This window comes from Methylobacterium sp. J-059 (assembly GCF_022829485.1).
In the GTDB taxonomy this organism is placed as follows: domain Bacteria; phylum Pseudomonadota; class Alphaproteobacteria; order Rhizobiales; family Beijerinckiaceae; genus Methylobacterium.
Map to the genome: position 1 here is coordinate 1 of NZ_JAKSYA010000032.1, position 55,801 is coordinate 55,801.

Annotated in this window: 53 protein-coding genes (1 of these 53 cut by a window edge); 27 read left to right on the forward strand and 26 right to left on the reverse strand. The window is 69.4% G+C overall.

Going from position 1 to position 55,801, the window contains the following annotated elements; translation table 11 throughout:
- Positions 1-357 precede the first annotated feature (357 nt).
- Entirely contained in the window at positions 358-543 is a 186-nt protein-coding gene (locus tag MKK55_RS01880; RefSeq protein ID WP_243933003.1) for a hypothetical protein, read from the forward strand.
- A 438-nt stretch (positions 544-981) separates the two neighbouring features.
- Here MKK55_RS01880 and MKK55_RS01885 read toward each other — a convergent pair whose 3' ends face one another.
- Positions 982-3,291 carry a transglycosylase SLT domain-containing protein gene (locus MKK55_RS01885; RefSeq protein ID WP_243933005.1) on the reverse strand — a complete coding sequence of 770 codons (2,310 nt, stop codon included), beginning with the start codon at positions 3,289-3,291 and terminating at the stop codon, positions 982-984.
- Between the two features lie 203 nt (positions 3,292-3,494).
- On the opposite strand from MKK55_RS01885, the gene dapA reads away from it, so the two are divergent.
- The 3 genes from dapA (at position 3,495) to MKK55_RS01900 (ending at position 5,777) form a co-directional block, all read left to right on the forward strand.
- Complete coding sequence (gene dapA / locus MKK55_RS01890; protein WP_147727736.1) at positions 3,495-4,394, forward strand: 4-hydroxy-tetrahydrodipicolinate synthase; 900 nt, start codon at positions 3,495-3,497, stop codon at positions 4,392-4,394.
- 21 nt (positions 4,395-4,415) lie between these two features.
- Positions 4,416-4,889 (forward strand): SsrA-binding protein SmpB, encoded by a 474-nt coding sequence (gene smpB / locus MKK55_RS01895; RefSeq protein WP_147727737.1) that lies wholly within the window; start codon positions 4,416-4,418, stop codon positions 4,887-4,889.
- A 312-nt stretch (positions 4,890-5,201) separates the two neighbouring features.
- Positions 5,202-5,777, forward strand: a complete 576-nt coding sequence (locus MKK55_RS01900) for a peroxiredoxin (protein ID WP_243933006.1) — start codon at positions 5,202-5,204, stop codon at positions 5,775-5,777.
- On the opposite strand, the gene MKK55_RS01905 is transcribed toward MKK55_RS01900, so the two are convergent.
- The 4 genes from MKK55_RS01905 to MKK55_RS01920 form a co-directional block, all read right to left on the reverse strand.
- Complete coding sequence (locus MKK55_RS01905) at positions 5,774-6,436, reverse strand: NYN domain-containing protein (RefSeq protein ID WP_243933007.1); 663 nt, start codon at positions 6,434-6,436, stop codon at positions 5,774-5,776. The two genes, MKK55_RS01900 and MKK55_RS01905, sit on opposite strands and share 4 nt — an antisense overlap.
- A 336-nt stretch (positions 6,437-6,772) precedes the next feature.
- Positions 6,773-7,363 carry an orotate phosphoribosyltransferase gene (gene pyrE, locus MKK55_RS01910; protein WP_243933008.1) on the reverse strand — a complete coding sequence of 197 codons (591 nt, stop codon included), beginning with the start codon at positions 7,361-7,363 and terminating at the stop codon, positions 6,773-6,775.
- A 161-nt stretch (positions 7,364-7,524) separates the two neighbouring features.
- A complete protein-coding gene (locus MKK55_RS01915; RefSeq protein ID WP_243933009.1) occupies positions 7,525-8,022 on the reverse strand; it encodes a hypothetical protein in 498 nt (165 codons plus the stop codon).
- A 358-nt stretch (positions 8,023-8,380) separates the two neighbouring features.
- Positions 8,381-8,869, reverse strand: coding sequence for a lipocalin-like domain-containing protein (locus MKK55_RS01920; protein ID WP_243933010.1), 489 nt, complete (start codon positions 8,867-8,869; stop codon positions 8,381-8,383).
- Positions 8,870-8,994: 125 nt separating this feature from the next.
- Here MKK55_RS01920 and MKK55_RS01925 point away from each other — a divergent pair, with 125 nt between their 5' ends.
- The gene (locus MKK55_RS01925) at positions 8,995-9,177 is read left to right on the forward strand and encodes a hypothetical protein (protein WP_243933011.1); all 183 of its coding nucleotides are present in this window, start codon (positions 8,995-8,997) and stop codon (positions 9,175-9,177) included.
- Between the two features lie 290 nt (positions 9,178-9,467).
- On the opposite strand, the gene MKK55_RS01930 is transcribed toward MKK55_RS01925, so the two are convergent.
- The gene (locus MKK55_RS01930; protein ID WP_243933012.1) at positions 9,468-11,714 is read right to left on the reverse strand and encodes a RelA/SpoT family protein; all 2,247 of its coding nucleotides are present in this window, start codon (positions 11,712-11,714) and stop codon (positions 9,468-9,470) included.
- A 172-nt stretch (positions 11,715-11,886) separates the two neighbouring features.
- Positions 11,887-12,297 carry a DNA-directed RNA polymerase subunit omega gene (rpoZ, locus tag MKK55_RS01935; protein ID WP_147727742.1) on the reverse strand — a complete coding sequence of 137 codons (411 nt, stop codon included), beginning with the start codon at positions 12,295-12,297 and terminating at the stop codon, positions 11,887-11,889.
- A 251-nt stretch (positions 12,298-12,548) separates the two neighbouring features.
- Here rpoZ and fabD point away from each other — a divergent pair, with 251 nt between their 5' ends.
- From fabD to MKK55_RS01965, 6 genes are all read left to right on the forward strand, one after another.
- Positions 12,549-13,484 carry an ACP S-malonyltransferase gene (gene fabD, locus MKK55_RS01940; RefSeq protein WP_313898950.1) on the forward strand — a complete coding sequence of 312 codons (936 nt, stop codon included), beginning with the start codon at positions 12,549-12,551 and terminating at the stop codon, positions 13,482-13,484.
- 206 nt (positions 13,485-13,690) lie between these two features.
- Positions 13,691-14,428 (forward strand): 3-oxoacyl-[acyl-carrier-protein] reductase, encoded by a 738-nt coding sequence (gene fabG, locus MKK55_RS01945; protein ID WP_243933013.1) that lies wholly within the window; start codon positions 13,691-13,693, stop codon positions 14,426-14,428.
- A gap of 299 nt (positions 14,429-14,727) precedes the next feature.
- Positions 14,728-14,967 (forward strand): acyl carrier protein, encoded by a 240-nt coding sequence (locus MKK55_RS01950; RefSeq protein WP_066926221.1) that lies wholly within the window; start codon positions 14,728-14,730, stop codon positions 14,965-14,967.
- A 99-nt stretch (positions 14,968-15,066) separates the two neighbouring features.
- Positions 15,067-16,326 (forward strand): beta-ketoacyl-ACP synthase II, encoded by a 1,260-nt coding sequence (gene fabF, locus MKK55_RS01955; RefSeq protein WP_243933014.1) that lies wholly within the window; start codon positions 15,067-15,069, stop codon positions 16,324-16,326.
- 75 nt (positions 16,327-16,401) lie between these two features.
- On the forward strand, positions 16,402-16,737 hold the full coding sequence (locus MKK55_RS01960; protein WP_243933015.1) for a hypothetical protein: 336 nt from the start codon (positions 16,402-16,404) through the stop codon (positions 16,735-16,737).
- Between the two features lie 222 nt (positions 16,738-16,959).
- On the forward strand, positions 16,960-18,768 hold the full coding sequence (locus MKK55_RS01965; RefSeq protein WP_243933016.1) for a P-loop ATPase, Sll1717 family: 1,809 nt from the start codon (positions 16,960-16,962) through the stop codon (positions 18,766-18,768).
- 32 nt (positions 18,769-18,800) lie between these two features.
- Here the strand turns inward: MKK55_RS01965 and MKK55_RS01970 are convergent, their stop codons facing one another.
- From MKK55_RS01970 to MKK55_RS02005, 8 genes are all read right to left on the reverse strand, one after another.
- Positions 18,801-19,517 (reverse strand): YidB family protein, encoded by a 717-nt coding sequence (locus tag MKK55_RS01970; RefSeq protein ID WP_243933017.1) that lies wholly within the window; start codon positions 19,515-19,517, stop codon positions 18,801-18,803.
- 87 nt (positions 19,518-19,604) lie between these two features.
- A complete protein-coding gene (locus MKK55_RS01975; RefSeq protein ID WP_243933018.1) occupies positions 19,605-19,937 on the reverse strand; it encodes a hypothetical protein in 333 nt (110 codons plus the stop codon).
- Positions 19,938-20,028: 91 nt separating this feature from the next.
- Complete coding sequence (locus tag MKK55_RS01980; RefSeq protein ID WP_279595942.1) at positions 20,029-20,316, reverse strand: hypothetical protein; 288 nt, start codon at positions 20,314-20,316, stop codon at positions 20,029-20,031.
- 24 nt (positions 20,317-20,340) lie between these two features.
- Positions 20,341-22,320, reverse strand: a complete 1,980-nt coding sequence (locus tag MKK55_RS01985) for a BON domain-containing protein (RefSeq protein WP_243933020.1) — start codon at positions 22,318-22,320, stop codon at positions 20,341-20,343.
- 203 nt (positions 22,321-22,523) lie between these two features.
- Positions 22,524-24,341, reverse strand: a complete 1,818-nt coding sequence (locus tag MKK55_RS01990; RefSeq protein ID WP_243933021.1) for an ATP-binding cassette domain-containing protein — start codon at positions 24,339-24,341, stop codon at positions 22,524-22,526.
- 48 nt (positions 24,342-24,389) lie between these two features.
- Positions 24,390-24,602: a hypothetical protein gene (locus MKK55_RS01995; RefSeq protein ID WP_147729106.1), complete on the reverse strand. Its 213-nt coding sequence runs from the start codon at positions 24,600-24,602 to the stop codon at positions 24,390-24,392.
- An 89-nt stretch (positions 24,603-24,691) separates the two neighbouring features.
- A complete protein-coding gene (locus tag MKK55_RS02000) occupies positions 24,692-25,006 on the reverse strand; it encodes a polyhydroxyalkanoic acid system family protein (RefSeq protein ID WP_147729107.1) in 315 nt (104 codons plus the stop codon).
- Positions 25,007-25,086: 80 nt separating this feature from the next.
- Entirely contained in the window at positions 25,087-25,443 is a 357-nt protein-coding gene (locus MKK55_RS02005; protein WP_243933022.1) for a septal ring lytic transglycosylase RlpA family protein, read from the reverse strand.
- A 674-nt stretch (positions 25,444-26,117) separates the two neighbouring features.
- Between MKK55_RS02005 and MKK55_RS02010 the strand changes: the two genes are divergently transcribed.
- Positions 26,118-27,311, forward strand: a complete 1,194-nt coding sequence (locus MKK55_RS02010) for a site-specific DNA-methyltransferase (RefSeq protein WP_279595941.1) — start codon at positions 26,118-26,120, stop codon at positions 27,309-27,311.
- A gap of 116 nt (positions 27,312-27,427) precedes the next feature.
- Here the strand turns inward: MKK55_RS02010 and mutY are convergent, their stop codons facing one another.
- On the reverse strand, positions 27,428-28,720 hold the full coding sequence (gene mutY, locus MKK55_RS02015; protein ID WP_243933026.1) for an A/G-specific adenine glycosylase: 1,293 nt from the start codon (positions 28,718-28,720) through the stop codon (positions 27,428-27,430).
- A 102-nt stretch (positions 28,721-28,822) separates the two neighbouring features.
- Between mutY and MKK55_RS02020 the strand changes: the two genes are divergently transcribed.
- The 11 genes from MKK55_RS02020 to MKK55_RS02070 all read left to right on the forward strand — a co-directional run bounded on the left by MKK55_RS02020 (position 28,823) and on the right by MKK55_RS02070 (position 39,542).
- Positions 28,823-29,305, forward strand: a complete 483-nt coding sequence (locus MKK55_RS02020; protein ID WP_243933027.1) for a DUF721 domain-containing protein — start codon at positions 28,823-28,825, stop codon at positions 29,303-29,305.
- A 79-nt stretch (positions 29,306-29,384) separates the two neighbouring features.
- Positions 29,385-30,029, forward strand: a complete 645-nt coding sequence (locus MKK55_RS02025) for a DsbA family protein (RefSeq protein WP_147727168.1) — start codon at positions 29,385-29,387, stop codon at positions 30,027-30,029.
- A 189-nt stretch (positions 30,030-30,218) separates the two neighbouring features.
- On the forward strand, positions 30,219-30,599 hold the full coding sequence (locus tag MKK55_RS02030; protein WP_147727169.1) for an AtpZ/AtpI family protein: 381 nt from the start codon (positions 30,219-30,221) through the stop codon (positions 30,597-30,599).
- Positions 30,600-30,679: 80 nt separating this feature from the next.
- Complete coding sequence (locus MKK55_RS02035; protein WP_147727170.1) at positions 30,680-31,465, forward strand: F0F1 ATP synthase subunit A; 786 nt, start codon at positions 30,680-30,682, stop codon at positions 31,463-31,465.
- Between the two features lie 58 nt (positions 31,466-31,523).
- Positions 31,524-31,751: a F0F1 ATP synthase subunit C gene (locus MKK55_RS02040; RefSeq protein ID WP_007566773.1), complete on the forward strand. Its 228-nt coding sequence runs from the start codon at positions 31,524-31,526 to the stop codon at positions 31,749-31,751.
- A gap of 113 nt (positions 31,752-31,864) precedes the next feature.
- On the forward strand, positions 31,865-32,446 hold the full coding sequence (locus tag MKK55_RS02045) for a F0F1 ATP synthase subunit B' (RefSeq protein ID WP_147727171.1): 582 nt from the start codon (positions 31,865-31,867) through the stop codon (positions 32,444-32,446).
- 19 nt (positions 32,447-32,465) lie between these two features.
- Positions 32,466-32,951 carry an ATP F0F1 synthase subunit B gene (locus MKK55_RS02050; RefSeq protein WP_243933105.1) on the forward strand — a complete coding sequence of 162 codons (486 nt, stop codon included), beginning with the start codon at positions 32,466-32,468 and terminating at the stop codon, positions 32,949-32,951.
- 433 nt (positions 32,952-33,384) lie between these two features.
- Positions 33,385-34,311, forward strand: a complete 927-nt coding sequence (locus MKK55_RS02055; RefSeq protein WP_243933028.1) for an ABC transporter ATP-binding protein — start codon at positions 33,385-33,387, stop codon at positions 34,309-34,311.
- A gap of 97 nt (positions 34,312-34,408) precedes the next feature.
- Positions 34,409-35,170, forward strand: a complete 762-nt coding sequence (locus tag MKK55_RS02060; protein ID WP_147727174.1) for an ABC transporter permease — start codon at positions 34,409-34,411, stop codon at positions 35,168-35,170.
- 128 nt (positions 35,171-35,298) lie between these two features.
- Complete coding sequence (gene ahcY / locus MKK55_RS02065) at positions 35,299-36,699, forward strand: adenosylhomocysteinase (protein ID WP_147727175.1); 1,401 nt, start codon at positions 35,299-35,301, stop codon at positions 36,697-36,699.
- A gap of 335 nt (positions 36,700-37,034) precedes the next feature.
- Positions 37,035-39,542 carry a PAS domain-containing sensor histidine kinase gene (locus MKK55_RS02070; protein ID WP_243933029.1) on the forward strand — a complete coding sequence of 836 codons (2,508 nt, stop codon included), beginning with the start codon at positions 37,035-37,037 and terminating at the stop codon, positions 39,540-39,542.
- A gap of 11 nt (positions 39,543-39,553) precedes the next feature.
- On the opposite strand, the gene MKK55_RS02075 is transcribed toward MKK55_RS02070, so the two are convergent.
- Complete coding sequence (locus MKK55_RS02075; protein ID WP_243933030.1) at positions 39,554-41,029, reverse strand: PAS domain S-box protein; 1,476 nt, start codon at positions 41,027-41,029, stop codon at positions 39,554-39,556.
- 322 nt (positions 41,030-41,351) lie between these two features.
- Between MKK55_RS02075 and MKK55_RS02080 the strand changes: the two genes are divergently transcribed.
- Together MKK55_RS02080 and MKK55_RS02085 are read left to right on the forward strand one after the other, a co-directional pair.
- Complete coding sequence (locus MKK55_RS02080; RefSeq protein ID WP_243933031.1) at positions 41,352-42,584, forward strand: MFS transporter; 1,233 nt, start codon at positions 41,352-41,354, stop codon at positions 42,582-42,584.
- A gap of 104 nt (positions 42,585-42,688) precedes the next feature.
- Positions 42,689-42,937, forward strand: a complete 249-nt coding sequence (locus MKK55_RS02085) for a hypothetical protein (RefSeq protein WP_147726879.1) — start codon at positions 42,689-42,691, stop codon at positions 42,935-42,937.
- A gap of 375 nt (positions 42,938-43,312) precedes the next feature.
- Here the strand turns inward: MKK55_RS02085 and tolB are convergent, their stop codons facing one another.
- From tolB to ruvB, 7 genes are all read right to left on the reverse strand, one after another.
- The gene (gene tolB, locus MKK55_RS02090; protein WP_243933032.1) at positions 43,313-44,653 is read right to left on the reverse strand and encodes a Tol-Pal system beta propeller repeat protein TolB; all 1,341 of its coding nucleotides are present in this window, start codon (positions 44,651-44,653) and stop codon (positions 43,313-43,315) included.
- Between the two features lie 73 nt (positions 44,654-44,726).
- A complete protein-coding gene (gene tolA / locus MKK55_RS02095; RefSeq protein ID WP_243933033.1) occupies positions 44,727-46,049 on the reverse strand; it encodes a cell envelope integrity protein TolA in 1,323 nt (440 codons plus the stop codon).
- A gap of 7 nt (positions 46,050-46,056) precedes the next feature.
- Entirely contained in the window at positions 46,057-46,503 is a 447-nt protein-coding gene (locus MKK55_RS02100) for an ExbD/TolR family protein (protein ID WP_187274707.1), read from the reverse strand.
- Positions 46,504-46,528: 25 nt separating this feature from the next.
- Positions 46,529-47,245: a protein TolQ gene (tolQ, locus tag MKK55_RS02105; RefSeq protein WP_147726885.1), complete on the reverse strand. Its 717-nt coding sequence runs from the start codon at positions 47,243-47,245 to the stop codon at positions 46,529-46,531.
- Between the two features lie 177 nt (positions 47,246-47,422).
- The gene (ybgC, locus tag MKK55_RS02110) at positions 47,423-47,842 is read right to left on the reverse strand and encodes a tol-pal system-associated acyl-CoA thioesterase (RefSeq protein ID WP_409566002.1); all 420 of its coding nucleotides are present in this window, start codon (positions 47,840-47,842) and stop codon (positions 47,423-47,425) included.
- Between the two features lie 258 nt (positions 47,843-48,100).
- A complete protein-coding gene (locus tag MKK55_RS02115; protein WP_147843183.1) occupies positions 48,101-48,823 on the reverse strand; it encodes a DUF4142 domain-containing protein in 723 nt (240 codons plus the stop codon).
- 375 nt (positions 48,824-49,198) lie between these two features.
- Positions 49,199-50,260 (reverse strand): Holliday junction branch migration DNA helicase RuvB, encoded by a 1,062-nt coding sequence (gene ruvB / locus MKK55_RS02120; protein ID WP_147843182.1) that lies wholly within the window; start codon positions 50,258-50,260, stop codon positions 49,199-49,201.
- Positions 50,261-50,526: 266 nt separating this feature from the next.
- Between ruvB and MKK55_RS02125 the strand changes: the two genes are divergently transcribed.
- Positions 50,527-53,283 carry an autotransporter domain-containing protein gene (locus MKK55_RS02125; protein ID WP_243933034.1) on the forward strand — a complete coding sequence of 919 codons (2,757 nt, stop codon included), beginning with the start codon at positions 50,527-50,529 and terminating at the stop codon, positions 53,281-53,283.
- On the opposite strand, the gene MKK55_RS02130 is transcribed toward MKK55_RS02125, so the two are convergent.
- Together MKK55_RS02130 and ggt are read right to left on the reverse strand one after the other, a co-directional pair.
- Entirely contained in the window at positions 53,271-53,585 is a 315-nt protein-coding gene (locus tag MKK55_RS02130; RefSeq protein ID WP_147728504.1) for a hypothetical protein, read from the reverse strand. The two genes, MKK55_RS02125 and MKK55_RS02130, sit on opposite strands and share 13 nt — an antisense overlap.
- Positions 53,586-53,665: 80 nt before the next feature.
- On the reverse strand, positions 53,666-55,357 hold the full coding sequence (ggt, locus tag MKK55_RS02135; RefSeq protein WP_409566003.1) for a gamma-glutamyltransferase: 1,692 nt from the start codon (positions 55,355-55,357) through the stop codon (positions 53,666-53,668).
- Positions 55,358-55,696: 339 nt separating this feature from the next.
- Here ggt and MKK55_RS02140 point away from each other — a divergent pair, with 339 nt between their 5' ends.
- On the forward strand, positions 55,697-55,801 hold the 5' end (the start) of the coding sequence (locus tag MKK55_RS02140) for an FKBP-type peptidyl-prolyl cis-trans isomerase (protein ID WP_147728502.1). It continues 315 nt past the right edge of the window; only the first 105 of its 420 coding nucleotides appear in the window; it begins with the start codon at positions 55,697-55,699; its stop codon lies off the right edge, out of view.

Sequence of the window (55,801 nt, forward strand, 5' to 3'; positions counted from 1 at the left end):
TGGTGCGGCCGGGTGCCGAGGGCATCGACGCGGTCGGCATCGCCAACGCCGTGGCGACGCCCTGGCGTGCCTCGCGACGGGGCTCGGGGGTGTCTGTCGAGAGGGCGTTAGTGCGGTAGTCTGGCGTGACGATGCTGGACTCGGCGACGACGTTCGGACCTTCCGCCGTGCCACGGGCGGAGCACCACCGCAGGCCTCGGCTCCCGCCTCGACTCGGCGGAAGAGCGGATCGGCGGCGTCGAGTCCCGCGTCGGCACGCTGGAATCGCGCACGAACGCCCTGTAGCAATACACCACCGAGACCCGGCGCGAGGCACGCCAGGGCGTCGCCACGGCGTTGGCGATGCCGACCGCGTCGATGCCCTCGGCACCCGGCCGCACCACCTGGGTCCTCAACAGCGCGACCTATCGCGGCGAGTGGGCCGGCGGCGCGGCACTCTCGCACCGCCTGCCGACCGCCGTGCCGCTGGCGATCAACGTCGGCTACGCCTATGGCGGCGACGGCGGCCACGGGGTGCGGGCCGGGCTCGGCGGCGAGTTCTGAGCGCGCCTCCCGCCCGGCTCGGGCCGGGCGGGCTCGGGCCATCGCGTTGGTCCTGAGGCAGTCGAAGCAGCAGGCCAGGCCTCTGGGTGACGGGCGTGCCCGCCATCCAGGGGTCGCCTTCGTCGGACCCCCATGCGATCGGGCGATGGGGCTCGTCTCCCGCATCGACTTGCGGACGGGTCGAATGTCGCCGAGCGGGGCGGCTCATTCGCCAAACCCAACCCGTCATTCCGGGGCACCGAAGGCGAGCCCGGAATCCCGAACCGCCGAGCCGGCCCGAAAGGGCGTCGACGGTCGATTCGGACAGCTTCGCTGGCGGTTCTGGGTTCCGGGCTCCGCTGCGCGGCCCCGGACTGACGGGTCGGGTTTCAGGACGGTCGCGGTCAGGTCGTCGAACCGTGCTTCGCCGTTCGGGCACGTCGGCCGCCCGCGACCCCCTCACCGCGCTCCGCGATGAAGGTCCCCGTCGATCAGCAGCGCGCTCTTGCCGTCGAGGCGGGTGCGGTAGACCTGCAGGTTCTCCATCACCCGCTGGACGTAGTTGCGGGTCTCGGTGAACGGGATGCGCTCGACCCAGTCGATCGCGTCGACCTCGCCCTTGCGCGGATCGCCGTAGGCGTCGATCCACTTCTTCACGTTGCCGCCGCCGGCGTTGTAGGAGGCGAAGGCGAGGATGTAGGAGCCGCGCCAATCCTCCATCAGCTCGCCGAGATGGGCCTGGCCGAGGCGCGCGCTGTAGATCGCGTCGGTGCCGAGCCGGTCCGGGTCGTAGGCGGCCGAGACGCGTCGCGCGGTGCGCTGGGCGGTGGCCGGCATCATCTGCATCAGGCCGCGCGCGCCGACGCCGGACTGCGCCCGCGGGTCGAACTGGCTTTCCTGGCGCGCGATCGCGAAGACCATCGCCTTCTCGACCAGCGGCACCGAGCCGAACGCCTCGTAGGTCGGGATGCCGATGGTGGGGTAGGCGTGCGCGTCGAGCGGCAGGCCGCGCTGCACCGCGAGCTTGCCGACGGCGACGAGGGCGCGGGCGTCCTTCATCTCGACGGCGAGGTCGCCGAGGGCCTGCACCTCGCGCGCATCGGTGAGGCGCTGCGCGGTGTCGATGTAGAGCGGAAGCGCCAGCTCCTTCAGCGAGGCGGCCCCGAGCAGGCGCAGGGCACGGATGCAGAGGCGGTCGTCGAAGGCGGCGCGGGCCGGGCCGTCGAGGTCGGCGGGCGCGCGCAGCGCGAGGCTGGTCTGGCCGAGCTTGGCCCGGGCGAGCTGCCCGTAATAGGCGATCGGCTGCAGCGCCGCCGTCTCGTAGAACCCCTTGGCCGCATCGGCCTGCCCGAGGGCTTCGGCCGCCCGGCCCTGCCAGTAGGCGGCGCGGGCGATCGAGATCGGCGTCTCGGCGATGCCGGCGGCCAGCGCGAAGTGGCGGGACGCGGCCTCCGGGTCGCTGCCGAAGCGGAGCGCAATCCAGCCGGCGTGGAACTCGGCCTCGATCCGCTTCTCGACCGTGCGGGCCGGGTTGGCGCTCGCCACCGCGTAGGCGGTCCTGGCGTCGCCGAGGTCGATCAGCTTGCGCGCGACGATGCGGCGCTCGACCCACCATTCGTCGCCGTCGACGAGCACGTCCGGGTTGCTCGGCGCGGTCGCCAGCACGGCCGCCGCCTCGGCCGGCTTGTCGGCCCGGCGCAGGAACTGCGCCCGCGACAGGATGTAGGAGCTGTCGCTGCGCAGCGACGGCGGCACCGCGGCGAGCGCGGACGCGGCCCCGGAGCTCTTGTCCTCGACGGCGCGGCGCGCCCGCACCAGGCTGGCATAGGCGCCGCCGGCATAGGTCGCGGCCCGGCCGGCCGCCTCCCAGTCTTCCTTCAGGAGCGCACGCTCCATGCGGTAGCGGTGATCGATGCGGGTGAGCACGCCCGGGAAGGCGTCGGCGACCCTGGCCTCGAGCGAGCGGCCGAAGGTCTCGGAGCGCCACAGGTCGCGGACGAGGTCGGCGGCGTCCGCATCGAGCCCGTCCGCCTTGAACGCCAGCGCCAGGGCGAACTTGCCCGGCGCGCTCGCCGGCCGGGTCGCACCGAAATAGGCGCGCACCATCGCCGGATTCCTGCGCTCGGTGAGCAACGCCTCCTCGGCGCGGCGGCGGAGAAGCGGGCCCGCCGGCCAGTCCGGGTTGGCGCGGGTGAAGGCGACGGTGCGCTCGAAGCCGATGCCGGCGCCGGCGCGGATCGCGACCCATTCGAGCAGCGCCCGCGCCGCCGGATCGGAGAAGCCGTCGCGCAGGCGGTCGCCGTCGGCGACCTTGCCCTTGCGGTAGAAGTCGATCGCCTGGCGCAGCTGGGCGACGTCGGTGTCGCCGACGCGGGCGATCGGGCCGAGGCCCGGCACCTCCGGCACGGGGGCGGCCGGCGTCACGGCGGCGTCGGGCAGCGGGAAGGCGACGGGCGCGTCCGGGTCGGCCGAGGCGTAGGCGGCGGCGCCCGCCGGGAGCGCCTGCCCGGGCGGAAGCGGCTTGGCGGCCCCGGCATCGCCGGCGGCCTTCGGATCGAGCTTGAGCGCGTCGGCGGCGACCGGATCGATCGCGGTCCTGGCACCCTCGACCTGGCTGGCCGGCGCCGTGGCGTCGCTCGCCGGCGGCGTCGGCTGCGAGGCGGGCGGGGCCTGGACACGCGGCAGGTCGACCGCCGGCGCGGCCAGCGCCACGCCCGCGGTCAGCGCGAGGCCGAGGGCAACGATCTGCGAGCGTGTGAGGGACGCCATGGATGCGGTCACTCTCTGCGATCCGGTTTCGACGGATGCCGGCAAAGGACAGCCTCGGCGCCGAGCGTTAAGAACGCATTAACCGCGTGCGCGAAGGGTTTGCGCGGGGGTGGTGGAAGCCCTATGTCTGCGCCGCCCGCAGCGCGGCGCCGGACCACCGGCCCAGGCCGGAGCGGGCAACGAGACCGGCTGGGACGCCCGAGATGACCGAGACCACTGCGCGCCGCCTTCGGGGCTCCATGACCGCCCTGGTGACGCCGTTCCGCGACGGCGCCTTCGACGAGGCGGCGTTCCGAAAGTTCGTGGCCTGGCAGATCGAGCAGGGCAGCCACGGCCTGGTGCCGACCGGCACCACCGGCGAGAGCCCGACGCTGACGCACAGCGAGCACGACCGCGTGGTCGAGGCCTGCATCGACGAGGCCGGCGGCCGCGTGCCGGTGATCGCCGGCGCCGGATCGAACTCCACGGCCGAGGCGGTCGAGCGGGCGCAGCACGCCGAGAAGGCGGGCGCCGACGCGGTGCTCGTGGTCACGCCGTACTACAACAAGCCGACGCAGGGCGGGCTCTACGCCCACTTCAAGGCCGTCAACGACGCGGTCGGCATTCCGATCATCATCTACAACATCCCTCCGCGCTCCGTCGTCGACATGAGCGTCGAGACGATGGCGCGGCTGTTCGAGCTCAAGAACATCGCCGGGGTGAAGGACGCGACCGCCAAGATCGATCGCGTCAGCCTCCAGCGGCAGGCCATGGGCGAGGGTTTCATCCAGCTTTCGGGCGAAGATGCGACCGCGCTCGGCTACAACGCCCATGGCGGCCACGGCTGCATCTCGGTCGTGTCGAACGTGGCGCCGCGGCTCTGCGCCGACCTCCAGGAGGCGACCCTGTCGGGCGACTTCGCCAAGGCGCTGCAGCTGCAGGACCGGCTGCTGCCGCTCCAGGTCGGGCTGTTCGCCGAATCCAACCCCTCGCCGGTGAAGTACGCCCTGGAACGCCTTGGCCACATGAGCGCCGACGTGCGCCTGCCGCTCGTGCCGGTCTCGGACGCGACCAAGGCGATCGTCGACGCCGCCCTGCGCCATGCCGGCCTCCTGGCCGGCTGACGCCAGGCACCGAAGAGACCGATGGCTCCCAAACCCGAACCGAACCGGCGCATCGTCGCCGACAACCGCGCCGCGCGCTTCCACTACGCGATCGAGGACACCCTGGAGGCCGGCATCTCGCTGACCGGAACCGAGGTGAAATCGCTGCGCAGCGGGCGCGCGACCATCGGCGAGGCCTATGCCGGCCCGTCGGGCGGCGACCTGATGCTGTTCAACGCCTACATCCCGGAATACGTCCAGGCGAGCCGCTTCAACCACGAGACCAAGCGCCCGCGGCGCCTACTGATGCACCGCCGCCAGATCGACAAGTGGATCGGCGCGACGCAGCGCCAGGGCTACACGGTGGTGCCGCTGAAGATCTACTTCAACGAGAAGGGCCGCGCGAAGGTCGAGCTCGGCCTCGGCAAGGGCAAGCAGGCCCACGACAAGCGCGAGGCCGCCAAGGAGCGCGACTGGCAGCGCGACCGCGCCCGGATCATGCGCGACCGGGGGTAGCTCCCGGACGGCCGCGCGGGTCGGCGCGACGATGCCCGGGCCGGGCTGCGAGAGTCAGAGAGCACGCCTTCCCTCCCCCCTCTGCGGGGGAGGGTGGCCCGCGAAGCGGGTCGGGAGAGGGGAGCGACGATGCCGGATACGGCGCTCCCCTCTCCCGACCCTCGCTGACGCGAGGCCCACCCTCCCCCGCAGGGGGGGGAGGGAAGCGACGCGCGGATGTTCGATTAAGAAAGCAGATTTTGAGGCGGGAACGAGAGATGGCGTGCGCGATGCCCGTCTCGCCAGACTGCCTGCTCGAACCGGAGCCGCGCCATGGACCCGAACCTCGCCCTGCCCGCCGACCTCCCCGACCCGATCGACGACGGTGCGGCGGCGCACCTGACCGGGATGAGGCTGCCGGACGTGTCGCTCGCGGCGACCGACGGCACCCGCGTCTCGCTGGCGAAGCTCGCCGGGCGGACGGTGGTCTTCGCCTATCCGCGAACCGGCGCGCCGGGACAGCCGAACCTGATGGCGGACTGGGACGCGATTCCCGGTGCACGCGGCTGCACGCCGCAAGCGTGCGGCTTCCGCGATCTCCATGACGACCTGAAGGCCCGCGGCGTCGCGCAGGTGCACGGGCTCTCGACGCAGACGGGCGCCTACCAGCGCGAGGCGGCGACGCGCCTGCAGCTGCCGTTCACGCTGCTGTCGGAAGCCTCGCGTGCCTTCGCGATGGCGGTGCGGCTGCCGACCTTCGAGGCGGCCGGTACCATCCTGCTGTGCAGGCTCAGCCTCGTCGTCGACGACGGCGTCGTGACGAAGGTGTTCTACCCGGTGTTCCCACCCGATCGCAGCGCGGCCGACATCCTGGCCTGGCTCGATGGGGAGGGAACCGCGAAGGCCTAATCCTCGGCGGGGGCGTCCGGCGCTCCGTTCGCGCCCTGACGGATGCCGTAGCGGCTTTCCAGGCCCGGGTTGGCGCGGGCGGGCCGCTCGGCATAGTCGCGCGTCCGGTCGCCGGCCGGGCGAGCCTGCCGCTCGCCGGGGTCTCGCCCGACCTTGCCGATCAGCTGCACGAGGTCGACGAACTCGTCGGCCTGGCGGCGCAGGTCGTCGGAGATCATCGCCGGCTGGGTCTGGATGGTGGAGACTACCGTGACCTTCACGCCGCGGCGCTGCATCGCCTCGACCAGCGAGCGGAAATCGCCGTCGCCGGAGAACAGCACCATGTGGTCGATGTACTGGCTCAGCTCGAGCGCATCGATCGCAAGCTCGATGTCCATGTTGCCCTTGACCTTGCGGCGGCCGAGCGAGTCGGTGAACTCCTTGGCGGGCTTGGTGACGACGCGGTAGCCGTTGTAGTCGAGCCAGTCGATCAGCGGACGGATCGAGGAATACTCCTGATCCTCGATCATCGCGGTGTAGTAGAACGCCCGAATCATGTTGTCGCGGGACTGGAATTCTTTCAGAAGCCGCTTGTAGTCTATGTCGAAGCCGAGGGCCTTCGTCGTCGCGTAGAGGTTGGCGCCGTCGATGAACAGGGCGCTGCGCTGTAGTGCACTCATGGCACGATCCATTTCTAAAATATAACCAAAACAATCATGGCACGTACCGCCCGCGGAAAAGCAGGTGGACGACACGCATCAAGGTTACGGGTGCAAAGTCGGCCCAACAGAGGACAGTGGACGCTGCTTGTTCCAAAAATCGCCGGCGCCGGTGCGCAATAGTGACCGTACGGCATGTGTGAAGCGCACGATGGAATGTGTCAACCTTCGACGAAAAACGTCCTTTCGACGATCGGTCGACACAACCTCGTCGATCTTTTTCTCATTCGCCCCGCAACAACAGCGAAACATCTGCTGCCGGGACGATCAAACGCGCGTGAGCCCGTCGGCCGGCGCTCAGGCCTTCGGCATGGCGCGGCTGCCCGGCTTCACCGGCGGCAATGCGGCCAGCTCGGGCGGCAGCGCGTCGGGGGGATAGGCCGGGATGTCGAGGGTGACGAGCGAGAGCAAAGGCAGGCCGATCTCGCCGCGGCCGCCCGAGCGGTCGATCAGGCAGGCGGCGCCGACGATCTCGCCGGGCTCGCCCCGCAGCGAGGCGAGGCATTCGCGCGCGGACAGCCCGGTCGTGACGATGTCCTCGACGATCACCGCGCGCTGGCCGGCCGGGATGCTGAAGCCGCGCCGCAGGGTGAACGGGCCGCCGGGATCGCGCTCGACGAAGATCGCCCGCGCCCCGAGGTGCCGGGCGGTCTCGTAGCCGGGCACGATGCCGCCGATCGCCGGCGAGACGACGATGTCGACCTGGCCGAAGCGCGCCGTGATCACGGCGGCGAGCGCCCTGCACAGGCGCTCGGTGCGCGGCGGCTCGGAAAAGATCGCCATCTTCTGCAGGAAGACCGCCGAGCGCAGGCCGGAGCTCAGGATGAAGTGGCCTTCGAGCAGCGCGCCCGCATCGCGGAACTCCGCGAGAACCTCATCCGGACTCATGCGCACGGCTCCTCGCGGGGTGATGGCGAATGGTGCGCTTGTGGCAGCGGGAGCAGGTGGAGGCAAGCGGAAGGGGAAGAGGAAGGCGTTCGTGTCCCGGCTCGCATTCGGAACCCGAAAAACCCGCCCGCGGGGCAGCGGACGGGCCGGCGTCGCCGACGTCAGCGGTTGGACGCCATGCCGGCGGGCGGCTTGAAGTTCCCCTGCCATTGGGTGACCTGATCCGTCGGCGAGGAGAAGGTGGTCGTGAAATTCCCGTTCCCCTTCATGCCCACGAACGCGCCCGTCGCCTCGACGACCTTCGAGCTTCCGACGGCCATGAGGCGCCCCTGCGGATCGGTCGTCACCTTTCCTTGCAGCGTACTGGTCACCGAACCGTCCGGCGTCGTCAGGGTAATCCTACCCTTCACCGGCCCCTGACCTTTCACGAGCGTCACGCTGTCCTCGAGCGTGACCTGCGCGTTGTCGAGCGGCTGACCCGGGCTCCTGTTGACGCCCGAACCGCTCTCGTCGATCTGCACGCGGTCAGGACCCGTCGGTTGCGGACTCTGCTTGTCGTAGTGAACCCAGAACGTGCCGTTCATCGGCATGGCGCGAGCAGCCACCGTCCCGGCGATCATCGTTGCAACGGCAGCGGATACCACTGTCTTCTTCAACATTGGACGTCCTCCTTGCTGAGGTGCATGATTTTTTTTACGGACGTAAATTATCGCCAAACCCTCTTATAAAAGATGGCGGTCAGACACGTCTATATACGTATCTGCGGTCGATCAAACGACTGTCCGTATCTGCAATATTTCCTCGAACAACAATCGACTTCGCAATCGAAACATCCAAAGAATATGATGGATCATGCGATACGGCGAAGTACGTGGCGCATGCCATTCTCGACCGTGTCCGAAACGTCTTCGGGCAACGAGCGGCACCAATGCAGGCTGAGTCGCAGAGGGGTCGCTCTCGATCCTTCGACATGCGCCATGCCTCGCCGAGCAGCGTGTCGAGTACGCAGCAAGAAAACTATCTGACCTTCTCCCAGACGATCGTGAGCACCTCCATCTTCCCCTCCTGGACCGACATCTGCGGCTTCGTCGTGTAGATCAGCCGACCATCCCGAGCCACGATATCCCGTATGAAGTCTTGGCCGCTCCAGAATTCGTTCCACGATGCATCGACGTGGTGGGTGATGGCGTTGCCGTTCAAGTTGAACGTTCCCGCATAGGCCCACATCGTCCGGAACAGTTTCGCGCGATCGGCATCGGTCAGATTGGTCGCCTTCTCGACATTCGGCCGCTCGTTGCTCACGGCAACCGTCATCATGCGCCCGTCGGGCGAGTAGGTGATGTAACCGACCGGCTTCGACCCGAGGGTGTTGCGCTCCTCGCCGGTATCGATGAAGCGCGTCACGCTGCTGACAAGCTTCCAGGTGCCGTACACCTCCGACGGCTCGATGGCGTCGGCGGTCGCCGGGATCGACAGCAGCGCGACCGCACACAGGCTGCGTAGCATGGGCGCCTCCTCGGGTGATTGCATGCGAATCGGACGATATACAATACATCGTCGAGCGAATACGATCCTCTACCAATTTCGGAGGCGTGTCGAGGGCGCTCATTTCGCGAACGATAGTCGATCGGGTGGATGCCGATCGATGCCGGGTCGAGGACCGCGTCCAGAAGGCCGGCTCCCCGAAGGATGGAAAGGCGCGACAGAACGGTTTCGAGCATCGGGTCGAGCGCCGGGGTGCCGATCTCGCCGATGAGCTTTGCCGCTTCGCGCCGATCACCGCGAGCGCCATTCCGGCGATCTTACGAAACTGAACGGTGCATTCTTCAGGGATGATCCGGTCGGGACTGGATCCATCGTCCCGAGCGTGCTTCAGGCGGCGCGATCGGGTTCGTGCTGCGGCCACGCGATCCGAGAGCGGCATCGCCACAAGTCCGGGCTCACCCGCCCGGACCGGGAAAAGCGCTCCGCGATGGCGTCGACCGGGCCCGGCGTGAAGCATCGTTCGACCAAGAGCACGGGCACCGCGGGCATGGCCTCCAGGGTGCGGCGAGCTGGTGTGGCAAGCCGCGAGTCGTCGTCCACGTCCTCGCGCCGAGGCGCCCTACCCGTTCACCCGGTCGACCCGGCTCACCGTCCGCTTGCCGCGCAGCTCCGCGATGATCGCGTTCAGATGCTGCAGGTCCCAGACCGAGAGGTCGATCACGATGTCGGTGAAGTCCTGGGTGCGGCGCTTCATCGAGAGGTTGTCGATGTTGCCGTCGTGGTCGGCGATCACCTGTGCGATCTGCGCCAGCACGCCGGGCTCGTTGATCGATTGCGTGGCGAGCCGCGCGGGGAAGCGCTCGGTGGCGTCCGCCTCGATGTCCCAGCGCACGTCGAGCCAGCGCTCGGGCTCGTTGTCGAACGCGGCCAGGGCCGCCGACTGGATCGGGTAGATCGTCACGCCGACGCCGGGCGTCAGGATGCCGACGATGCGGTCGCCGGGCACCGCGCCGCCGTCCGGGGCGAAGCTCACGGGCAGGTCGCCGGCGAGGCCGCGGATCGGGATCGCGTCGGTTCCGTCCGCCGCGCCGCCGCCCGGGAAGGTCAGGCGCATGGTCTGGTCCTTCGACCGGATCAGGCGGCCGGCGCCGTTGACCACCGGTTGCAGCACCCCGGCCGGGCCCGATTTCCGCTCGTCCTTGTAGTCTGGGTAGACGCCGCGCACGACGTCGCCCGAGAACATCTCGCCGCGCCCCACCGCCGCGAACACGTCCTCGGCCGAGGCGCGGGCGAGGCGCGGGAGCGCGCCGCGCAGCTTGTCGTCGGTGAAGCTCTTGCCCGCGCGCTCGAACGCCCGGTCGAGGATCTGGCGCCCGAGGCCGGCATATTGCCGACGCACCGCCGAGCGGGTCGCGCGCCGGATCGCGGCGCGGGCCTTGCCGGTGACGACGAGCGATTCCCAGGCGGCCGGCGGCGCGGCGCCGTCCGAGCGCGAGATCTCGACCTCGTCGCCGTTGGCGAGCTCGTGCAGCAGCGGCGCCATCCGGCCGTTGATCTTGGCGCCGACCGCCGAGTTGCCGACGTCGGTGTGCACCGCGTAGGCGAAGTCGATCGGCGTGGCGCCGCGCGGCAGGGCGATGAGCCGGCCCTTCGGCGTGAAGCAGAACACCTGGTCCTGGAACAGCTCGAGCTTGGTGTGCTCGAGGAACTCCTCGGGGCTGTCGCCCTCGGCCAGCAGCTCGATCGTGCGGCGCAGCCACTGGTAGGCGCCGCTCTCGGCCGCCAGCCGCGGGGCGACGCCGCCCTCCGGCTCGCGGCCGGCCGGCAGCTTGCCGGCCTCCTTGTAATGCGCGTGCGCGGCGATGCCGTACTCGGCGATGTCGTCCATCGCCCGGGTGCGGATCTGCAGCTCGACGCGCTGGCTCTTCGGGCCGATCACCGTGGTGTGGATCGAGCGGTAGTCGTTCTGCTTCGGTGTCGAGATGTAGTCCTTGTAGCGCCCCGGCACCATCGGCCAGGTGGTGTGGACGACGCCGAGCGCCGCGTAGCAATCGTCCAGCGTCTCGACGACGACGCGGAAACCGAACACGTCCGAGAGCTGCTCGAAGGCGACGGATTTGCGCTCCATCTTCGACCAGATCGAGAACGGCCGCTTCTGGCGGCCAGTGACGGCGGCCTCGATCCCGCGGGCGGAGAGTTTTGCGGTGAGGTCGCGCTCGATGGTGTCGACCAGGCTCTCGGTCTTCGCGGTGAGGTCGGAGAGCCGCCGCGTGACGGTGGCGTAGATCTCCGGCTTGAGGTTGCGGAAGGACAGGTCCTCCAGCTCCTCGCGCAGCTCCTGCATGCCCATGCGGCCGGCCAGCGGCGCGTAGATGTCCAGCGTCTCCTGCGCGATCCGCTCGCGCTTGTCGGCGCGCATGTGCTGGAGCGTGCGCATGTTGTGCAGGCGGTCGGCGAGCTTGACCAGCAGCACGCGCACGTCCGCCGCCACGGCGAGCAGCAGCTTGCGGAAATTCTCGCCCTGCGCCGCGCGCTTCGAGACGAGGTCGAGGCGCTTGAGCTTGGTCAGGCCGTCGACCAGCGCGCCGATCTCGGGGCTGAACAGCTCGCGGATCTCGTCAAGCGTCGCCGCCGTATCCTCGACGGTGTCGTGCAGCACCGCCGCGACGATGGTCGCGTCGTCGAGGCGCAGATCGGTGAGGATCGCCGCGACCTCGAGGGGATGGGCGAAGAACGGGTCGCCGGACGCCCGCTTCTGCGTGCCGTGCGCGCGCATGGCGTAGACGTAGGCACGGTTGAGCAGCGCCTCGTTCGTCGCGGGGTTGTAGCGCTTCACCCGCTCGACGAGTTCGTACTGGCGCATCATCCGCCGGGAGACCCTTTCCGATCACGAGGAGGCGCAAGTCTCACGCAAGCCGCGGCCGCGCGCCAGCCCCGAATGCGTCGCAGCCCGAGAAAGCCGAGGCGGCGCGCAAGCAAAAGGCCCGGCGTCTCCGCCGGGCCCGTGAAAGTCCGAAGTCCGGCGACGACGCCGGAGGCTACTCGCCCTCGTCGTCGGTCTCGACGGGCGGCGCCAGATTCTCGAGGCCGCGGAGCAGGTCCTCCTCGCTCATGCGGTCGAACTGCGGCGCGGAATCGTCGCTCGCGGCGGTCGGCGAGACGGCGGCGGCGGTGGGCGAGCTCGACAGCAGCGGCACGGCCTCGGCCTCCGGCTCGTCGACCTCGACGTACTTCTGCATCGAGTGGATCAGCTGTTCCTTGAGGTCGTCGGCGGTGATGGTCTCGTCGCCGATCTCGCGGAGCGCCACGACCGGGTTCTTGTCGCGGTCGCGGTCCACGGTGAGCGGCGCGCCGGCGGCGAGGAGACGCGCGCGGTGGCTCGCGAGCAGGACCAGCTCGAACCGGTTCTCGACCTTCTCGATGCAATCTTCGACGGTGACGCGAGCCATGCGCGGCGGCTCCTTCCAGCGGATACGGGGATGTCGGGCGGTGCCGGCTCATACACCGGTTGCGGTTTGGCAACAAGCACAGCGGTTTATTGCGTCGTGCATCCCGCGAGACCGTGCCGCCGACGGCACGAATCGCCGAGCCGCGACGCTCCGGGGCGCAGGCCCGGTTTGTGCGCTGCATTGTTGACACCCGCGGCGGGTGGTGCGACTGCGCCGCCCTTTCCGACAATGGGTTAGGCGACGGAGCGACCGTGCGGGCACTCATCTTTCCGGGCCAGGGCAGCCAGGCCGTCGGCATGGGCAAGGCGCTGGCCGAGGCCTTCCCGCAGGCGCGCGCCGTGTTCGCCGAGGTCGACGACGCCCTGGGCCAGCCGCTCTCCCGCGTGATGTTCGAGGGCCCGCTCGACGCGCTGACGCTGACCGCCAACGCGCAGCCGGCGCTGATGGCCGCGAGCCTCGCGGTGCTGCGGGTGCTGGAGGCCGAGCGCGGGCTCGATCTCGCGCGCGACGTCGCCTTCGTCGCCGGGCATTCGCTCGGGGAATATTCCGCCCTCGCCGCCGCCGGCAGCCTCACGATCGCCGACACCGCGCGGCTGCTGCGCATCCGCGGCGAGGCGATGCAGGCGGCGGTCGCCCCCGGCGACGGCGCCATGGCGGCGCTGATCGGCGCCGAGGTCGAGACCGCCGCGGCGATCGCGGCGGAGGCGGCCGAGGGCGCGGTCTGCGACGTCGCCAACGACAACGGCGCTGGCCAGGTCGTTCTCTCGGGCGACCGGGCCGCGGTCGAGCGCGCCGTGGCGCTCGCGCAGGCGCGCGGGATCAAGCGCGCGGTGATGCTCAACGTCTCGGCGCCGTTTCACTGCCGCCTGATGCAGCCCGCCGCCGAGGCGATGCGGGCGGCGCTCGACGCGGTCACGCTCAACCCGCCGGCGGTGCCGCTCTACGCCAACGTGCTCGCGGCGCCGGTCTCGGATCCCGATGCGATTCGCCGAAACCTCGTGGCGCAGGTGACCGGAACCGTGCGCTGGCGCGAGAGCATCGCGGCCATGGCGGCGGCGGGCGTCGACGCGTTCTCCGAGATCGGCTCCGGCAAGGTTCTGTCGGGCCTCGTCAAGCGCATCGCGGCCGGTGCCGCGGCGGTGCCGGTCGGGACGCCGGACGACGTCGCCGCGTTCTCCGTGGCGTGATCGAGGCCCGCGCGCGCCTTCCTTCTCCCCTCTGCGGGAGAAGGTGGCCCGCGAAGCGGATCGGAGGCGGGGAGCGACGCCTTCGGATACGGCGCTCCCCTCCCCCGACCCCCGCTGACGCGGGGGCCACCCTCCCCCGCAGAGGGGGGAGGGAGACGCGCGGAGCCGATACCAAGACTTCGACACCCACAGATGAGGTGATCCCCATGTTCGATCTCACCGGCAAGAAAGCCCTCGTCACCGGCGCCACCGGCGGACTCGGCGGCGCCATCGCGCGGGCGCTGCATGCGCAGGGGGCCGCGGTGGCCCTGTCGGGCACCCGCGCCGAGGCGCTGGAGGCGCTGGCGGGCGAGCTCGGCGCGCGCGCGCACGTGCTGCCGACGAACCTGTCCGACACGGCCGCCGTCGAGGCGCTGGTGCCGGCGGCGGAGGCCGCGCTCGGCGGGCTCGACATCCTGGTCAACAACGCCGGCATCACCCGGGACAACATCTTCGTGCGGATGAAGGACGAGGAGTGGGACCAGGTCATCGCCGTCAACCTCACCGCCGCGTTCCGCCTGTCGCGGGCGGCGGTGCGGGGGATGATGCGGCGGCGGGCCGGGCGCATCGTCAACATCGGCTCGGTGGTCGGCACCACCGGCAACCCCGGCCAGGGCAACTACGCGGCGGCCAAGGCCGGGCTCGTCGGGCTGACCAAGGCGCTGGCGGCGGAGGTCGCCTCGCGCAACGTCACCGTGAACTGCGTCAGCCCCGGCTTCATCGCCTCGCCGATGACCGACGTGCTCAACGAGAAGCAGCGCGAGGGCATCCTCGGCCGGGTGCCGGCCGGGCGCCTCGGCGAGGGTGCGGAGGTGGCCGCCGCCGTGGTCTACCTCGCCTCGGCGGAAGCGGCCTACGTCACCGGCCAGACGCTGCACGTCAACGGCGGCATGGCGATGGTGTGACGCCGGGGCGCGCGGCCCGGCCATCCCGCGGAAAACGCGGCGGAATCGGCGCCCGGAGCACACCGATGAACGGTTCGTGAACCGGGCCTCGCCAGCGCCGAAACCCTGTGTTAACACCCCGGCTGCCGTGCAAGGGGTTGACGGTTCGGCGGGTTCCGAGTCCAAGGCCAACAGGATTTCAGGACCCAGCGCGTTCGGTCACCAGCCGCTCGAAACAGGACCGGCCCGAAGCAAGGGCCACGGCGGCAACGGCGCCATTCCTTTCACCCACGTAACGTGAAGACCGAGGACCAGCAACGATGAGCGATATCGCTGAGCGCGTGAAGAAGATCGTCGTCGAGCACCTGGGCGTCGAGCCCGAGAAGGTGGTCGAGGGCGCCAACTTCATCGACGACCTCGGTGCCGACAGCCTCGACACCGTCGAGCTGGTGATGGCGTTCGAGGAAGAGTTCAACGTCGAGATTCCGGACGACGCCGCCGAGACCATCCAGACGGTCGGCGATGCGGTGAAGTTCCTGGAGAAGAACTCGGCCGCCTGATCGGCCAAAACGTCCTTCGGGTCGACGCGGCGCGGGCGGGGTGGAAACACCCGACGCGCCGCTGTCGTTGTTCAAGCGGAACGGGTTCGGGATAGCGCGATGCGGCGGGTGGTGGTTACGGGTCTGGGGATGGTCACGCCGCTCGGCAGCGGAGTCGAGCACACCTGGAGCCGGCTGATCGCCGGCGACAGCGGCGCCGGGCCGATCACCACCTTCGAGACCTCCGACCTCGCCTGCCGCATCGCCTGCACGGTGCCGCTGGGCGACGGCAGCGACGGCACCTTCGATCCCGACGCGTGGATGGAGCCGAAGGAGCAGCGCAAGGTCGACCCGTTCATCGTCTTCGCGATGGCCGCCGCGGGCCAAGCGCTCGACGATGCCGGCTGGCACCCGACGAGCTACGAGGACCAGTGCGCCACCGGCGTGATGATCGGCTCCGGCATCGGCGGCATCGGCGGCATCTACGACGCCTCGGTGACCCTGAAGGACAAGGGCCCGCGGCGGATCTCGCCGTTCTTCATCCCCGGCCGCATCATCAACATGGCCTCGGGCCAGGTCTCGATCGCGCACGGGCTGAAAGGTCCGAACAGCGCCGTCGTCACCGCCTGCTCCACCGGCACGCACGCGATCGGGGACGCCGCCCGCCTGATCATGCTGGGCGACGCCGACGTGATGGTCGCGGGCGGCGCCGAATCGCCGGTCGACCGGCTGTCGATCGCGGGCTTTGCCGCCTGCCGTGCGCTGTCGACCGGCTTCAACGACACCCCGACCAAGGCCTCGCGCCCCTACGACAAGGCCCGCGACGGCTTCGTGATGGGCGAAGGCGCCGGCGTGGTGGTGCTCGAGGAGTACGAGCACGCCAAGGCCCGCGGCGCCAAGATCTACGCCGAGGTGGTCGGCTACGGCATGTCGGGCGATGCCTACCACATCACCTCCCCCTCGCCGGACGGCGACGGCGCCTTCCGCTGCATGACGGCGGCCGTGAAGCGGGCCGGCATCGACCCGGGCGCGATCGACTACATCAACGCCCACGGCACCTCGACGCCGATGGGCGACGAGCTCGAGCTGCGCGCCGTCGAGCGCCTGCTCGGCGCCTCCGCCGAGGGCGTCGCGATGTCCTCGACCAAGTCGGCCGTCGGCCACCTTCTCGGCGCCGCCGGCGCGATCGAGGCGATCTTCTCGATCCTGACCATCCGCGACGGCGTCATCCCCCCGACCCTCAACCTCGACGACCCAAGCGTCGAGACCGCCCTCGATCTAGTCCCGCACGAGGCCAAGCGCCGGCGGGTGGACATCGCGCTGTCGAATTCGTTCGGGTTTGGCGGGACGAATGCGAGCTTGGTGATGCGGCGGGTTTGATCCTTTACAGCGACCTAAAGTTGAATAACATACCTACAGAAGCGGATTGGCTTGGTCCGCCATCTGAGGTAAATAATGGCGAGCTTGATCAATTCGTTTGCGGCGTATCCATCAAAGCCTCGCATTATATCTGATTGTTTTAATTTAGCAGCAGTCGACTTGAAGGAAATCAACGACCCATTCCATTTGCGGCTTTGGGAAGAGAACGAGATCGTCGGTCAACCCTTAATATCACCTATCCTTGAGCATATTGATGCAAGTCAGCATCTAGTTGCAGACATAACAATCACAAATTTCAATGTCACATTTGAAATTGGTTATGCTATTGCAAAATCCAAGCCCGTCATTCTGACTATGAATAGTGGAATAGATAAAGAGAAGTATACATTTTTCTCAAATTGGTATCTTTGACACCCTGGGCTATCTTGAATATCAAAATTCGTCTCAACTTTTAGATGTAGTCATAGAGCGAGGCGCACTCCTGCGTTAAAATTTACAAAAGCATTAGACCAAAATATTCCGGTGTTTATATTAGAGCCTCCGACTCGAACCGACGCAATGATGCGTTTAGTCGGAAGAGTTAAGAAAGCTCGACTTAAATTTCGTAGTTTCAATCCCTTTGAGGACATGAGATTGTCCGCTCCATTCGCGATGGAGCAGGTAAGCAAATCTCTTGGAGTGATAGTACCCATTCTCTCTTCTGATGAGAAAGACGCCGATATCCACAATATTAGAGCGGCCTTCGTCGCTGGCCTAGCTTATGGTCTAGGAAAAAAATTGCTCCTTATCCAGAATGACGGAGGGCCTGCCCCTCTCGATGTTCGTGACTTTGTTCAGACGTATCGAAATTTTACTCAAATCGATGAGTTCGTACACGATTTTGCTTTTGAGGTTTACGAACTCAAAGGAAGTGCCGTCAGAGAAGAAATAGAAAACAAAAACTTTCTAGCGGATCTGCGCCTCGGCGATCCAATGGCAGAAAACGAAGACTCTACACTCTCGCAATACTACTTGCGAACTGATGAATTTCACCGCGCAATGCGTGGTGAAGTCAATTTGATTGTCGGACGCAAAAGAACTGGAAAGACAGCTCTATTTTTGCAGCTTGTATCTCGCTTTAGTCAGAACAACAAAAACATAGTTGTTGATCTACACCCCGAAGCCTTCCAACTACTTAAACTGAAAGATGATGTTCTAAGTTATCTTGCAGAAGGGGCCCAGAGTCATTTGATAACAGCACTCTGGGAATACATTATTTTGATGGAAATTTGCTATAAAATACTTGAGAAAGACAAGAAGTTCCACTATCGGGATGTCAAGCTGAAGCGGCTATATGATGATCTAGAAAGCAGCTTTGGATCAGATAGTTTAGGCGAAGCAGCTGATTTCTCAGAAAGACTTTCGATTTTATCTGAATCAATTGCCGAGAAATTTCATGAAATAAAGCTGTCCGATGCAGGCTCATCGGATTTCAAGCTGAGTAATTCACAGATAACTCAGTTGATATATCTCAGTGACATAAGACAGTTGAGGGAAAAGGTCACTCAATACTTACTGCAGAAAGATTCGATTTGGATATTGCTCGATAACTTAGATAAAGGCTGGGCATCTGATGGCGTATCCAAAACCGACGTTTTAATGTTGAGGTGTTTGATTGACGCAAACCGAAAAATACAACGCGAACTTTCCAAAAAGGCAGTTTTAATCAGCGCTATTGTCTTCATCCGAAACGATATATACGAATTGCTTGTAAGAAGATCTTCTGATTTCGGTAAGGAACTTCGAGCTTCCCTGGATTGGCAAGACCGAGATCTTCTCAGAGAAATGATGAGAAAAAGATTTGTTCAGAATGATTTTTCTAAGGATAAGACGTTTTCAGACATCTGGTCGGTTCTGTGTATATCCCATATATCAGGAGAGGAAACATCAAACTATATAATAGATCGATGCCTTATGAGACCGAGAAATCTATTGAAAGCTTTCTCGTTGTGCCGTGGCATTGCTGTCAATATGGGCCATGATTCGATTCTACGTGACGACATTATCAAAGGCCTAGAAGCATACTCCAATGACGTCCTCGCTGATGCAAACCGCGAGCTTATTGATATTGAAGTTGATGCAGATAAAATTTTGTATCGATTTTTTGAAGAGAACGAAGTTCATAGAAAAACTGAAGTTATCTCGATGTTCGCGAAGCACAAGCTAACTAACGAAAAAAGCCTACAAATTGTTAATCATCTTTTGTACTATGGATTTTTTGGTATCCGCAGGGGTGGCCATCAGGACTTGTACATATATAATCTTGGATATGACATGACGAAGATGAACATAATAGTAGAAAAACTCGAAGATCCTTTACTTGTTTTAAATCCAGCATTTCATGCGTCGCTTCGTATTCGGGGTTCGACGGATCTTCTTTTGTTAAGCGACTTTCAACAATAAATACTGAATAGGATCTTCTTATTTAAAAACGCTCACCACCCCCGCCGCTCCCCCGCATCCGGCACGCGCCCCTGCGGCGTGAGCCCGTGCACCACCTCCGGCAACACCTGAGACAGCTGCGACAGCAGCGAGTCCCGGTCCATCCCGGTCTGGCTCTGGAGCGCGCCGAGGGTGTCGGGGCCGAGCGCGCGGGCGAGGTCGTGGGGCTCGATGCTGCGGTTGCTGCCGTGGCCGATCCACGAGTCGATCACGTCGCCGAGGCCGCCCTGGCGGAAGCGGTCGACGAGGCCGTCGAGCCCGCCGGTCTCGCCCGATGTTTCATGTGAAACATTTCCTGATTGAGGAACATTGGCTCGGTCGCCGGGGCCGTCGAGCATGCCGGAGAGATCGCTGAAATCGCCGGGCGGCAGCGGCGCGTCGCGGCGGCCGCCCTCCTGGTCGAAGCCGCCGATGTCGCCGGGATCCTGGGCGGAATCGTCGGCGGAGTGGCCGGGATCGCGGCCGTAGGGACCGGCGCCGCCGGAGCGCTCGGTGTCGGGGCCGGGCTCCGGCCGGCGCTGGCCGCCGCCGAACACGTCGCCGAGGGCGCCGCCCAAGCCGCCGCTCGCGCCCTTGGCGAGCAACAGCATCAGCAGCGCCTTCACGATCGGCGACATCGCGCCACCGGCCGCGCCGCCTGGGTTGCCGCCACGTCCGCCGCCGAGCACCTGCCCGAGCACGCCGCCGATCACCGAATCGAGCAGACCCATGGTGGTTTCCTTCAATCAGGGTGGACGGAGCGCACGAAAAAGCCCCCGCCGATCAACGGCGGGGGCCGGGCCGAGGTTGCGTCGTGCCTAGCGGGCGGAGCGCGTGGCGTCGGGCAGGTGCTCTTTCGGGTTCACCCGCGCGGCGCCGACGGTGCCCGTGTCCATCACGTCGGTGCCGGGCGCGAGGGCGCGGGCCGAGGGGACGGTCCCGTTCGGCCGCCCTTCGGCGTCCGGCAGGGTCGCGGCGGTGGGCTGGTCGATGCGGTTGGCCGCCGACTGCGCGCGCGCCGGCTCGACGAAGTCGCCGAGCATTGCGAGTGCACCGGAGCCGGCGAGGCCGGCGGCGAGGAGCGCGGTGGCGGCGAGGCCGGCGCGCGGGCGCAGGGTGAGGCGACGGCGGGCGGAGCGATCGAGTCTCATGGTTTGGGGTCCGTTGCGTGTCTCCGGTGAGCCCGAAGGCTCTCTCTGGAGGGGCAACGCCGGACCGGGGCGCCTCGGTTCCGCGCCAGCTTCAGGTTGTGGGGGGCTCGCTCGGTCGCACCCCCGCGAGGCGTCGGGCGAGCCCGCCGAGCGCGCAGCCGGCGAGGTAGGGCGCCAGCATCGCGACCGCGCTTTCGAGCCAGAACCCGGCGACGCCGGGCACGATCCCCGCGAGGGCGATGCCGGCCAGCACCAGGGTCGCGATCCCGAGCGCCGCGGGAATCGCGGGGCCGGAAGGCGACCCGGCGAGCCGGCCGACGCCGAGCCCGAGCACCAGGGCGGCGAGCGATCCCGGCCACAGGCCGGCGAGGAGAAGCATCACGGGCGAACGGCCTCTTGACGGTCAGGGCAGCACGGCGAAGGCGATGCCCGGCCGGTCCGAAGGTTTGTCCGCGATGCTGAGCTGATCGACGCCGGCGCCGGCCTGGAGCAGGTACTCGACGACCACCCCGGCGCGCAGCCGCGCCAGGTCGGGCTCGGGCGCTTCGGCCGCCTCCCTGGGCTTCGCGTCCTTCGGCTTGGCGTCCTTCGGCTTGGCATCCTTGGCAGGCTTGGCGTCCTTGGACGCCGGCGCGGCCTTCTTGTCCGATGCCTTGGCGTCGGGCTTCGCCGCGTCGCTCTTGGCCGGATCGGGCTTGGCCCCTGCCTGCGCCCCGGACGCGTCGGCGACCTTCGCCTCGGGCGGAGCGGGCGCGGGCTTGGCCGGATCGCCGTGGCCGGCGACCGCGATGCGCAGCGCGGGGCAGGTTTTGGCGAGATCGGCGAGACGATCGAGCACCGGATAGAAGATCGGCGCGAGCGCGCCCGAGCCGGGCGGGAAGCGCAGGCTGGTTCCGCCGACGAGCGCCGTCGCCTCGGCGCGGCAGGCCTCGGGATCGCGCGTCGGCACGGGGGTCTTCGGCACCACCGCGACGGTGGCGCTCCAGCCCGGCGGCATCGCGGCCGGCAGTGTCCGGGCGACCCGTCCCGCGGCCTCGCGATACAGGCTCTCGCCCGAGAGCGTCAGCGTGCGGTCGGCGACCGCGACCTCGCCGCTCGACAGGCTCGCCAGCACCGGCACCGCGGCGGACAGGGCGGCGGCGAGGTCCGGCGGCGCGCCGTCGGCGATGCGGGTGCGGTCGAGGATGCGCTCGCGGAAGAAGCGCGGCTTCACCACCGCGAGCAGCCGGTCGCGCGCTTCCGTATCGGGGAGGTGGCCGGACAGGCTGACGCTGTCGGCCTCGCGCCGGATCGCGACGCGGTAGGGCGAGAGCGGCTTCACCGTGAGCGCCACCGCGCCGGCTCCGACCCCGGGAGGCCTGGCGTCGCGCATCACCGTCTCGATCTCCCCGACGGCCTGGCCGTCGACGGCGTCGCCCGCGACCGACACCCGGGCGCCGTCGAAGCGGGCGCCGCCGCTCTGCATCAGCCCGACGAGGCGGACCAGGAACCGGGCCAGCGCGTCCGGCTCGATGTCCTTGGCGAGGCCGCGGGCGGTGCGCATCTGGTCCTCGACCGCGACGCCGTCGGCGATCTCCGCGGCCAGCCGCCCGATCTCGGCCCGCGCCGCCTCCGAGACCACCGAGCCGGTGAGCACCACCCCGCCGCCGGGGTTTCGCGACACGGCCATGGTGAAGTCGTCGATCCGCGCCGGCAGGACGTCGACCCGGCCGAGCGTGTAGCCCGGCGGCGGCTCGGCGAGCGCGGCGCGCAGCGCGTCGTAGGCGGCGACGTCCACCGCCTCGCCCGAAACGGCGATCGCCATGTCCGTCACCGTGGCGATGGCGCCCGGCGCGAGGTTGCGCAGGCGCGCGACCGCGTAGGCCGCCGCCGCGGGGAAGTCGGGCGGCGCGCCGCGGGCGGCATGGGCCGCGTCGTCGATCGCCGTCTCGTCGGGGATCTCGGCGGCCAGGCGCGTCCGCAAGGCGGCGCGGCCGATCTCCGCCGGGCGGCTGCCGGAGAACGCGATGCGGTCGGGGGCGGTCCGGGTGGCGCTCCAGGCGAAGGGCGCGGCGGTCTCGATCAGCCCGATCTCAGGCACGATCCGGCGCGGCTCGGCCAGCGCCTCCAGCCGGGCGAGCGCCGCCGCGCGCGCGGCCGGCCCCGGCGCCTCGCCCTCGGCGACGATGTCGCGCCCGCGGACCGTGACACGCAGCCAGGGCTCGGGCGATCCGGCCTCGGTCGCCTGCGCCACCGCCTCGCCGGCCTCGGCGATCCGCGCGCCGATCCCGGGCCCGGCGTACAGCGTGGTGCCAACCCAGATCAGCCCGAGCACGGGCAAGCCGAGCAGCCAGCCCTTGGATCGCAGGCCGTCAAGCGATGCGGGCGGATGGCGAGACGGCACGGGCTACGATCCGATGATGGCGGGCGATCCTCGTCTCACAGAGCGCATGATCGGGCACGGGTCCCCTCCCCCGCGCGGGAGAGAGTGCTGAGCCGTGCTTCGAACACGCCGTCCGGTGCCGCCACCCGGAGATGTGTGAGTCCTGGAACTTCTGCACCGGAAACCTGAACCGCCATCGCGGCATCATGAAGGCCGGCGGACGCTCACCCTTCGCGCAGCATCTCCAGCTCGAGCCAGCGCTCCTCGGCGCCGGACAGCTCGACCTCGGCCTGGGCGAGCATCGCCGATGCCTTGTCGAAGCGGGCCGCGTCGCGGGCGTAGAGGCCGGGATCGGCCAGCACCGTGCGCAGCTGCGCGATCGCGCCCTGCAGCTTCTCCATCCGCGCGGGCAGCGTCTTCAGCTCGTGCTGGTCCTTGAAGTTCAGCTTCGCCTTCGACGCGGGCGCCGCGTCCGCCCTTTCGCGAAGGTCGGCCTTTGCGCCGCTCTTGGCGTCGGCTTTTCCCTTGGCGCCGGCGCGCGCCTGCACGCCGATCCCGCGCTGGTTGACCATGTCGGAGTAGCCGCCGGCATACTCGACCCAGCGCCCGTCGCCTTCCGAGACCAGCACGCTGCCGACGACGCGGTCGAGGAAGTCGCGGTCGTGGCTCACCAGGATCAGGGTGCCGGAATAGTCGCCAAGCATCTCCTGCAGCAGGTCGAGGGTCTCCAGATCGAGGTCGTTGGTCGGCTCGTCGAGGACCAGAAGGTTGGCCGGCTGCGCCAGCGCGCGGGCGATCAGCAGCCGGTTGCGCTCGCCGCCCGAGAGCACCGACACCGGGGTGCGCGCCTGCTCGGGGGTGAACAGGAAATCCTTCAGGTAGCCGACCACGTGGCGGCTGACGCCGTTGACGACGACGGAATCGCCGCTGCCGCCGGTCAGCACCTCGGTCACGGTCATGCTCGGCTCCAGCACCGCGCGGGCCTGGTCGAGCAGCATCATCTTCAGGTTGGTGCCCTGGCGGACGCTGCCGTCGTCGGGCTGCAGCTTGCCGGTGAGCAGGTTGATCAGCGTGGTCTTGCCGGCGCCGTTGGCGCCGACGATGCCGAGGCGGTCGCCGCGCATCACCCGCAGGGACAGGTCGGCGACGATCCGGCGCTCGCCGAAGCTCTTGCTCGCGTTCTTGGCCTCCATCACCAGCGTGCCCGAGGCCTCGGCCTCGCCGGCCTGCATCGTCACGGTGCCGACCGGGCGGCGGTCGTCGCGGCGCTCCTTGCGCAGCGCGTGCAGGTTGCCGAGGCGGCGCACGTTGCGCTTGCGCCGGGCGGTGACGCCGTAGCGGAGCCAGTGCTCCTCGTCGTTGATCTTGCGCTCGAGCTTGTGCCGGTCGCGCTCCTCCTCCTCGAAGAACGCGTCGCGCCAGGCCTCGAAGCCGGAAAACCCCTGCTCGATCCGGCGGGTGACCCCGCGGTCGAGCCAGATCGTGGCGCGGGACAGGGCGGAGAGGAAGCGCCGGTCGTGGCTGATCAGCACCATCGCGGCGCGGGTGCCCTTCAGCTCGGCCTCGAGCCACTCGATCGCCGGCAGGTCGAGGTGGTTGGTCGGCTCGTCCAGCAGCAGCACGTCGGGCTCGGGCGCCAGCGCCTGGGCGAGCGCGACGCGGCGGCCCTCGCCGCCCGAGAGCCGCGTCGGGTCCTCGCTGCCGTCGAGGCCGAGGCTCTCGAGCAGGTAGCGGGCGCGGTGATGGGCGTCGCCGTCGCCGAGGCCCGCCTCGACGAAGTCGAGGGTGGTGGCGAAGCCGGAGAAATCCGGCTCCTGGGCGAGATAGCGGATCGTTGTGCCGGGCTGGACGAAGCGGACGCCGCGATCCGGCTCGACGTGCCCGGCGGCGATCTTCATCAGCGTCGACTTGCCCGAGCCGTTGCGCCCGACGAGGCAGGTGCGCTCGCCGGGCGAGACGGAGAACCCCGCTCCCTCGATCAGCGGCGTGCCGCCGAAGGTGAGCGCGATGTCTTGAAGGGTCAGGAGCGGTGGGGCGGCCATGGCCGGGCTTATGGCAGCGCGGCCGCTTCACCACAAATGCCGATGCGCTCAGGCGACCGGGTCGGCGGGGCCGGTCGGCGTCGGCATGCCGGGCGTGGTCACGGGGACCTCGGCCGGGGTGATGCCGGGCGCCTCGCTCGGGGTTTCGCCGGGGATCTCCGGGCCGGGCGCAGGGCTCGGCACGGTCGGCGGGTCGTAGGGCGTGTCGGGGGCCGGCGTTGGGTTCGTCGGCACCTCGGGGATCGCGCCGGGATCGGCCATGGGAAACGCTCCTCGCTGGGGTCGCGGCGCGTCTTGGCGCGCGCCGCGTGACGAGCGTGAACGGCGCGGTCGCGCCGGGTGTTCCGGTGCTACTTCTTGGTCAGCAGCAGGTTGCCTTCCTTGCCGACCATCTTCTTCACCTTGTCGGCGAACAGCGCGAGCAGCAGCGGCAGGTGGCACTCGACGCGCACGCTCTCCTGGCCGACGTCGATCTGGCCGTTCATGTTCTGCTTCATCGCCGAGATCGCGAAGTCGAGGCGGTCGCCGGTCCAGGCGAGGTTCTCGATGGTGACGCCGCTCTTGGCGAGCAAGGCGCGCCCCTGCTCGACGCCGGTCTCGATGCGGCGGCGCGCCTCGTCGCGGCCGAGGTCGTGCGGGATGTCGACGATGAGGGGTTTTGCCATGGCTTTTCGCGCTGCGTCTCCGGTTCAGGCCCGGAGATGGGGCCGGCCGGGGTGCAGGGCAACGCCGGCCGGCCTGCCCATCAGTTCACGACGTGCAGCGAGACGTAGGTGGTGCCGCCCATGCCGAGCGCCCGGGCCGAGCCGCGGGACAGATCGATGATGCGGCCATGGACGAACGGGCCGCGATCGTTGATCCGCACCACGACCGACCGGCCGGTGCGCCGGTTCTCGACGCGGACGCGGGTGCCGAAGGGCAGGCTGCGGTGGGCGGCGGTCATCCCGTTCGGGTTGAAGCGCTCGCCGCTCGCGGTGCGATGGCCGCTGCCGTACCAGGATGCGCCTCCGCTCTGGGCGGCGGCCGGCAAGGAGGCGGCGACGAGCGACAGGGCGGTTCCGAGGGTGACGGCGGCGTTTCTGGCGACGGGTCGGAAATGCATGCTTCGGTCCTTGGCTGTTGACGAGGGCGGCGCCAATCGAGACCGAACGGGGCTGAAATGAGACCCCCACATTTTGGGCAGCCGGATCACATTCCGGCCGAATTTCGAAGATGTCGCCCGCATTCGCCGCTACAAGCAACGCCCAAGCATTTAAGACTTGTCTTTTTCTCGGTGCGAATGCCCGATTACGCTGTGGTATAGTCTTCATGCCCCCGCACAGGGACGCAGGAAGAACCGCCGTCGAGGTCCAAGACGTGCGCTCAGCGAAACCCTGCTGCCCACCCTGCGACTGAGCTTGGCCGTAGCGTGGGGCCGGGCCGGGCTCGTGGGCGCGGCGCCGCGGGCGCCTGCCTGCACCGCCGGTTCGTTCCGGTTCCCGACCGTAGGGGCGCACGACCCGGTCGCCGCGTGGCGGTTGGAGCGATCCATCCGAAGATGCGAGCGCGGAACGCGACAATCGCCGCATCGGGTGCGGTCGATGCGGTCCCGGCAAGGCAAATCGCCGTGATGGGAATGGTTAAGGCGACGTGAACGCGACAGGCCGCGACGATCCAGAAAGAGATCGAAAGCAACGCCAGCCCCAAACCGGGACAGGAAGTTCCACAAATCGGAAACGCGACCTTTACCTTAACGGGGCCATGGTCTGCCGGTCAGTCGCGTAACCGGTGTTTGCCATGGCTTCCCCGCGTACCGTGGTTGCCGACGCCGCCGCCCGGAAACATGTCTCGCGTACCGGGCGCGCTTCGTCGGCACCACGGATGGGTCTCGTACCCGCCGTCCAGCGCCTTCCCCTCGACGAGATCCTCGTCGGCGACTGCATCGCGGCGATGAACCGCCTGCCGGCGTCGTCGGTCGACTGCGTCTTCGCCGACCCACCCTACAATCTCCAGCTCGGCGACGCCTCGCTGATGCGGCCGGACCAGAGCCGGGTCGACGCCGTCGACGACGACTGGGACAAGTTCGCGAGCTTCGCCAGCTACGACAGCTTCACCCGCGACTGGCTCACCGCCTGCCGCCGGGTGATGAAGCCGAACGCCACGCTGTGGGTGATCGGGTCGTACCACAACATCTTCCGCGTCGGCAGCGTGCTGCAGGATCTTGGTTTCTGGATCCTCAACGACATCGTCTGGCGCAAGGCCAACCCGATGCCGAACTTCCGCGGCAAGCGCTTCACCAACGCGCACGAGACCCTGATCTGGGCCTCCCGCTCGGCCGAATCGAAGGGCTACACCTTCCATTACGACGCGCTGAAGGGCGGCAACGAAGACCTTCAGATGCGCTCGGACTGGTTCATCCCGCTCTGCACCGGCGACGAGCGCCTGAAGGGCGCCGACGGCAGCAAAGTCCACCCGACCCAGAAGCCGGAGGCGCTGCTCGCCCGCACGCTGCTCTCGGCGACCAATCCCGGCGACGTGGTGCTTGACCCGTTCTTCGGCACCGGCACCACCGGCGCGGTGGCCAAGCTGCTCGGGCGCCGCTTCATCGGCTGCGAGCGCGAGGCGGTCTACGCCGACGCCGCGCGCCGGCGCATCGACGCGGTGGTGCCGCTGTCGCGGGCCGCGCTCCTCGTCGCGCCGACCAAGCGCGCCGAGCCGCGGGTGCCGTTCCTCGGCGTGGTCGAGGCCGGCCATCTCAAGGCCGGCGACGTGCTCACCGACGAGCGCCGCCGCTTCAGGGCGACGGTGCGGCCGGACGGCCAGCTCGACGTCGGCGTCGCCATCGGCTCGATCCACAAGGTCGGCGCCCTGGTCCAGGGCCTGCCCGCCTGCAACGGCTGGACGTTCTGGCACGCCGAGCGCGCCGGCAAGCTGGTGGTGATCGACACCTACCGCGCGAAGCTCCGCGCGGTGATGGGGGCGGCGGGCTAGAACCGCGCCCCCTTCCCTCCCCCCGACGGATCGCGGGCTTGCCCGAGATCCGCACCTCGTGTGCCCAAGTCGGGCAGGCCCGACTTGGGTGCGGCGGAGGGAATGCGTGCGCGCCGTCAGCGTTTCCGCGTCGTCTTCCGCGCCGGCTTGCGGGCGGGCGGCACGACCTCCGGTTCTCCCTCGAACATCTCGTCCGTCGGCGCCGGCGGCTCGACGATGCGCGGCGTCGGCTTCGGCACCGGGCGGAAGCGCGGCGGGTCCGCGACCGTCTCGGGCGCTTCCCAGACCGCCAGCATCGGCATCGGCGGCGGATCGCGCTTCGGCCGGCCGCGGGGCTTCGCCTCGGATTCCGGCTTCGGATCGAAGGCGTGGGCCAGCACCTTCCTCATCACGCCGGGCAGCGGCTCCGCGTCGAGGTCGCGCCGCGGCGTGAAGCGCATCCCGGCCGGCGCCTGCGTCGACAGCGCGACGCGGGCGAGAAACACGGTCAGCTCCAGCGGGAAATGCGTGAAGCCGTGCCGCACCAGCCCCGGCAGCCGTTTCCAGCGCGCGTCGAGGGGCGCGTCGAGGAGCGCACCTGCGGGGTCGTAGTCCGGTGCCCATGCGCTCATCGGCGGCTCGGCCATGCCGCCGAGCAGGCCTTCCGGCGGCCGAGTGCGCAGCAGGACGGCCTCGTCGCCGGAGCGGACGACGACGAAGGCCGCGCCGCGCCGCAGGGAGCCCTTCACGGCCTTGAGCTTGCGCGGGTAAGTCTCCGGGTTGCCGGCCGCGCGGGCGCGGCAGGGCGCCATCCACGGGCAGAGCGCGCAGGCCGGGCGCTTCGGGGTGCAGATGGTGGCGCCGAGATCCATCACGGCCTGCGCGAAATCGCCGGGCCGGTCGAGCGGCACCAGCGCTTGCGTCACGCGCCGGATCTCGGGCCGGGCGCCGGGCAGCGGCGCCTCGATCGCGTAGAGCCGCGTCATCACCCGCTCGACGTTGCCGTCGACCGCCGCTTCCGGGCGGTCGAAGGCGATCGCCGCGACCGCGCCGGCCGTGTAGGCGCCGATGCCGGGGAGCTTGCGCAGCCCGTCGAGGGTGTCGGGGAAGCGCCCGGCCGCGGCCACCGCCCTGGCGCAGGCGTGGAGGTTGCGCGCCCGGGAATAGTAGCCGAGCCCGGCCCAGGCCGACATCACCGCCTCCTCCGGCGCCGCGGCCAGGGCGTCGACGTCGGGGAAGCGGGCGAGGAAGGTCGCGAAGTAGGGCTTCACCGCGGCGATCGTGGTCTGCTGCAGCATCACCTCGGAGAGCCAGACCCGGTAGGGATCGGGCCGCTCGCCGGGCAGCGCTCGCCACGGCAGCACGCGGCGGTGCCGGTCGTACCAGACCAGCAGGTCGGCGGCCTTCGGAAAGGGTTCGGACGCGGGCATCGCCGGCAGGCATAGCGGCCCGGGCTCTCCACCGAAAGCGCTCCCTTTGCCGCCGGCCTTGCGCTATCCTCGCGCCCGCAACCGGCGGGATGTCCCAAGAACATGGCGCGCGTCAAACCGCTGGCGGAACTGATCGAGGGCTGCATCGGCCCGGCCTTCGCGGCGCAGGGCTTCGCCTCGACCGACATCCTCGCCGCCTGGCCCGACATCGTCGGCGAGCGGCTGGCACGATTCTGCCGGCCCTCGAAGCTCGAATGGCCCAAGCGCAAGCGCCGGACGGACGACGCGCCCGATTCGGGGACGCTGGTGGTGCGGGTCGAGGGCGTGTTCGCGATCGAGCTGCAGCACCTCGCGCCGGTGGTGATCCAGCGCATCAACGCCCATTACGGCTGGGCCTGCGTCGGCCGGATCGTGCTGCAGCAGGACCGGGTCGGCCGCAGCGCCCGGCGCCCGCCGGAGGCGACCGTCGACCCGGGCCGGCGCGGCGAGATCGCGCAGGCGGTCTCGACGATCGAGCACGACGGCCTGCGCGACGCCCTCGACCGGCTCGGGCTCGCCGTCGTCGCGACGTCGGCGAAGCGCTAGGCGCCTTGCCACGATGCGCCCGCGCCGTTACCGCACTCTCAACAAGACGACAGGACGGAACGCGGAGGCAGCCACGGCCATGATCACCCGGCGCGACGCTTTGAAAGCCACGGGCCTCGCCATCGGCGCCGCCCTCATCCTCCCCAAGCTGTCGATGGCGGCGCTCGCCGAGAGCGTGCCGGTCGACGGCCTGATGCAGCCGGGCCCGCTCGGCGACGTCTGGCTCGGGCCGAAGGACGCGAAGGTGACGATCATCGAGTACGCCTCGATGACCTGCTCGCACTGCGCCGCCTTCCACAAGATGACCTATCCGACGCTCAAGGAGCGCTACATCGACACTGGCAAGGTGCGGTTCACGCTGCGCGAGTTCCCGCTCGATCCGCTCGCCACCGCCGCCTTCATGCTGGCGCGCTGCGACGGCGAGGCGAAGTACTACCCGATCACCGACCTGCTGTTCGACCAGCAGCCGGCCTGGGCCTTCACCCCGAAGCCGGTCGACGCCCTGGAGCAGATGCTCAAGCAGGCCGGGTTCTCGAAGGAGAAGTTCGAGGCCTGCCTCAAGGACCAGAAGCTCTACGCGGCGGTCAACGGCGTGAAGCAGCGCGGCCTCGAGACGTTCAAGGTCGATTCGACGCCGACCTTCTTCATCAACGGCGAGCGCTACACCGGCGAGATGACGGTCGACGGAATCGAGAAGATCATCAAGCCGATCCTCGGTGCGTGAGGGTTCCGGGCCGGTCTCGCGCGACGCTGCGCACGCGCACGGCCCCGAGCGTAATTTTCTCAACGCCTGGAATGCCTTAAGCTCGACCTTTCGAGCCTTGACACCCCGGGGCGCCGAAACTAAGGTGCGCCGCGCTCGAAGGAGGCAATCCGCCCGGTTCCGTTCCTCTCGCCGATGTGAGTTCTCGCTGTGAGCGGCAACGACGCAAGGGACGAGGGAGAGACCGGACGGCCCACGCCGCCCGACAGCGAACTCTCAGCGAGGCTCCGACGCCTCGAGACGCAGATCGAACGGAAGCGGCCCCCGGCCCCTCCCGCTCATTCGTCGCGTTCGGGTTCGTCCGGAAGTCCGTCCTCCCTCGGGCAGGCCATGACGCTCTCCACGGAGTTCGTCGCCGGCGTGATCGCGGGAGGGGTGCTCGGCTGGATCTTCGATCGGATGCTCGGGACGAAACCCTGGGGTCTGATCGTACTTCTGATGCTGGGCTTCGTCGCTGGCGTCTTCAACGTGATGCGGGCATCCGGCTTCGCCGGCGCCCGTTCCGGACGGGACACCCCGCGGGATCCGTGAGGGCGACCGGTGTTTTGTGACCATCGATCCGGTTCGGCCATGCGGGCCGCCGGCAACGAGACGTGAGGGCGGAAGACGGCATGGCGGCCAGCATCGACCCGGGGCACTCCGTCGCCTTGCGACCGGATCCGATCCATCAGTTCGAGCTCAAGTCGATCCTGCCCTTCGGGCATCTCGGCCATCAGGAACTCGCGTTCACCCAGTCGGCGCTCTACATGTTCGCCGCCGTCGGCGTCATCGCACTCCTGACGATCGTCGCCACCTCCAGCCGCTCGGTCGTGCCGGGCCGGATGCAGTCGCTGGCCGAGATCTTCTACGAGTTCATCGCCGACACCCTGCACCAGGCCACCGGCGACGGCGGCAAGCGCTTCATGCCGCTGGTGTTTTCGCTGTTCATGTTCGTGTTGATCCTCAACCTGTTCGGCATGATCCCCTACGCCTTCGCGGTGACCAGCCACCTCGTCATCACCTTCGGCCTCGCTGCCCTGGTGATCTCGGTCGTGGTGATCTACGGCGTGATGAAGCACGGCGCGCACTTCTTCGGCTTGTTCGTGCCGCAGGGCGTGCCCAAGCCGCTGCTGGCCCTCCTCGTGCCGATCGAGGTGATCTCGTTCATCTCGCGGCCGATCAGCCTGTCGGTGCGTCTGTTCGCGAACGTGCTTGCCGGTCACATCGCGATGAAGATCTTCGCGTTCTTCGTCGTCGGGCTGCTTTCCGCAGGCGCATGGAGCGTGCTATCGCCCCTCCCGCTGTTCCTGACGATCGCGCTGACGGCTCTCGAATTCCTCGTTGCGGCGCTTCAGGCCTACGTCTTCGCGACGCTGACGGCGATCTACCTCAACGACGCGCTTCACCCCGGCCACTGAACAGGCCGGCTCCACCCGCGGCAAACGACGCACTCTCAAGACACTTCAGGAGTTTTCTATGGATCCCGTCGCTGCGAAGTACATCGGCGCCGGCCTCGCCTGCCTCGGCATGGCCGGCGCGGGCATCGGCCTCGGCAACCTGTTCGGCCAGTTCCTGGCAGGCGCCCTTCGCAACCCCTCGGCCGCCGACGGCCAGCGCGCCACGCTGCTCCTCGGCTTCGCGCTGACGGAAGCGCTCGGCATCTTCTCGCTGCTGATCGCCCTGCTCCTGCTGTTCGCCGTCTGATCGACGCCGACACCGCCGCCGCGCCGTTCGAGGTCGCGGCGGCCGATCACCAGTGAGCGCTCCGCCCCTCGCGCGAGCGCTCCATCGTCTTTCAAGGTCATACGGACGGGGCCATGGCGCAGCCGAATTCCCTCACCACACCGCCCGCCGGTTCCGACGTCCACATGGTCCCGGCCGGTGCCGCGGAGCCGGCGCACGCCGCCGCGTTCCCGCCCTTCGAGACCCACACCTTCCTGGCGCAGCTGATCTGGCTCGCCCTCGCCTTCGGCCTGCTCTACTGGCTGATGGCCAACATCGCGCTCCCGCGCATCCAGGGCATTCTCCACGACCGCTCCGCGCGCCTCGCCGCCGACCTCGACCAGGCGCAGGCGATGAAGACGGAAGCCGACGCCGCCGGCGAGGCCTACGCCAAGTCGCTGCGCGACGCGCAGGGCAAGGCCCGCGAGATCGCGCAGGGCACCCGCACCGAGCTCGCCGCCGCCGCCGAGACCAAGCGCAAGGCGCTCGAGGCCGAGCTCAACCAGAAGATCGCAGCCTCCGAGGCGACGATCCAGAGCCGGACGCAGGAAGCCATGGGCAACGTCCGCGCCATCGCCAGCGAGACCGCCTCCGCGATCGTCGAGCGGCTGACGGGCCAGGCGCCGGACCAGGCCAGCCTCGACCGCGCCCTCGATTCCACCGCGACCGCGCACTGAGACGGAAGAACCGACCATGTTGATGACAGCGGAATTCTGGGTCGCGGTCGCCTTCCTCGTCTTCATGGCGATCGTCTGGAAGGTCGGCGGCTTCGGGATCATGACCAAGGGCCTCGACGGCCGCGCCGTCCGCGTGCGCCACGAGCTCGACGAGGCCAAGCGCCTGCGCGAGGAGGCGGCCGCCGTGCTGGCTGACTACAAGCGCCGCCGCGCGGAAGCGGAGCGCGAGGCCGAGACCATCATCGCGAGCGCCCGCGACGAGGCCGAGCGTGCCGCCGCCGAGGGCCGCCAGCGCCTCGACGACTTCATCGCCCGCCGCACCAAGTCGGCCGAGACCAAGATCGCCCAGGCCGAGGCCAAGGCCCAGGCCGAGGTCCGTGCCGCAGCGGCCGACGCCGCGGTGAAGGTCTCCGAGACGATCCTGCGCGAGCGCATGCAGGGCGAGGCCGCCCAGGCGCTGTTGCGTTCGAGCCTCGGCGAGATCCGCACCCGCATGCGGGCCTGACCCTTCCGGGCAGGACCGACCGATCAAGCCGCCTCCGGGCGGCTTTTTCGTGCGCGTGCCTTCGCTCGCCCCGCTCACGTGCCGGAGACCGAAGCGGTCCAGCGCCGATGATGGCGCTGGTGCCCTCTTCCACCCGGCGACTGCGTCGATCTATTTCGCAAGAATGTCGGGGACGGCGTGCGCCTCCCCTCCCCCCTCTGCGGGGGGGGGCACGGTGGGCGACGCTTCCCGAAAGATGGATCCGTCCCACGAAACGGGAGTGACGCGGATCGCCGCTCGCTCGCTGTCGCCGCCTCGAGAATCGGAGCTGCAGGAGGTGCCATTCGACACCGCGCGCGTCGGCCGCCCGGTGGTCGGCCTGCTGCTCAACCGACAGATGCTATAGGGCACACCGTCCTCGCCGTGCCGGGCGGGCCATCCTCCACGGACTGCGATGTCGCCGATCATCTCCATCGACAATCTGTCGAAGACCTACGCCTCGGGCCTGTCGGCGCTGAAGACCTTGAACCTCGCGATCGCGCGCGGCGAGATCTTCGCTCTGCTCGGGCCGAACGGCGCCGGCAAGTCGACCCTGATCAACATCGTCTGCGGCATCGTCACGCCGAGCACCGGCACCGTGACGGTCGACGGGCACGACATCGCCTCGGGCTATCGCGGGGCGCGCAAGGCGATCGGGCTGGTGCCGCAGGAACTCACCACCGACGCGTTCGAGAGCGTGTGGAACACGGTGAGCTTCACCCGCGGCCTGTTCGGGCTGAAGAAGGATCCCGGCCATATCGAGCGGGTGCTGCGCGACCTCTCCCTGTGGGAGAAGCGCGATTCACGGCTGATGACCCTGTCGGGCGGCATGAAGCGCCGGGTGCTCATCGCCAAGGCGCTGTCGCACGAGCCCAAGGTCCTGTTCCTCGACGAGCCCTCGGCGGGCGTCGACGTGGAGCTGCGCCAGGACATGTGGCGCATGGTGCGGCGCCTGCGCGAGCAGGGCGTCACCGTGATCCTGACCACGCACTACATCGAGGAGGCCGAGGAGATGGCCGACCGGATCGGCGTGATCCGAAAGGGCGAGATCATCCTCGTGGAGGAGAAGGCCGAGCTGATGCGCAAGCTCGGGCGCAAGCAGCTCACCCTCCAGTTGCTGGCCCCCCTCGCCGCGCTGCCGGTGGATCTCGCCGACCGCGGCCTCGAGCTCGGCCCGGGCGGGCAGGAGCTGGTCTACACCTACGATGCCAAGGGCGAGCGCACCGGCATCACCGGCCTGCTCACCGATCTCGGCGCGGCCGGCATCCGGTTCAGCGACCTGCGCACCAGCCAGTCGTCGCTCGAGGACATCTTCGTCGATCTCGTCAGGGAACGCGCATGACCGCGGCCGCCGCGAGGTCCGAACCATCCATCCCCCGGCTGCCGGCAGGCGCGAACGCGCGTCGCAGCCTGGGGCGTCGGCATCGAGAGGCAAACCGATGAACTGGCCGGCCATCCGCGCGATCTACCGGTTCGAGATGAGCCGCTTCTGGCGCACGGCGATGCAGAGCATCCTGGCGCCGGTGATCTCCACCTCGCTCTACTTCGTGGTGTTCGGCGCGGCGATCGGCTCGCGGATGAGCACCGTGGACGGCGTGCCCTACGGCCTGTTCATCGTGCCCGGGCTCGTGATGCTCGCGCTGCTGACCCAGAGCATCGCCAACGCCTCGTTCGGCATCTACTTCCCGCGCTTCGCCGGCACGATCTACGAGATCCTCTCGGCGCCGATCTCGCCGGTCGAGGTGGTGCTCGGCTATGTCGGGGCGGCGGCCTCGAAGTCGATCCTGATCGGGCTGATCATCCTCGCGACCGCCGCGCTGTTCGTGCCGCTGCACATCGAGCACCCGGTATGGATGATGGCCTTCCTGGTGCTGACGGCGGTGACGTTCAGCCTGTTCGGCTTCGTCATCGGCCTGTGGGCCGACGGCTTCGAGAAGCTGCAGCTGGTGCCGCTCCTCGTCGTGACGCCGCTGACCTTCCTCGGCGGCAGCTTCTACGCGATCGAGATGCTGCCGCCGTTCTGGCGCACCGTCAGCCTGGCGAACCCGGTGGTCTACCTGATCAGCGGGTTTCGCTGGGCCTTCTTCGGCACGGCCGACGTCGCCATCGGCATCAGCCTGGCGATGACCGGCCTGTTCCTGGCGGTCTGCCTCGGGCTCGTCGCCTGGATCTTCCGCACCGGCTACCGCCTCAAGAGCTGAGCCGCCGGCCCGGCTGCCTGGAGCCGTTCGAAAACGCATAAAGACATCTTTATGTCTTGATTGCTTCGTATCCGGCGCTCTGCTAGATGCCTCGGCGAGAGGCAACCCGCGACACGGAGCGAAGCGAAATGGCCCAGGATTACATCGTCAAGGACATCGGCCTGGCCGAGTACGGCCGCAAGGAGATCTCGATCGCCGAGACCGAGATGCCGGGCCTGATGGCCACCCGCGAGGAATACGGCCCGTCGCAGCCGCTCAAGGGCGCCAAGATCGCCGGCTCGCTGCACATGACGATCCAGACCGCGGTGCTGATCGAGACGCTCAAGGCTCTCGGCGCCGACATCCGCTGGGTCTCGTGCAACATCTACTCGACCCAGGACCACGCCGCCGCGGCGATCGCCGCCGCCGGCATCCCGGTCTTCGCCATCAAGGGCGAGACCCTCGAGGAGTACTGGGACTACACCTCGAAGCTGTTCGACTGGCATGGCGGCGGAACGCCGAACATGATCCTCGACGACGGCGGCGACGCCACCATGTTCGTCCACCTGGGCCTGCGCGCCGAGAACGGCGACACCGCCTTCCTCGACAAGCCCGAGTCGGAGGAGGAGGAGATCTTCTTCGCGCTCCTGAAGAAGAAGCTCGCCGAGAAGCCGAAGGGCTGGTTCGCCGGTCTCGCCGACGCGATCAAGGGCGTCTCGGAGGAGACCACCACCGGCGTCCACCGCCTCTACAACCTCGCCAAGGAGGGCAAGCTGCTCTTCCCGGCGATCAATGTGAACGACGCGGTCACCAAGTCGAAGTTCGACAACCTCTACGGTTGCCGCGAGTCGCTGGTGGACGGCATCCGCCGCGGCACCGACGTGATGATGGCCGGCAAGGTCGCGATGGTCGCCGGCTTCGGCGACGTCGGCAAGGGTTCGGCCTCCTCGCTGCGCCATGCCGGCTGCCGCGTGCTGGTCTCGGAAGTCGATCCGATCTGCGCGCTCCAGGCCGCGATGGAAGGCTACGAGGTCGTGACGATGGAAGACGCGGCGCCCCGCGCCGACATCTTCGTCACCGCCACCGGCAACAAGGACATCATCACCCTCGACCACATGCGGGCGATGAAGGACCGGGCGATCGTCTGCAACATCGGCCACTTCGACAACGAGATCCAGGTCGCCGGCCTGAAGAACCTCAAGTGGTCGAACATCAAGCCGCAGGTCGACGAGATCACCTTCGCCGACGGCCACCGCATCATCCTGCTGTCGGAAGGCCGCCTGGTGAACCTCGGCAACGCCACCGGCCACCCGTCCTTCGTGATGTCGGCCTCGTTCACCAACCAGACGCTGGCCCAGATCGAGCTCTGGACCAACCCGGGCAAGTACGAGAAGCAGGTCTACACCCTGCCGAAGGCGCTCGACGAGAAGGTCGCGCTGCTCCACCTCGAGAAGATCGGCGTGAAGCTCTCGAAGCTCCGCCCCGACCAGGCCGCCTATATCGGCGTTTCCGAGAACGGCCCGTTTAAGCCCGACCACTACCGCTACTGAGACCCTCGGCGCGGGGACGCGCCGGGCAGGACCGATGCGAGACAGGAGGGCCCGGCGGTTGCGCCGGGCCCTCTTCGTTTGTCAAGGCACCACCGCCCGGCCGGACTGTGTCTTCTGTGTGTCGTTCGCACACGACCTGCCGACCCACGGTTACGGCCAAGCTAATTCCGCTTCCGGCGCAAATCCCCGACGCGTTAGACTGCCCCCGGTTCGGCAGGTCGTCAGGTCGTCGCGTCTCCCCTCCCCCCGAAACGGGGCGCGGGGAACCGGCGCCGCATGCGCCACGCATTCGTTCGCGTCGGTCCGACCGGCGGTTTTGGGAGACGGGACGGATCATGGAGGTCGATCGGGCGGCACGGCGCATCGCCGGGGCCGGCGCTCTCTTCGCCGCCGCGACCGGCCTCCCGGCTCCGTCCCTCGCGGCGGGCGCCGACCTTCCGGCCTGGGGATTCGGCTCGCACATGCACAACGTCGCGGCCGCGGCGATCTTCGGCGGCCTCGTCGCCTTCGCCACCATCGTCGCCCTGCTCTACCTGAGCGAGCGCTCGCGCTGGACCCGGCGGGAGCGCGAGCAGGCCGCGGCCCTCGACGCGCTCAGCGGCGCCCACGACCGCGCCGAGATGCTGCTCGCCGCCGAGCGCCAGATCATCGTGACCTGGGACGGGCGGAGCGGGCCGGTGGTCGAGGGCGACGTCGGGCTGGCCTTCGACGGCACGCGCCCCGCGATCGGCTCCGCCCGCCGCATCCTCGCCTTCGGCACGTGGCTGGTGCCGACCGACGCCGAGGCGATCGAGACCGCGGTCGAGGCCCTGCGCATCCGGGGCACGAGCTTCCGCACCACCCTGCGCAGCCAGTCCGGCCGCAGCATCGAGGCGCAGGGCCAGGCGGTGGCCGGGCGCGTCCTGCTGCGCCTGCGCGAGACCACGGAGGATCGCCGCCAGATCTCGGAGTTGCGCGAGACCCTCGAGGATGCCCGCCGCGGCCTGTCGGCGCTGGCCGGCCTGCTCGACGCGATCCCGCAGCCGGTCTGGCGGCGCAACCGCGAGGGCGGCCTCGCCTGGGTCAACACCGCCTACGTCGCCGCGGTCGAGGCGGCGAACCGCGAATCCGCGATCCAGGCCGGGATCGAGCTGCTCGACCGCCCGGCCCGCGAGATGATCGCCCGCGAGGACGGCCAGCGCCGCCCCGCCGGCCAGCGCGCCGCGTTGCGCCTGTCGGCGGTGGTGGCCGGCGGCCGCCGCATCCTCGACGTCACCGAAACCGCCCTGGAGGGCGGGCGGGTCGGGATCGCGGTCGACGTCTCCGAGCTCGAGAGCGTCCGCGCCGACCTGCAGCGCCAGATGGATGCGAACGTGCGCACCCTCGACCAGCTGCCGACCGCGGTGGCGATGTTCGATGCCGGGCAGCGCCTGATCTTCCACAACGCCGCCTACCGCCAGCTCTGGGAGCTCGACCAGGGCTTCCTCGACGGGCGCCCGCTCGACGGCGAGATCCTCGACCATCTCCGCGCCCAGCGGAAGCTGGAGGAGCATGCCGACTTCCGCAGCTGGAAGCAGGGCGTGCTCGCGGCCTACCGCTCGGCCGAGGCGAACCCCGCCTGGTGGTACCTGCCCGACGGCCGCACGCTGCGCGTGCTGGCCGAGCCGAACCCGCAGGGCGGCCTCACCTACCTGTTCGACGACGTCTCGGACCGGATGAAGCTCGAATCCCGCTACAACGCGCTGATGCGGGTGCAGGCCGAGACGCTGGACACCCTCAAGGAGCCCGTGGCGGTCTTCGGCGCCGACGGTCGCCTGACCTTCGCCAACCGCGCCTTCGCCACCGCTTGGCGCCTCGACCCCGAGACGCTGGAGGCGCGTCCGCACGTCGAGGCGGTGATCGAGGCGTGCCGCGTGCTGGCGCCGGCCGACGAGCCCTGGCTCGACATCCGCGACGCGGTGGTCGGGCTCGAGTCCCGCACCGGCCTCGCCTGCAAGCTCGAGATGGTCGACGGCACCGTGCTCGACTGTGCCGCTCAGCCCCTGCCCGAGGGCGCGACGCTGATCACCCTGATCGACGTGACCGCGAGCGTGAACGTCGAGCGGGCGCTGACCGAGAAGAACGACGCGCTGGAGAAGGCGGCGCAGCTGCGCGACACCTTCGTCCACCACGTCTCCTACGAGCTGCGCTCGCCGCTGACCAACATCATCGGCTTCACCCAGCTGCTCGGCGACGAGACGGTCGGCGCCCTCAACGCGCGCCAGCGCGAGTATTCCGAACACATCATGCGCTCGTCGGGGGCGCTGCTGGTGATCATCAACGACATCCTCGACCTCGCCTCGATCGATGCCGGCTCGCTCGAGCTCCAGCGCGAGACCGTCGACGTCCAGGCGACCGTCGAGGCGGCCCTGCTCGGCATCGAGGACCGCCTCGCGGAATCCGACCTGAACCTCGTCCTCGACGTGCCCGACGACATCGGCAGCGTGTTCGTCGACGGCAAGCGCGTGCGCCAGATCCTGTTCAACCTGATGTCGAACGCGGTCGGCTTCTCCAGCGCCGGCCAGAGCATCACCGTTCGGGCGCGGCGGAATGCGGGCGACCTCGTGCTCAGCGTGCGCGACCAGGGCCGCGGCATGCCGCCCGAGATCGCCGCCCATGTGTTCGACCGCTTCGAGAGCCACACGCTGGGCACCCGCCACCGCGGCGTCGGCCTCGGCCTGTCGATCGTTCGCTCCTTCGTCGAGCTGCACGGCGGCCGGGTGTCGCTCGATTCGCGGCCCGGGGCCGGCACCTGCGTCAGCTGCAGCTTCCCGATCGTCGCGCCGACGATGCCGTCGGCGCGCGACTCCGAGGCGGCCGAGTAGGCCGCTTTCCGTCAGCCGAGCGCCCGCGCCGCCTCGGCCACCGCCTGGACGCGGCCGTCCACCGTCCGCGAGGCTTCCGCGATCCCGTCCATGTTCAGCCGGACGCGCTGGACGCTCTCGGCCGCGTTCTGCATGTTGACCGACATGTCGCGCGTCACCGCCGCCTGCTGCGTCACCGCGGAGGAGACGCTGAGCGAGATGTGGCTGACCTGCCCGATCGTCTGCCCGACCAGCTCGATCGCCCGCACCGCCTCCGCGGTCGCCTCCTGGACGGCCGTGACCTGCTTGCCGATCTCCTCGGTCGCGCGCGAGGATTGCGTCGCCAGCGCCTTGACCTCGGCGGCGACGACGGCGAACCCGCGGCCGGCCTGCCCGGCGCGCGCGGCCTCGATCGTCGCGTTGAGCGCCAGCAGGTTGGTCTGGTCGGCGATGGTGCGGATCGTGGTGATCACGCTGCCGATCCGCTCGGCCGAGGCGGTGAGCCCGGAGATGATGGTGCGCGCCTCGTCGGAGCGGCCGACCGCCTCGTCGGAGGCCGTCTTGGCGTCGATCGCGTGCCGCGTCAGCTCCTCGATCGAGGTCGAGAACTCCTCGGCGCCGGCGGCGACCGCCTGGACGTTGCCGGAGGTCTCGGCGGCCGCGCGCGCGGTCTCCGTCGACTGCCGGCTCACCCCCGACATCTCCTGCATGATGTGGCCGAGGTCGACCTCGATCAGGCGCTGGCCTTCGGCGCGGCGGCGGCGCTCGTGCACCTGGGCGGTCACGTCGGTGGCGAACTTCACGACCGCGAAGGGGCGGCCGTCGCGATCGAGGATCGGGTTGTAGGCGCCGTGGATCCAGACCTCGTTGCCGCCCTTGCCCATCCGGCGGAACTCGCCCGCCTGGAAGGTGCCTCCGGCCAGCGCCTTCCAGAACGTGGCGTAGGCCGGGGAATCGGCCTCGGCCGCGTCGACGAAGATCCGATGGTGGCGGCCTTTGATTTCGTCGAGCCGGTAGCCCATCGTCATGAGGAAGTTCGCGTTCGCGTCGGTGACGGTCCCGTCGAGGGTGAAGTGGATCACGGCCTGGGAGCGGTTGATCGCGTCGATCTGGCCCTGGCTGGTCGCGGCGGCCATGGTCTCGGCGGTGATGTCGGTGGCGAGCTTCACGATCTGCACCGGCTGGCCCCGCCGATCGAGCACGGGATTGTAGGATGCCTGCAGCCAGATCTCGCGACCGTCCTTCGCCACGCGCTTGAACGAGCGGGCCTGGGTCTCGCCGCGGGCCAGGGCTTCCCAGAAGGCGCGGTAGGCCGCGCTCTCGCGCTCGCTGCGCTCCATCAAGATCCCGTGATGCGCGCCTCGGATCTCGGAAAGCGTATACCCGAACAGGGTCAGGAAGTTCGCGTTCGCGTCGATGATCCGCCCGTCGAGGCCGAAAACGATCCGTGCCTGAGACCGATCGATCGCATCGATCAGGGCGCTCATCTTCTGGTTGAACATCGTCATCGTCAGTACCCCGCGGCGCGCGACATGACTTTTAGCTTGGCAGGCGAGGCTTAAAATTTGATCCACCGCGACTTTTAGCAGGACACCACTACGTGCTCGCGCCGCCCAGTGACGAACTTCGGGACGCATTGAGGTCGTCGAGCACGCTGCGGTCTTTCTTGTCCGCAACACCTTCCGGTTGTTTCAGGCTGCAAGCTCAGCCGGAATATCGGGATCGGGCGTTCCGGACGCATCCGACCGATCGCTACGGCGACGATGAACATCCTGCGCTCGGTCCGGCCCCAGCTTGACCGGGCCTCGTTCGGCCGCCACGACGCTGGCGATGCCCGAGCACGCGCAATCCGGCTGGACCGTCTTCCGCAACGGCGATTTCCGCCTGTTCGGGATCTCCCGTTTCCTGACTGGTCTCGCCTACCAGATGCAGGCCGTGGCCGTCGGCTGGTTCGTCTACGACCTGACCCGCTCGGCCTGGGCGCTCGGGCTCGTCGGCCTGGCGGGCTTCCTGCCGGCGATGCTCGCCGCGCTGATCACCGGGCACGTCGCCGACACCTACGACCGCCGCCTCGTGGCGGCGGCGGCCTTCGCGGTGCAGGCGGCGACGAGCGCGGCGCTTCTCGCCTATGCCTGGAGCGGCGCGAGCGCGGTGTGGCCGGTCTACGGGCTCGTCGTGCTGATCGGGACGGCGCGCGCCTTCGCCAACCCCGCCCTGCAGGCGCTGCTGCCGACGCTGGTGCCGCGCGACCTCTTCGGCGCCGCGATCGCCTGGAACGCCTCGCTCTGGCAGAGCGCGTCGGTGCTCGGGCCGGCTTTCGGGGGCTTCCTCTACGCGCTCGGGCCGATGGTCGTGTTCGGCTCGGCGTCGGCCAGCTTCGCGCTGGCGGCGCTCGCGACCACGGCGATCCGCTATCGGCCCGCGGCGGTCACGGAGCGGCCGCCGGTGACCTGGGCGACGCTGTCGGCCGGGATCGGCTACATCCGCGCGCACCCGGTGGTGCTCGGCGCGATCAGCCTCGACCTGTTCGCGGTGCTGCTCGGGGGCGCCACCGCCCTGCTGCCGATCTTCGCCGCCGAAGTGCTGCATGTCGGCCCGCTCGGACTCGGCGCGCTGCGCAGCATGCCGGCCGCCGGCGCCGTGCTGACGGCGATCGTGCTCGCCTACCGGCCGCTGCGGCGTCATGCGGGCGTGCGGATGCTGCGCGCCGTGGCGGTGTTCGGCCTCGCCATCATCGTGTTCGGGCTCTCGACCTCGCTGCCGCTGTCGATGGCCTGCCTGTTCGTCACGGGCGCGGCCGACATGATCAGCGTCTACGTCCGCCAGACCTTCGTGCAGGGCGAGACGCCGGACGCGATGCGCGGCCGGGTCTCGGCCGTGAACACCGTCTTCATCGGCGCCTCGAACGAGCTCGGCGAGTTCGAGTCCGGCTCGGTCGCGGCGCTCATCGGCGCGGTGCCGGCGGTGGTCGTCGGCGGCGCCGCGACGGTGCTCGTCGCGGTGCTGTGGGGCCGGATCTTCCCGGCCCTGCGGGCCCGCGACCGCCTGCTGCGCGAGGGGTGAGGCCGGCGACCGACGGCAAACGGCCAAGCTAACCCATTCCGGCCAGGATGCGCTGCTCTACGGACGGCCGCCCGGCTGGTCCGGGTTCGTGGAGGAAGAAGATTTTGCTCGTCCGTACCGTCGTCGCGTTCGCCCTCACCACCACCGCCGCGCTCGCCGCGCCGAACGCGTCGGCCGTGCCCGACCGCGCCGCGCTGAAGCAGAACTGCACCGGCGACTACCTCGCCCTGTGCAGCGAGTTCGCCCCCGACAGCCCCGAGGTGCATGCCTGCTTCAAGCAGAACCGCGCCAGCCTGTCGCCGAACTGCCAGGCCGCCATCGGCAGCTACACGAAGGCGCAGAAGCGGGGCTGAGGCGGCCCCGTCGTGCGGCCGTCGACGGATCGGGGTCCTGGAACGGACGACGCCCGTCACGTCGCGTCCTCGACGCTGCCGCGCGACCGATTATCCCTTCTGCATGCGTTCAGGGCCCGCAAAGGGATGATGGCAGGTTGACCAGGCATTCGACAGTCGATCGAGCCCGTCGGACGGTGATCTGCGAACCGATCGACCTCGCCTAGCGAGCGACGCCGCTGGCTTCCGATCCGGTCCCGTCGCGGCGGGATGCCGGCCAGGCCGAACGCGCCGCGCTGCGCGATCGCGCAGCCGCGCTTGCCCGGGACGCCCTCGCGACGGAGGGTCGGGGCGATGCGGTCGAGCCCGACCGGTAGGTGGCCCCGGTGCCGAGGCCTACTTCCCCGAGAGCAGCGGCGACCAGGTCGGGTCCGAGGCGTAGGACGGCGTCGGGACCGGCGCCTCCACCTTGCCGGTGATGTCGACCATGTAGAGCTTGCCGCCGCCCTGGCCGCCGGGGTCGCGGAAGAACAGCACGTACTGCCCGTTCGGCGCGAAGGTCGGGCCCTCGTTGTGAAAGCCCTCGGTGAGCACGCGCTCGCCCGAGCCGTCGGGCTTCATCACGCAGATCGCGAAGCCGCCCTTGCGCTGGCGGGTGAAGGCGATCAGGTCCCCGCGCGGCGACCAGGCCGGCTGCGAGGCCGAGCCTTCGCCGAACGAGATCCGGTGCGGGTTCGAGCCGTCGGCGCCCATCACGTAGACCTGCTGCGAGCCGCCGCGGTCGGATTCGAACACGATCTGGCTGCCGTCCGGCGAGTAGGTCGGCGAGGTGTCGATCGCGTTGCCGTTGGTGATCGAATGCTGCGCCTTCGAGGCGATGTCCATGGTGACGATGTCGGCGTTGCCGCCCTGCTGCACGCTCATCACGAGGCGGCGGCCGTCGGGCGAGAAGCGCGGGCTCGCGCTCATCGAGTCGAAGTTGCCCATCGCCGTCCGGCTACCGGTCTCGAGGTTGATCACCTGCACCCGCGGCTGGTGGCCGGTGGCCTGGGCCATGAAGGCGATGTCCTGCGTCGCGGGCGAGTAGCGCGGCGCGACGATGGCGTTCTCGCCGGTGGTGAGCGCGCGGACGTTGGCGCCGTCCTGGTCCATCACCATCAGGCGCTTGCGGCGGTTCTCCTTCGGGCCGGACTCGTCGACGAAGGCGATGCGGCTGTCGAACCACGGACCGAGACCGGTGATCTTGGTGTAGACGCTGTCCGAGATCAGGTGGCCGGCGCGGCGCGCGTTGGCGGCGTCGGTGCCGTATTGCTGGCCGGTGATCTGCTGGCCCGAGGTGACGTCCCAGAGGCGGAACTCGACCTTCAGCCGGCCGGAGCCGTCGCGCGAGACGCGGCCGGTAACGAGGCCCTGCACGCCCGCGGCGCGCCACTTCTCGAAGCCGGGGGCGGCATCGAAGTTCGGCGATTCCGGGAAGCGGCCCTTCTCCAGCGGCAGGAAGTAGCCCGAGCGGCGCAGATCGTTCGTCACCACGCTCGAGACGAGGCCGCCGAGGTTCGGGTCGCCCGAGAAGTCGGTCACCGCGATCGGCATCGGCTGGAACGCGCCGCCGCCGATGCGGAGCTGAAGCTGGGCCTGCGCCGGCGCGGCGAGGCCCAGCGTCGCCAGCAGCAGCAGCGCGAGGCCATAGAGGGCGGCGGGCACGTGCCGGGCCCGGGTGAGCGATCGATGCAGCATGGGTCTGGTCCGGGAGCGTTGGAACGGGTGCCGGCGAGGTCCTGGCGTCAGGTCGTCAAGGCGGCGTCGGCGGTCAGGTCGCGGTGAACTCGAACTCCGCGTTGATCGCCTTCCAGTCGTTGTAATAGGGCTGGTACTGCGCCGGGATCTTGTAGGGCGCGCAGCGGCGCACCGCACGCAACGCCGCCTGCGCGATCGACTGGTCGACCGAACTCGATCCGCCGCGCATGATCCGCGGCTCGGTCGAGAGCGAGCCGTCGGCGTTCAGGCGGATGTCGAGCACCGGCAGCACCACCCCCTGGGCGGCGCCCGGGGGCGCCGAGTAGCAGCGCTCGATCTGCTGCTGCAGCATGCCGACGAGCGCGTCGCGCAGCGACGGCGACAGGCGCTGGGCGGTGCCGGTGGCGGCGCCGAGCGAGGCCGTGCGCTGGACCTCGTGGCCGGTGGCGCCGGTCGATTGCGACGGCGCCTTCGAGGCCAGGATCGACTTGATGTCGCCGGCATTGAGCTTGGCGGCCAGCTCGGCCTGCTTGCGCGCCTTCGCCTCGGCGTCGGCCTTGGCCTTCGCGTCGGCGACCGCCTTCGCCTTCGCCTTGGCGGCGGCCTCGGCCTTCGCCGCGGCGGCGGCCTCCGCCTTCTCCTTGGCCTCTTCGGCCTTCGCCTCGGCGATCTCCTTCTGGCGCTCGGCCTCGGCTTCCGCCTTCGCCTTGGCTTCGGCCTTGGCGGCCGCCGCCTTCTCGGCGGCCTTCGCGGCTTCCTTGGCTGCGTCCGCCTTGGCCTTCGCTTCGGCCTTCGACTTGGCTTCCGCGGCCGCCGCCTCGGCCTCCTCGCGCTCGACCAGCTTGGCGAGCTGCTCGCGCTTCACGGCTTCGGCCTTGGCGGCCTCGGCAGCGGCCTTCGCTTCGGCCTTCGCGGCGGCGGCCTTCTCCGCGGCCGCGGCCTTGGCCGCTTCCGCCTTGGCCTCGGCCTTGGCGGCGTCGGCCTTCTCGGCGTCCGCCTTCTCCTTGGCCATCTTGGCGGCCTTCGCCGTCTCGGCGGCGGGATCGGGCTCGTTGACGCGCAGCGGCATCTCGTCGGCGTTGGCGAGCTTCATGTCGCTGGTGCGCGTCGGCGCGGTCGGAGAATCGACCTTGGCGTTCTCCGGCTCCTTCTCCTCGAACTTCTCGGCCTTCTTGTCGGCCCGCGGCTTGGCGTCCGACAGCGGCTTCTCGGCGTTGCGCTCGCCCTTGGTCAGCTCCGAGAACTGGTTCTCGGTGATCACCTCGACGGGCACGCCCTCCTGCGCCTCGGGAAGCGCGGGCGCGGCGACGCTGAACAGGGCGAAGACCAGCAGCCCGACATGGGTGCCGGCCGAGACCCAGAAGCCCGGTTCGCTGCGGAAGGAGGGAAGCCTCACAGGTCTGCTACCGCTGCTCGGGCTCGGTGACGAGCGCCACCTTCTTGAAGCCGCCGCCGGTGACGATCGCCATCACCTGGGCGACGCGGCCGTAATCGACCCGCTTGTCGCCGCGCACGAAGACGCGCTCCTCGAAGCCGGACTTGGCCTCCTGGGTCAGCTTCGGGATGATGGTGTCGTCGGTCAGCTCGTCCTCGCCGAGGAAGACCTGTCCCGACTGGCGGATCGACAGCGTCACCGGCTTGGTGTCCGAGTTCAGCGGCGAGGCCTTGGATTGCGGCAGGTCGAGGGGCACGCCCACCGTCATCATGGGGGCCGCCACCATGAAGATGATCAGCAGCACCAGCACGACGTCGATGAACGGCGTCATGTTGATCTCGTTGATCGGGCCGCCGCCGCGGCGTCCCCGCCGCCGCCGCTTGCCGCCGCCCTGCGCGCCCGCCGCCATGCTCATGTGTCGATCCCTTCGCGGATTTCGGTCAGGCGGCGAGCGACAGGCGCTCGTCGATCTGGCGCGACAGGATGGCGGAGAACTCGTCGGCGAAGCCTTCCAGGCGCGACTGCTGCTTGGCGACCGTGGCCTGGAGCTTGTTGTAGGCGAGCACGGCGGGGATCGCCGCGAACAGGCCGATGGCGGTGGCGAACAGCGCCTCGGCGATGCCCGGCGCCACGACGGCGAGCGAGGTGTTCTTCGAGGCCGCGATCGAGGTGAAGGCGGTCATGATGCCCCAGACCGTGCCGAACAGGCCGATATAGGGGCCGGCCGAGCCGATCGAGGCGAGGAACAGCAAGCGGCCCTCGAGGCGCTCGACCTCGCGCTGGATGGTCACGTCCAGCACCTTGTCGATGCGCTGCGACAGCGACTGGATCTGCCGGCCGGTACCCTCGAACGAGCGCTTCCACTCGCGCATGGCGGCGACGAACAGCGCGGCGAGGCCGGTGGCCGGGCGGTCGTTGAACGAGCGATACAGCTCCTCGAGGGACCGGCCGGACCAGAACGCGTCCTCGAACGCATCCATCTCGTCCTTGGTGCGCCGGAACAGCAGCGTCTTGTCGACGATGATCGCCCAGCACCAGATCGAGGAGCCGAGCAGCCCGATCATCACGAACTTGACGACGATGTGGGCCTGGAGGAACAGCCCGAGCAGCGTCATGTCGGCGACGGGCGCGGCCTGCATCGCATCTGCGGGGTTCATGGGCTTTGGTCCTCGGACGTCTCGACGGCGGCGGCGCGACGACCCGGCGGGCCAGCGCGCTCCATCCGAAATCATCGAGCGAATTCAAAGGGAATCGCGTTCGAATCTGTCGAAAGTAAGGGCCGGGTGCGGTGCACGCGGGGCGTCGCTTTCCCACCGCATAAGCGGGCGGGTTGGTTAAGGAAGGGTTGCAGGAGCCAGAGCGCGGCGCAGGGCGTCGGGCAGGCGGATCGCCCGGCCCGCGCGGACGCAGGCGACCACCACCTCGGCGCGGACGAGGACCACGCCGTCCCGGCAGACCTCCTGGTGCAGGTGCATCGAGGCACCGCGCAATTCGCGCGTGCTGGTGACGATGGAGAGCACGTCGTCCATCCGCGCCGGCTTCAGGTAGTCGATCTCCATGCGGCGCACGACGAAGACGAGGCCGTCCGCCTCCCGGTGCAGCTCGGACTGGTCGCCCGCGAGCCCGCGCAGCAGCTCGGTGCGCCCGCGCTCCATGAAGCGCAGGTAGCTCGCGTGGTAGACGAAGCCCGAGAAGTCGGTGTCCTCGTAGTAGACGCGCACCGGCAGCGCTTGGGCATCGATCGATGACGTCACGGGTTCGATGTCCTTCTGCTGCCGCAGGGCGGTGCGGGACGGTGGCAAGGGCCGACGTCCCGTCGGGCACGGATCGGACGAGGGTCCGTCCCCACCCTCCCGTCATCGCGGGGCCGCGCGGCTCCGGGATGACGGGCAGACATGGCGACGGCATGGCGGGCGGAGGAAGTAGACGAGGCCCTCGCGAACGCGAAAAGGCCGCCCCTCGCAGGGCGGCCCTTCCGTCAGTGAATCCGTTTCGACGATGCCGAAGCGGGATCAGCCGCCGATGCGGTTGGCGAGCGAGGCCGAGTGGCCGTGCTCGTTGGCGATGTAGGGCAGCGCCTCGTTGGCGAACTGGCGGCCGGCGGCGTTGTCGCCGTTGCGCGAGTAGGTCTCGTAGAGCTCGAGGGTGCGGGCGTCCGAGCGGGCCTGCTGATCGATATAGGTGCGGTCGAAGTCGCGGCCGTTGCGGGCCGACTTCAGGCGCTCGATCCGGTTCTGGCCGTTCGGGCCGATCGCGACGCGGCGGCCGGGCTCGGTCGGGCTGTTGTCGATGATGCCGACGCCGCCGAGGACGCCGCCGACGATGCTGGTGCCGAGGTTGGCGGCGATGGTCACCGGGGCGAGCACGAGGCCCACTGGGTTGTCGATGCGAGTGTCGAAGCCCTGGCGATCCGAGACGACGGTGCCGCCGGAGGACAGCGACGTGCCCTCGGGCAGGAGCGCCTTGGTGGTGGCCTCACGCTCGGTGATCACGCGGTTGGCGTAGTTCCGGACCTGCGGGTTGCGCGAACGCTCCAGGGCGATGCGGCTCGACTCGATGCTCACGGCATCCGAGCGAAGGGCCTCGGCGCGGAACTCGGGAGTGTCGGTGCCGGCGGCGCCGACGCCGCGCTCGAACGGCGAGACGCGGATGGGAAGGGCGTCCTGGGCGAAGGCGGGGGCGGTTAGCGCGGCGAGCGAGAGACCGAGAACGGCGAGGGTGGCGGTACGCTTCATAGGAGAACGATCCTTTGTGGTTCGCCGGTGCGTCGAGGCCCCAGGCGATTGCGGGCACAACGGGTCGGACCGCCGCTCGTTCCGCACGTGCGAACTACGTAGCCACGCTTCCGGCACATGCTGAGCCGACGAACCGAGACATCGCGGCGTTGTGAAGCGGTACGCGGAGCATCGATTTTATGATTATTCGCAATGCCTTGCTTGGTTTATGGCGGTGGCATGTGACAAGTTTCCGAACCGCGTCCTATGCCGACACGGCATAGCTGAACCGGTGGAACGGCATGCGTCGACGGCGCTGCGCCGCGGCGGAACTCGATGAAACGCGACTTCGTGTCCCGTGCTCGGACGGTCGCTTCGGCAATGCGACGGCACGGACTAGGTTTCGGGCTCGTCCTCGACGAAGAGGCCGATCTGCGTGATCGGATCGCGCTTGGGCATCGCGAAACCCATGTGCTTGAAGGCGTGCTGCGTCAGCACCCGCCCGCGCGGCGTGCGCATCACGAAACCCTGCTGGATCAGGTAGGGCTCGATGATGTCCTCGATTGCGTCGCGGGGCTCCGACAGCGCGGCCGCGATCGTCTCGATCCCGACGGGGCCGCCGCCGAAGGATTTCGCGATCATCGTGAGGTACTTTCGGTCCATCACGTCGAGTCCGACGGGATCGACGTCGAGCAGCTTCAGCGCCCGGTCGGCGATCGCCCGCGTTACGGTCGGCGCCTCGGCGACGACGGCGAAGTCGCGCACCCGCCGCAGCAGGCGGCCGGCGATGCGCGGGGTCCCGCGGGCCCGCCGGGCGATCTCGTTCGCGCCGTCGTCGGACATGCCGAGCCCGAGCACCCGCGCGCCGCGGCTGACGATAAGCTGCAGCTCGTCGATGTCGTAGAATTCGAGCCGGATGGGGATGCCGAAGCGATCGCGCAGCGGCGTCGTCAGCAGGCCCGCGCGGGTGGTGGCGCCGACGAGCGTGAACTTCGGCAGCTCGATCTTGACCGAGCGCGCCGCCGGCCCCTCGCCGATGATCAGGTCGAGCTGGTAATCCTCCATCGCCGGATAGAGGATCTCCTCCACCGCCGGGTTGAGGCGGTGGATCTCGTCGATGAAGAGCACGTCGCGCTCTTCGAGGTTGGTGAGCTGGGCCGCCAGATCCCCGGCCTTGGCGATCACCGGCCCGGAGGTCGAGCGGAAGTTCACGCCGAGCTCGCGCGCCACGATCTGCGCCAGGGTGGTCTTGCCGAGGCCAGGCGGCCCGACGAACAGGACGTGGTCGAGCGCCTGGCCGGTCATCTTCGCCGCCTGGATGAAGATCTCCATGTTGGCGCGCGCCGCCCGCTGCCCGATGAACTCGGACAGGCTCAGCGGACGGATGGTCTGATCGACGTCGTCGGCCCGCTTCTCCGGGTCGAGGATCGCGCTGGTCAGGGGTTTCGGCTTGCTCATGGAGCCTCGGCTGGGGATGCGATCCTCCTAACCCGCGCCCGCGGCGATGTCTAAGCGCGCCTCGCCGCCGTCGGATCGTCCGGCCAAGCCCGAAAAACAACCCTCGATTGTTTTTTCTTCGGCATGGTTGAGGTCGCGTTAATCGTTTCCCGGCCTCCTGGCCCCTGTCTTCACCGCCGCCCCGTGCCGTCGTTCCCGGCACCGGACCGACGACCGCGCCGTCGCGCGATCGCCGGATCGTCTCTTCGCGCCTTCGGATGGGCCGCATGCCGCACCTCGTATCCTGCCCGCCGCGCCGTCGCCTCCTCGCCACGACGGCGGTGCTGCCGCTGATCCTCGGGGCAGCGTCGATGGCGGCGCCCGATCCGGCCCGTGCGGCCTGCGTGGCGACCGCGACGGGCCTCGCCTGCGACGGGCCGGACGACGCGACGCTGGCGAGCCCGGTCGTCGGTCCCGGCGGCCTGTCGAAGGCCGGCACCGGCCGCGTCCTGCTCTCGGCCGCCAACACCTATGCCGGCGGCACCAGCCTCTCGGCCGGCACGCTCGCGACTTCCGCGCCCGGAACGCTCGGCGCGACCGACGGCGCCTTGCTGGTCTCGGGCGGGCGGCTCGACCTCGGCGGCACGGCCCAGGCCGTCGGGCTGGTGCGGCTCACCGGCGGCACCATCGCCGACGGGACGCTGCGCGGCTCGGTCTACGACGTGCAGTCCGGCGGCATCGAGGCCGCGCTGACCGGCCCCGGGCCGCTGGTGAAGACCGGCGCCGGCACCGTGACGCTGTCCGGCGCCAACGACTTCTCCGGCGGCACCCGCGTCGATGGCGGCACGCTGCAGCTGACCGGGAGCGGTCGTCTCGGCGCGGCGGACGCGGCCCTCGTGGTCGGGGGCGGAACGCTCGATCTCGGCGGCACCGCCTCCAGCGCCGGCCCGGTGGTGCTCACCGCCGGCACGATCCGCAACGGCACGCTGCGCGGCGCGATCTATGGCCTGCAGAGCGGTACCGTGGACGCGGTGCTGTCGGGCCCCGGGACGCTCGCCAAGAGCGGCGACGGCACCGTCCTGCTGACCCAGGCCAACAGCTACGCCGGAACCACCTCGGTCACCAACGGGACCCTGCGCGCCGGCATCGCGGGCGCCCTCCCCGCGGGCAGCGCGCTCCTCGTCGCCGGTGCCGGGACCTTCGACCTCGCCGGCTATAACCAGAGCGTCGCCGCGCTGAACGGCGACGGTCGGGTCTCGCTGGGCGGAGCCACCCTCACCGCCGGCTCGAACGGCACCGACGCGCTGTTTTCCGGCACGATCGACGGCACCGGCACCATCGTGAAGACCGGCGCCGGCCGCCTCGACCTCACCGGCGACAGCCCGTTCGCCGGCGGCGTGACGGTGGCGGAAGGCCGCCTGCGGGTCGGCGGCGACCTCGGCGCGGCCGATGTCGGCGTCGCCTCCGGCGCGACGATCGAGGGCATCGGCACGCTCGGCGGCCTCAGCGTCCGCAGCGGCGGCCGCGCGGCGCCGGGCTACGACGGGATCGGCACGCTGTCGGCCAACGGCAACGTGCTGTTCGAGGCAGGCTCGATCTTCCAGGTGAAGGCGGATGCGGCCGGCAACAGCGACCGGATCGCGGCGGGCGGCGTCGCGACCCTGCGCGGCGGCCTCGTCGACGTGCAGGCGCAGGCGGGCGCCTACAGCGCCAACACCACCTACACGATCCTCACGGCAGCGGGCGGCGTGCAGGGGCAGTTCGCCGCCGTCACCTCCAACTTCGCCTTCCTGACGCCGTCGCTGACTTACGCGGACGACGCGGTGCAGCTGCACCTGATCCGCAACGACCTCGGCTTCGACACCGCCGGCGCGACGGTGAACGGCGTCGCCGCCGGCCGGCGCGCGCAGTCGCTCGGTGCCGGCCAGGCGGTCTACGACGCGGTCGGCCCGCTTTCCGCCGCGCAGGCCCGGCAGGCCTTCGACGCGCTCTCGGGCGAGGTCCACGCGAGCGCGGTCACCGCGCTCGTCGAGTCCGGCGGGCTGGTGCGCGAGGCGATCCTCGATCGGATGCGCTGGTCGGACGGCGCCGGCCTCACCTGCACGCCGGCCGCGCCCGGCCTGCCGACAGAGCGTGCACCGATCGCCCGGGTGTCGCTGAACTCCGTGCCCGAATGCGGCACGGGCCTCGGCCCCGGCGGCCTCGACCAGCGGATCGTCGGCTTGTGGGGCCAGGGCTTCGGCAGCTTCGGGCGCACCGGCTCGGACGGCAACGCCGCCGCCCTCCAGCGCAACACCGGCGGCCTCGTGATCGGCGGCGACGTCGCCGCGAGCGACCTGATTCGCGTCGGCGCCGCCGCCGGCTACACCGACACCGCCCTCGACATCCCGCTGCGCATGTCGAGCGGCAACGTCCAGACCGGGTTCGGGTCGGTCTATGCCGGCATCGGCCTCGGCGCGCTCGACCTGCGGATCGGCGGCCTCTACGGCATCAGCGACACCGAGACCCGGCGCGATATCGCGTTCGCCGGCTTTCGCGACAGCGCCCGCGCCTCTTACGGCGGCAGCGTCGCGCAGGGCTTCGGCGAAATCGGCTACCGCATGGACCTCGCCGGCCTGACGCTGGAGCCCTTCGCCGGCGGTGCGGTGATCCGCGTCGGGCAGGACGCCTTTTCCGAGACCGGCGGCGCAGCGGCGCTCACCGGCGCGGCGCGCGACGCCACCGTGTCCACCGCGACCGCGGGCGTGCGGGCCGAGGCGCGGATCGACGGCTTCGTCGGCGGCCTGCCGATGCTGCTGCGCGGCCTCGTCGGGTATCGCGGCGCCTTCGGCGACGTCACCCCGAACGCGCTGCTTGCCTTCAATGCCGGCGGCGTCTCGGCGCTGACCCGCGGCGCGCCGGTCGACCGCAGCGCCGTGCTGCTCGAGACCGGGTTGAGCTGGATCGTCCTACCCTCGACCACCGTCGGCCTGTCCTATGCCGGGCAGATCGGCGCCCGCGCCCAGGACCACGGCGCCAAGGGCAACCTGACCTACCGCTTCTGACGCCGCCACCACGCGACGAGGGCGGCCCAGGTCCTCTCGATCCAGCGGGCAGCCTTCTCCAGCGGCACCTTCAGCCAGGGCACGTCCTGCGCCAGAAGCGCGAGGCCGAGCGGCAGCATCCACAGGCCGAGCACCGGCAGGATCGAGAAGATCCCGCCGAGGATGAGCAGCAGCGCGGCCCCCACCCGCAGCCACAGGCGCGACGGCTCGCGCAGCCAGCCGACGGCGCGCTGCAGCGGCGCGGGCAGCTTTTGGGAAAGGTGCGCGACGCGCTGGTCCCAATCGTCGGGTGTCGGGTTCATCCTCAGGAACTCACCAGCGCCGAAAACGTCGCCGGATTTTCTCGGTCCCGGTGTGCGGACGGGGCAGCGTCGGGCGCCGCTCAGTAGCCCAGCGCCAAGCCGGTGTTCCGGCGCGGGTCGTTCGCCCCGTAGAACCGGTTCGCCCCGACCGCCTTGCCGCCGAGCACCGGCGCGCCGATCAGGATCGCGGCGAGGTGGTTGGCTGGCTGCGGCCCGGCGAAATGGTGGCCCATGCCCTCGAGGATCCTGCGGGTGTCGGGCGAGAGCGCGAACCGCTCGACGTTGGTGACGTCGGGCAGCCACTGGTTGTGGATGCGGGGCGCGTCGGCCGCCTCCTGCACGTTCATGCCGTAATCGACGACGTTCAGGATGCTGTGCAGCACCACGGTGAGGATGCGGCTGCCGCCCGGCGTGCCGGTGACGAGGACGGGCTTGCCGTCCTTGGTCACGATGGTCGGGCTCATCGAGCTCAGCGGCGTCTTGCCCGGCGCGATGGCGTTGGCTTCGCCCTGCACCAACCCGTAGATGTTCGGGACCCCGACCTTGGCGGTGAAGTCGTCCATCTCGTCGTTGAGCAGCACGCCGGTGCCGGGCACGGTGATGCGCGCGCCGAACCAGTCGTTCAGGGTGTAGGTCACCGAGACCGCGTTGCCGGCGCCGTCGACGATGGAATAATGCGTCGTGTTGCTGCCCTCGTGCGGCGGCACCCCCGGCTTGAGCCGGCTCGACACGCCGGCCTTGCCCGGATCGATCGCGCTCCGGATGGTCGCCGCGTAGGCCTTGTCGGTCAGGCGCGCGGTCGGGTTGTCGACGAAGTCGGGATCGCCGAGGTAGCTGTTGCGGTCGACGTAGGCGTGCCGCATCGCCTCGATCTCGTAGTGGATCGCCTGCGCCGAGCCCCAGCCGAGATCGCCGAGGGGGTAGCCTTCGAGGATGTTCAGCATCTCGCAGATGACGACGCCGCCGGAGCTCGGCGGCGGAGCCGAGATCACGCGGTAGCCGCGATAGTCGCACTCGACCGGCTTCAGCTCGCGGGTGCGGTAGCGGTCGAGGTCGGCCTGGACGATCAGGCCCTTGCCGGCCTGGCTGGACGCGACGATCGCGCTGCCGACCGGGCCGCCGTAGAAGCCGGCCGCGCCGTGCTCGGCGATCGTCCGGAGCGTTCCCGCGAGATCCTTCTGCTTGAGCATCCGGCCGGCCCGGAACGGCGCATCGCCGTCGACGAAGATCGCGGCGGAGGCCGGATCCCTGCGCAGGTCCGGGGTGGCGATGGCGAACATGTCGGCATCGCCCTGCTCGAGGACGAAACCGCCCTCGGCGTAGGCGATGGCCGGGGCGATCAGCTCGGCGCGGGCCATCGTCCCGTAGGTCTCGCGCGCCGTCTCCAGGCCGGAGACGGTGCCCGGCACCGCCACGGCGAGGGGGCCGCTGACGCTCAGGCCCTTGATGACGTTCCCGTCCCTGTCGAGGTACATGTCGCGGGTCGCGGCCAAGGGCGCCTTCTCGCGAAAATCGAGGAAGGTCCGGCGCCCGTCGGCGAGCTGGACGGTCATGAAGCCGCCGCCGCCGAGGTTGCCCGCGGCCGGGTAGACCACCGCCAGTGCGTAGCCGACGGCCACCGCCGCATCGACGGCATTGCCGCCGCGCTTCAGCACGTCAACGCCGACCTGGGTCGCGAGGTGCTGCGCGGTCACGACCATGCCGTGCTCGGCCACCGCGGGCGCGATCGAGGCCGCTCGGGCAGGCATCGCGAGGGCGAGGATCGCGAGCATCGCCGCGACGGCCCGGGCCGGCCTGCGGTGCGACCCAGCCGTCCGCGTCGGGCCAGGGCTGCCGTCCGTTCGATCCAGGCGCATCGTCGCTCCGAGGAAACTGGTGAGGCCGCGCTCGCGGCCCGGGCGGTGGAATGGGCCGCCAAGGTCGGCGCCGCGTCAACCGGCGCCGGGCGAAAATCGCGAAGGGCCGCCTCCCGCCCCGCAAGCCGCGTTCCGTGCCCGATCGCGGCGTGCGCCGACGGCGAAAAGCCCCGCCGGCTGGCCTCGGCCCCGGCCCTGCTGTTAAGAGGCCCCTCGACGGGCGGCCCGAAAGAGGCTCGGCCCGACGGAGGAACGATGCCTCGCTTTATTCTCCCCATCGCCGGAGCCGTGCTGATCGCCATGACCGCTGCCGCCAACGCCGACTACACCACCCTGCCCTCCGGCCTGAAGTATCAGGAC

What these genes read in the sequence shown, in the direction of transcription:
- MKK55_RS01880 (WP_243933003.1), top strand. Translation starts at nt 358, where the DNA reads ATGCCCTCGGCACCCGGCCGCACCACCTGGGTCCTCAACAGCGCGACC.
- MKK55_RS01885 (WP_243933005.1), bottom strand. Translation starts at nt 3,291, where the DNA reads ATGGCGTCCCTCACACGCTCGCAGATCGTTGCCCTCGGCCTCGCGCTG.
- dapA (WP_147727736.1), top strand. Translation starts at nt 3,495, where the DNA reads ATGACCGAGACCACTGCGCGCCGCCTTCGGGGCTCCATGACCGCCCTG.
- smpB (WP_147727737.1), top strand. Translation starts at nt 4,416, where the DNA reads ATGGCTCCCAAACCCGAACCGAACCGGCGCATCGTCGCCGACAACCGC.
- MKK55_RS01900 (WP_243933006.1), top strand. Translation starts at nt 5,202, where the DNA reads ATGGACCCGAACCTCGCCCTGCCCGCCGACCTCCCCGACCCGATCGAC.
- MKK55_RS01905 (WP_243933007.1), bottom strand. Translation starts at nt 6,436, where the DNA reads ATGAGTGCACTACAGCGCAGCGCCCTGTTCATCGACGGCGCCAACCTC.
- pyrE (WP_243933008.1), bottom strand. Translation starts at nt 7,363, where the DNA reads ATGAGTCCGGATGAGGTTCTCGCGGAGTTCCGCGATGCGGGCGCGCTG.
- MKK55_RS01915 (WP_243933009.1), bottom strand. Translation starts at nt 8,022, where the DNA reads ATGTTGAAGAAGACAGTGGTATCCGCTGCCGTTGCAACGATGATCGCC.
- MKK55_RS01920 (WP_243933010.1), bottom strand. Translation starts at nt 8,869, where the DNA reads ATGCTACGCAGCCTGTGTGCGGTCGCGCTGCTGTCGATCCCGGCGACC.
- MKK55_RS01930 (WP_243933012.1), bottom strand. Translation starts at nt 11,714, where the DNA reads ATGATGCGCCAGTACGAACTCGTCGAGCGGGTGAAGCGCTACAACCCC.
- rpoZ (WP_147727742.1), bottom strand. Translation starts at nt 12,297, where the DNA reads ATGGCTCGCGTCACCGTCGAAGATTGCATCGAGAAGGTCGAGAACCGG.
- fabG (WP_243933013.1), top strand. Translation starts at nt 13,691, where the DNA reads ATGTTCGATCTCACCGGCAAGAAAGCCCTCGTCACCGGCGCCACCGGC.
- MKK55_RS01950 (WP_066926221.1), top strand. Translation starts at nt 14,728, where the DNA reads ATGAGCGATATCGCTGAGCGCGTGAAGAAGATCGTCGTCGAGCACCTG.
- fabF (WP_243933014.1), top strand. Translation starts at nt 15,067, where the DNA reads ATGCGGCGGGTGGTGGTTACGGGTCTGGGGATGGTCACGCCGCTCGGC.
- MKK55_RS01960 (WP_243933015.1), top strand. Translation starts at nt 16,402, where the DNA reads ATGGCGAGCTTGATCAATTCGTTTGCGGCGTATCCATCAAAGCCTCGC.
- MKK55_RS01970 (WP_243933017.1), bottom strand. Translation starts at nt 19,517, where the DNA reads ATGGGTCTGCTCGATTCGGTGATCGGCGGCGTGCTCGGGCAGGTGCTC.
- MKK55_RS01975 (WP_243933018.1), bottom strand. Translation starts at nt 19,937, where the DNA reads ATGAGACTCGATCGCTCCGCCCGCCGTCGCCTCACCCTGCGCCCGCGC.
- MKK55_RS01980 (WP_279595942.1), bottom strand. Translation starts at nt 20,316, where the DNA reads ATGCTTCTCCTCGCCGGCCTGTGGCCGGGATCGCTCGCCGCCCTGGTG.
- MKK55_RS01990 (WP_243933021.1), bottom strand. Translation starts at nt 24,341, where the DNA reads ATGGCCGCCCCACCGCTCCTGACCCTTCAAGACATCGCGCTCACCTTC.
- MKK55_RS01995 (WP_147729106.1), bottom strand. Translation starts at nt 24,602, where the DNA reads ATGGCCGATCCCGGCGCGATCCCCGAGGTGCCGACGAACCCAACGCCG.
- MKK55_RS02000 (WP_147729107.1), bottom strand. Translation starts at nt 25,006, where the DNA reads ATGGCAAAACCCCTCATCGTCGACATCCCGCACGACCTCGGCCGCGAC.
- MKK55_RS02005 (WP_243933022.1), bottom strand. Translation starts at nt 25,443, where the DNA reads ATGCATTTCCGACCCGTCGCCAGAAACGCCGCCGTCACCCTCGGAACC.
- MKK55_RS02010 (WP_279595941.1), top strand. Translation starts at nt 26,118, where the DNA reads ATGGCTTCCCCGCGTACCGTGGTTGCCGACGCCGCCGCCCGGAAACAT.
- mutY (WP_243933026.1), bottom strand. Translation starts at nt 28,720, where the DNA reads ATGCCCGCGTCCGAACCCTTTCCGAAGGCCGCCGACCTGCTGGTCTGG.
- MKK55_RS02020 (WP_243933027.1), top strand. Translation starts at nt 28,823, where the DNA reads ATGGCGCGCGTCAAACCGCTGGCGGAACTGATCGAGGGCTGCATCGGC.
- MKK55_RS02025 (WP_147727168.1), top strand. Translation starts at nt 29,385, where the DNA reads ATGATCACCCGGCGCGACGCTTTGAAAGCCACGGGCCTCGCCATCGGC.
- MKK55_RS02035 (WP_147727170.1), top strand. Translation starts at nt 30,680, where the DNA reads ATGGCGGCCAGCATCGACCCGGGGCACTCCGTCGCCTTGCGACCGGAT.
- MKK55_RS02040 (WP_007566773.1), top strand. Translation starts at nt 31,524, where the DNA reads ATGGATCCCGTCGCTGCGAAGTACATCGGCGCCGGCCTCGCCTGCCTC.
- MKK55_RS02045 (WP_147727171.1), top strand. Translation starts at nt 31,865, where the DNA reads ATGGCGCAGCCGAATTCCCTCACCACACCGCCCGCCGGTTCCGACGTC.
- MKK55_RS02055 (WP_243933028.1), top strand. Translation starts at nt 33,385, where the DNA reads ATGTCGCCGATCATCTCCATCGACAATCTGTCGAAGACCTACGCCTCG.
- MKK55_RS02060 (WP_147727174.1), top strand. Translation starts at nt 34,409, where the DNA reads ATGAACTGGCCGGCCATCCGCGCGATCTACCGGTTCGAGATGAGCCGC.
- ahcY (WP_147727175.1), top strand. Translation starts at nt 35,299, where the DNA reads ATGGCCCAGGATTACATCGTCAAGGACATCGGCCTGGCCGAGTACGGC.
- MKK55_RS02070 (WP_243933029.1), top strand. Translation starts at nt 37,035, where the DNA reads ATGGAGGTCGATCGGGCGGCACGGCGCATCGCCGGGGCCGGCGCTCTC.
- MKK55_RS02075 (WP_243933030.1), bottom strand. Translation starts at nt 41,029, where the DNA reads ATGACGATGTTCAACCAGAAGATGAGCGCCCTGATCGATGCGATCGAT.
- MKK55_RS02080 (WP_243933031.1), top strand. Translation starts at nt 41,352, where the DNA reads ATGCCCGAGCACGCGCAATCCGGCTGGACCGTCTTCCGCAACGGCGAT.
- tolB (WP_243933032.1), bottom strand. Translation starts at nt 44,653, where the DNA reads ATGCTGCATCGATCGCTCACCCGGGCCCGGCACGTGCCCGCCGCCCTC.
- MKK55_RS02100 (WP_187274707.1), bottom strand. Translation starts at nt 46,503, where the DNA reads ATGAGCATGGCGGCGGGCGCGCAGGGCGGCGGCAAGCGGCGGCGGCGG.
- tolQ (WP_147726885.1), bottom strand. Translation starts at nt 47,245, where the DNA reads ATGAACCCCGCAGATGCGATGCAGGCCGCGCCCGTCGCCGACATGACG.
- MKK55_RS02115 (WP_147843183.1), bottom strand. Translation starts at nt 48,823, where the DNA reads ATGAAGCGTACCGCCACCCTCGCCGTTCTCGGTCTCTCGCTCGCCGCG.
- ruvB (WP_147843182.1), bottom strand. Translation starts at nt 50,260, where the DNA reads ATGAGCAAGCCGAAACCCCTGACCAGCGCGATCCTCGACCCGGAGAAG.
- MKK55_RS02125 (WP_243933034.1), top strand. Translation starts at nt 50,527, where the DNA reads ATGCCGCACCTCGTATCCTGCCCGCCGCGCCGTCGCCTCCTCGCCACG.
- MKK55_RS02130 (WP_147728504.1), bottom strand. Translation starts at nt 53,585, where the DNA reads ATGAACCCGACACCCGACGATTGGGACCAGCGCGTCGCGCACCTTTCC.
- ggt (WP_409566003.1), bottom strand. Translation starts at nt 55,357, where the DNA reads ATGCTCGCGATCCTCGCCCTCGCGATGCCTGCCCGAGCGGCCTCGATC.